A 57,671-nucleotide genomic window follows, 5' to 3' on the forward strand; every position below is an offset into this window, starting at 1 on the left:
ATGGTGATCGGTGACGCCCTGCAGGCGACTCTGCAGAGGAGGACACAGCGCTGATGCCTCTCTATATCGCCAGACGACTCGTGAGCGCGGTGTTCGTTCTCCTGGCCGTCGTCTTCTTCACGTTCGTGGTGTTCTTCGTCCTCACCCCGGATCCCGCGCTGAGCATCTGCGGTCAGACGTGTACCCCGGATCGCATCGAGGACATCCGCACCAGACTCGGGTTGGAGGACCCGTTCTGGGTGCAGTTCTGGGTCTTCCTCGCCGGGATCTTCGTCGGTCGCACCTACGGCGAGGGCCCGACGGCGATCATGTGCGAGGCGCCCTGTCTGGGCTACAGCTTCCAGACCCGGCAGTCGGTGATGACCATGATCGGCGACCGCATCGACGTCACGGTCACCATCGCCATCGGTGCCGCGCTGCTGTGGCTGCTGGTGGGCGTCGGCGCCGGGCTGCTCAGCGCCGTGAAGGCGGGCACCTGGTGGGACCGGGGAGCCACCGGACTCGCCCTGGGCGGGATCGCGCTGCCCAACTACTTCGTCGCGCTGATCCTGCAATGGCTGCTCGTCGTCCAGTTGGAGGTGCTGCCGTTCCCGACCGTGGTGGCCTTCGGCGAGGATCCGCTGCGGTGGTTCCAGACCTACCTCATGCCCTGGATCGTGCTCTCCATCATGTACGCCGCGATGTACACGCGGATGACCAGGGCGAATGTGATCGAGACGCTGTCGGAGAACTACGTTCGCACGGCGCGCGCCAAGGGGCTGTCCAACGGGAAGCTGTTGACGCGCCATGCCTTGCGGCCGTCGCTGACCCCGGTCGCGACCCTGTTCGGCATGGACTTCGCGGCACTGCTCGGCGGCGCCCTGATCACGGAGACGGTGTTCGGCCTCAACGGCGTCGGCAAGCTCGCCTACGACGCCATCGGCACCAACGACCAGCCCGTCATCATGGGCGTCACCCTCCTCGCGGGTGCCGCGGTGGTGCTGATGAACATCGTCGTCGACCTGCTGTACCCCCTGTTGGACCCGCGTGTGAGGAAGGGGACCCGATGAACGCCGTATCGACGGCCGAGGCCGACGAGCTGCTGTGCGTCACCGGATTGAGCGTCGCCTTCGGACCCGAGCCCACCGACGTCGTCGTCGACGACCTCTCGTTCTCCCTACGAGCGGGCCGAACCCTCGGCGTGGTCGGGGAATCCGGTTCGGGCAAGTCGATGACCTCGCTGGCCATCATGGGTCTGCTCCCACCCGAGGCCATCGCCTCGGGCTCGATCCGCTTCGGCGACCAGGAACTGCTGCAACAGTCCGATCGGCAGTTACGGGCGATCCGTGGCGATCGGATCGGAATGATCTTCCAGGACCCGCTGTCCTCGCTGAATCCGTATTACACCGTCGGATTCCAGATCGCCGAGGCCTATCGCGCGCATCGACAGGCCACCTCCGCGCAGGCCAAGAAGGTCGCGGTCGAGGCGATGGAGCGGGTCAGCATCCGCGAGCCGCAGCGGCGGTTCGACCACTATCCGCACCAGTTCTCCGGCGGGATGCGGCAGCGGATCATGATCGCGATGGCGCTGGTGTGCGAGCCGGACCTGATCATCGCCGACGAGCCGACCACCGCGCTCGACGTGACGGTGCAGGCGCAGATCCTGCGACTGCTCACCGACCTCCAGCGCGACACCGGGGTCGGGATGCTCTTCATCACCCACGACCTCGCCGTGGTGAGCGAGGTCGCGCACGACGTCCTCGTGCTCCGCGACGGTCGCCAGATGGAGGCGGGCACCGCCGAACAGGTGTTCTCCCAACCGAGGGACGCCTACACCCGACACCTGCTCGATGCGACGCCACGCATCGACGAGGCCGAGGAGGACGGCTCATGAACGTCCCGATCCTGTCCGGCCGTCAGCTGGTCCGGGAGTTCACCCCCGGCGGCAGGCGAGGTACCCCCTTCCGGGCCGTGGACGAGGTGAGCCTCGAGGTCGGCGAATCGGAGACCCTCGCCGTCGTCGGGGAGTCCGGAAGCGGCAAATCGACCACGGCCCGCCTACTGGCCCGCCTCGACGATCCGACCTCGGGAACGATCGAACTCGAGGGCGAGGACGTGACCACCGCGCCCCCGGCGCGGTTGCGGAACTTCCGCCGCACGGTGCAGGTGGTGTTCCAGGACCCGTTCTCCTCGCTGAATCCGCGACACAACGTCGAACGGATCATCACGGCTCCGCTGCTCTACCAACGGCTCGGGCAGCGCAAGGACACCGCGCGGATCTGCAAGGAGCTGTTGGAACGGGTCGGTCTGAACCCCGATCACTCCACCCGCTATCCGCACCAGTTCTCCGGCGGACAGGCCCAGCGCATCGGGATCGCCCGTGCCCTGGCCGTCAACCCCAAGGTGGTGATCTGCGATGAGGCGGTCTCCGCGCTGGACGTGTCGGTTCAGGCGCAGGTCATCGACCTGCTGCGCGACCTGCAACGCGACCTCGGGCTCAGCTACGTCTTCATCGCCCACGACCTCGCGGTCGTGCGACGACTCGCCGACCGGGTCGCGGTGATGAGCGGCGGGCGGGTGGTCGAGCAGGGCACCCGCGACCAGATCTTCGACACACCGAAGGAGGAGTACACGCGGGCGCTACTGGCGGCCGTGCCTCGCATCAACCCCGAGTGGGAGAGACGGAGAAGAGAATGGACGGCACGAGATGGCCAGGACTGACATGACCGCCGCCGAGACCTTCCGGACGATCAGCGAACGGGAATGGCAGTGGCGGCTCGGCGAGTTGGGCCGCCAACATTACGGTTCCGCTCTCGGCGTCGACGACTTCCTGCCCGACGAGAGTCCCGAGGCACACCAGCGGCGGGCGGCGCACTGGCACGCTGTTTTGACGGAGGTCCGTGCCCTGGATGTGGCGGAGCTCGACGATCAGACGCGCGTGGACCTCGCGGTGTACGTGCAGCAGGTCCAGACGCTGGTCTCCGGGGTCGAGCATCGACAGTTCGAGCGGCCCGCCAACGCCGACACGGCGTTCTGGACGACGCATGCCGACCGGGCGAACGTCGTGCTGCGCGACGAGACCGAGGCCGAGGCGTTCCTCACTCAACTCGCGGAACTGCCCCGCTGGTTCGACCAGCACATCGAGAACATGCGAACGGGTCTGGCCCGGGGCTTCGCTCCGCCCCGGGTATCGATGGCGGGCCGGTCCGACCCGGTGCGATCGGTCTCCTCTGCCAGTTCGCCGGAGGAGACCCGCTACGCCGCGCCCTTCCGGCAAGCCCGCGAGTCGGGCATCGTCGACGATGCGCTGGTCGCACGCGCCATGGCGGTCATCGGTTCCGAGGTGATTCCCGCCCACGCCGAACTGCTGCGATTCCTCGACGAGGAGTATCTGCCGAGGTTGCCCGAGGAGATCGCCGCCACGGCGGGCCCGGGCGGTCGGGAGTACTACCTGGCCCAGCTCGCCGAGTACAACACCACACAGCTGAGCCCGGAGGAGATCTTCGCCCTCGGCGAGGAGAGCGTCGCCGCCATCCGCGCGGAGATGGTCGCGGTCGCCCACGAGGCGGGTTTCGACGGCGATGTGGCCAGGATGCTGGAGTTCATGCGCACCGACTCCCGGTTCTATGCCACCACGCCGGAGGACCTGCTCAAGGAGGCCGCCTGGCACGCGAAGCGCTTCGACGGGGTGGTCCACGAGTACTTCGGTCGCGTTCCAATGCGGCGCTTCGGGATCGTCGAACCGCCGCCTGCCCTCGCACCGTTCTACACCTTCGGTCGGGGTGGGATCGACCGGTACACGTTGAACACCTACAACCTGCCCGCTCGACCGCTGTACTCCCTCTGCGCGCTCACGCTCCACGAGGCCGCACCGGGGCACTGCTTCCAGATCGCGCTGGCCAGCGAGCTGGCGGACCTGCCTGCCTTCCGCCGTCACGTCTACATCTCCGCCTACGGCGAGGGCTGGGCCCTCTACACCGAGCGGCTGGGCGTGGAGATGGGCATGTACCGCGATCCCTTCGAGATGATGGGCATGCTGAGTTTCCAGATGTGGCGGGCGGTGCGGTTGGTCGTCGACCCGGGCATGCACGCCTTCGGTTGGAGTCGGGAACGGGCCCAGGAGTTCCTGCGGAGCAACACCGCCATCGCCGAGCACGAGATCGTCACCGAGATCGACCGGTACATCGCGTGGCCCGGCCAGGCCACCGCCTATTTCATCGGTCAGTCCACGGTCACCCGTCTGCGGCGGCTCGCCGAGGACACCCTGGGCCGGGACTTCGACATCCGCTGGTTCCACGATGCCGTTCTCGGGCTCGGCAGCGTGCCGCTGGCCGTGCTGGAGGACGAGATCGGCCGGGCGATCCGCGTCCGGGCCGCCGACCGCGAGAGTGAGGAACGCGCATGACGAACGCCAGGAACGCGGCGACCGGAACGATCACCGTGGTCGGCGCTCGGATCTTCGACGGCGAACGCATCCTCGACGACGCGAGCGAGATCTCCGTCGTCGACGGGGCCATCGCGGAGGTGGGCAAGGACCTGCCGCGCACCGGGGAAATCTTCGACGCGGGCGGGCGGACGGTGTCGCCCGGGCTCATCGACGCGCACTTCCACGCCTACGGAACCAGCATCGACGTCATGGCGATCGAATCCTCGCCGCTGAGCTACGTCTCGCTGGTGGGCGCCGACCGACTGACTCGTGCGCTGTTCCGGGGGTTCACCACCGTGCGCGACGTCGCAGGGGGAGACGCCGGGCTGGCCAAGGCGATCGACGCCGGCTACGTGACCGCGCCGCGATACCTCTACACCGGTCCGGCGCTGAGCCAGACCGGCGGGCACGGCGACCCCCGACAGGGCGACCTCGATCATTGCGTCGCCCACGCCCACCTGTCCGAGGTGGTGGACGGCCCGGACTCGGTGCGTAGGGCGGTGCGGGAACGGTTCCGCACCGGGGCGCATGCGATCAAGATCATGGCCTCCGGCGGGGTCGTCTCGCCGACGGACCCGATCCAGTACCTGCAGTACCACGCCGACGAGGTCCGGGCCGCGACCGAGGAGGCTGCCCGACGTGGGAGCTACGTCGCCGCGCACGCCTATCCACCCGAGGCGATCATCCACGCGGTCGAGAACGGCGTGCGCACCATCGAGCACGGAAACCTGCTGGACGAACGTGCCGCGGCGATCATGGCCGAACAGGGCGCCTATCTGATCCCGACACTGGTCGCCTACGACGCGATGGAACGACGTGGCGCGTCGATCGGGCTCTCGGACGTCGGACAGATCAAGAACCGGCAGGTGCTCGCGGCGGGTAAGGAGGCGATCCGGATCGCCCGTGCGGCGGGGGTTCCGGTGGGCTTCGGCTCCGACCTGATGGGCGAACTCGAGGACGATCAGCTCATCGGCCTTCGGCTGCAGGTCGACGTCGACGGGGTCCTGGAGACGTTGCGAGCCGCCACCACGGTGAACGCGCGGGCCATTCAGCGTCCCGATCTCGGCAAGATCGAGCAGGGCCACACCGGTGACCTCGTGATCTTCGACGGCGATCCGTTCACCGATGCGTCGTTGCTGTGGGAGGAGACCAAGCCGCGCACGGTGATCCAACGCGGCGTCCTACGCTGAGGGAAACGAGGCATCACCAGGCCAGCAGGTCGACCTGCGCTGCGGAAGAGGATGAGGAACCCTGTCCGGCTTGAAGATCCAGAGACAGCTGAGTCTGCGTGCTCAGGTGGAGGAGGCGCTGTCCTCGGCGATCGTGTCGGGGGAGTTGGCCCCCGGTTCGCTGCTGACGGTGCCGACGTTGGCGGCACAGTACGAGATGTCGGCGACGCCGGTGCGCGAGGCCATGCTCGATCTGGAGAAGCGCGGATTCGTGACCCCGGTGCGTAACAAGGGCTTTCGGGTCACGACGGTCAGCGAGGAGGCGCTCGCTCAACTCCTCGATGTTCGGCAGCGCCTGGAGCCCTCGGCGATGCGGGATCTGGCGGCGAGCGGAATCCGGGTCGACATGACCCGGTTCCGCGCACTCGCCGATGCCATCGTCACCGGTGCCGCGACCAGCGATCTGCACACCTATCTTCAGGCGGACCGGGAGTTCCACCTGGCGCTCACCGACCTGCTGGCCAACCCGCTGCTCACCCAGATCATCGCCGACCTGCGGTCGCGGACCCGGTTGGTCGGGCTGGTGACGATGCTCGAATCGCGTCAGCTCGACGAGTCGGCCTCGGAACACCACCTCCTCCTCGACCGGATAGAGGCGGGCGACGCGCAGGGGGCGAAGTCCTTGATGCACCAGCATCTCGCCCACATCAGCGGTTGGTGGGCCGGTCGGGCGGAGAACTCCGCGTCCTGAGCCGCGTCGGGCCACCAGCGCGGGTGGTCGATCTCTGAGATGTGCGGAGAGATTGCGGCAGAGGACTCATAATCCCTTGAGATATGTGACATATTACTTGCGGAAGGGGGTCGGATGACCGAGATCGTCGTGATCGGGGCGGGCATCGTCGGTGCCGCCTGCGCCCGGACGCTGAGCAGACTCGGCCACCGCGTCCGCATCCTCGACCGGGGTCCGGCGATGACCGGCACGAGCGCCTCCTGCGAGGGCAACCTGCTCGTCTCCGACAAGGGACCCGGCGCCGAACTGGACCTGGCCCTGGCCGCGAACGCGGGCTGGCCCGCCATCGTCGCCGAACTCGCCGACGAACTGGGCCCCGCCTTCCCCGCCGTCGAGTTCGAGAAGAAGGGCGGACTCGTCGTGGCCACCACGGAGGCGGGTGCGCAACCCCTGATCGACTTCGCCGCCGAGCAACGCGCCGCCGGCGTGGACGCCCAGGTCGTGTCCGATCGACAGGCCCGCGAACTCGAACCGGACCTGACCCCCGACTTCACCGCCGCCGTGTACTACCCACAGGACTGCCAGGTCCAACCGGTCGCGGTGGGTGAGGCGTTGTTGGCCTCCGCCCGCCGCCATGGTGCCGAGATCCGCACCGGCGTCGAGGTGCTCGGTGGTATCCGCCGCCGGGACCGGCTCGTCGGCCTGCGTACCTCGCAGGGCGACATCCCCGCCGACGCGGTCGTCCTCGCCGCCGGGCCGTGGTCCGGCGAGGTGTCCGACCGGATCGGCGCGCCGGTGGCGGTGCGACCCCGACGCGGGATGGTCTTGGTCACCACCCGGATGCCGCACCGGATCTTCCACAAGGTCTACGACGGCGACTACGTCGGCGCGACCCAGTCCGCCGACGCGGCCCTGCAGACCTCCAGCGTCGTCGAATCGACCGCGGCGGGCACCGTCCTCATCGGATCCAGCCGCGAACAGGTCGGCTTCGATCCGAGCATCCGCGTCGACGTGCTCCGCGAGATCGCCCGCAAGGCCGTGACCCTGTTCCCGTTCCTGTCCTCGGTCCCGGTCATGCGGGCCTACGGCGGATTCCGCCCCTACCTCGACGACCACCTGCCGCTCATCGGTGCCGACCCCCGACTGCCCGGCCTCTGGCATGCGAGCGGACACGAGGGCGCAGGCATCGGCCTCTCCGTGATCACCGCGCAACTGCTCGCCGCCGACCTGTTCGGCGGGCCCGCGCCACTGGACCCGACGCCCTTCCGGCCCACCGGACGCCCCTTGGTGGCCCCCGACCTCGTTGTGAACGGAGGCGCCGCATGAGCCCGCGCATGGTGCCCGATTCCGAGGACGTCATCGGACGCACCGACGGCCCCGCCCTCGTCATCGAGGTCGACGGCGAGCCGGTCACCGGTGTTCCCGGTCAGACCCTGGCGGGCGTGCTGTTGGCCGCAGGCCGGGATTCCTGGCGCACGACCAGTCGGGCGGGCCGACCGCGCGGGGTGTTCTGCGGGATCGGGGTGTGCTTCGACTGCATCGTCACGGTCAACGGCGAGCGCGACGTGCGTGCCTGCCAACGGCGTGCCGCAGCAGGCGACGTCGTCACCCGGCAGTCCGACGAACTCCCGAGGAGCCGGTCATGACGGTCGTGATCGTCGGCGCCGGACCGGCGGGACTCGCCGCCGCCCGCGCGGCCCGCACTGCGGGAGCGTCGGTCGTCCTGCTGGACGCCGCCGAACTCGGCGGCCAGTACTGGCGGCATCTCCCGGCAGAACGACGGGCCCGCGAACAACGGCGACTGCACCACGGCTGGTCGCGTTTCCTCGCCCTGCGTGCTGCGCTGACCGCCGACCCCGGCTGCGAAATCGTGACGGGAGCCCAGATCTGGGCGATCGACCGGACCGAGGATCGACTGCGGGTGCACGTCCTGATCGGAGCCGCCGACGGGCGGGCCAGGACGCCGCGCACCCTGCTGCCCGACGCACTCGTGCTGGCCACCGGGGCACACGACCGAACCCTGCCATTCCCCGGTTGGGACCTGCCGGGCGTCTACTCCGCAGGCGCCGCGCAGGCGCTCGCGAAAGGCGAGCGGATCGCGGTCGGTAAGCGGGTGCTGGTGGCGGGAGCCGGTCCCTTCCTGCTGCCGGTCGCCGCGTCCCTGGCTCATACCGACGCCAGCGTCGTCGGGGTCCACGAGGCAGCCCGGTTGCCCGTCCTCGCCAAGAACTGGACCGCCCGACCCTGGGAGCTGTTCGCTGCGCTGGGCAAGGGCGCGGAACTGGGCGGCTATGTTCTCGGCCAGGTGCGGAACCGCATCCCCTACATCACCGGTTCCGGGGTGATCGCCGCGCACGGGGACGAGCGGGTCGAAGCCGTCACCGTCGCCGAACTGGATACGAGCTGGGCGCCGCTGCCCGGCACCGAACGGCGCATCGAGGTGGACGCCGTCTGCGTCAGCCACGGCTTCACTCCGCGCATCGAGCTGGCCATCGCGGCGGGCTGCCGGATCGGCCCGGACCGTTTCGTCGTCACCGACGTAGACGGCCGCACCAGTGTCGACGGTGTCTTCGCCGCGGGCGAGATCACCGGCATCGGCGGCGCCCAGGCCGCCGAGACCGAGGGCGCACTTGCAGGCCTGGCCGCTGCGGGGGCCGTCGACGACCGCCGCACGGCCAAACTCCGCCGCAGCAGGGCGAGTGCCGTCCGCTTCGCCGCACGCATCGAACAGGCCCACGGCATTCGAAAAGGCTGGACCGCCTGGCTGGACCGCGACACGCTGCTGTGTCGTTGCGAAGAGGTCACCCACGGCGAGTTCGTCGACACCATCGCGGCGACCCGGTCCAGGGGGCTGCGTTCCACCAAGCTCACCAGTCGCGCCGGGCTCGGCATCTGCCAGGCCCGGATGTGCGGCAGGAACGTCGAGGACATCCTCGGGCAGAACGTGCCCGACGGGGTCATCACCGACACCTCCACCGATCATCGGCCCATCGCCGCGCCGATCAGTCTCGCGGAACTGGCGGCGCTCCCGGCCGCCCCGACTGCACAGGAAGGGCACATCTCATGACCGGCACCCAGTTCGACCTCGGCGGCGTCATCGTCGCCACCACTCTGGCCTTCAAGGAGGACCCCGCCGCACCGGCAGGTCTCGCCGTGGACTACGACCGGTTCGCCGCTCACTGCGACTGGCTGATGAACAACGGTTGCCGTGGCGTCGGTCCGAATGGATCGCTCGGCGAATACTCCTCGCTCACCGATGAGGAACGACGCAAGGTGATCCAGGTCGCCAGGGAGACCGTGGGTGACCGAGGACTCGTCGTCGCGGGTGTGCACGGCGTCGGCTGGCACCAGGCCAAGCACTGGGCCGAGCTGGCTGCCGAGGACGGTGCGGACGGGGTGCTGTTACTGCCGCCGACGATCTTCCGTGCGAACGAGCGCGAGATCATCGAGCACTACGAGAAGGTCAACGAGGTGGGCCTGCCGATCATGGCCTACAACAATCCCTTCGACACCAAGGTCGACCTCACCCCCGACCTGCTCGCCAAGATCGACGGTCTCGAGAACCTGGTGGCGATCAAGGAGTTCTCCGGCGACGTGCGACGCGTCATGGAGATCCTCGACAAGACGAACCTGCAGGTCATCGCGGGCGCCGACGACCTGCTGTTCGAATCTCTGGTCGCGGGTGCGACCGGTTGGTTCGCCGGCTACCCGAACGCCTTCCCCCGGGAGGCCGTCGAGCTGTACGAACTGGTGATGGCGGGTCGGATCGACGAGGCCAGGGAGCTGTACCGCAACATGGTCCCGGTGTTCGCCTGGGACTCCAAGACCGAGTTCGTCCAGGCCATCAAGCTCTCGATCGACGTGATCGGGGAGAGCTACGGCGGCGTGACCCGACCCCCGCGCGGCCCGCTGTCCGAAACGGCCACGGCGGCGATCCGCAGGGACACCGAGCGAGCGCTGGCCTACACGAAGAACCGCTGAGCCCACCGCCAGGGAGGAGGACGACAACCGTGCGATCCGTTCGGACCGTCAGCGCGGTCGACTCACACACCGAGGGGATGCCGACGCGCGTCATCACCGGCGGCGTCGGCGTCATCCCCGGCGCCACCATGAACGAGCGCCGACTGCATGCCATCGAGCACCTCGACGAGCTGCGCACGTTCCTGGTGACCGAACCCCGGGGCCACGCCGCGATGAGCGGGGCGATCCTGCAGCCCAGCACCCGAGCCGACTGTGACTGGGGCGTGCTGTTCATCGAGGTCTCCGGCTTCCTGCCCATGTGCGGGCACGGGACGATCGGCGTCGCCTCGGTGCTGGTGGAGACCGGCATGGTCGAGATCAACGAGCCGGAGACCGTCATCCGCCTGGACACCCCGGCGGGGGTCGTCGTCGCCCGGGTGGCCGTCACCGACGGCCACGCCGAGTCGGTGACCATCGAGAACGTGCCGAGCTTCGTGGACCGCCTCGACCAGGTCGTCGCGGTTCCCGGGCTCGGCGAGGTGCCCTACAGCCTGGCCTTCGGTGGCAACTACTACGCCATGGTGGGACTCGACGACGTCGGTCTGCCCTTCGACCGGTCCCGCGCCGACGACATCCTGCGGGCCGGACTGGACATCATGGCCGCCATCAACGCGACGGCCCCACCGCGACACCCGAACATCGACGGCGTGGACCACTGCCATCACGTCGAGTTCATCGCACCCGGCTCCGATGCCACGCTGTCCAAACATGCGATGGCCATCCACCCCGGCTGGTTCGACCGCTCACCCTGCGGCACCGGCACCAGCGCCCGGATGGCCGAGCTGTGGCAACGCGGCGAGTTGGCGTTGAACACGGACTTCGTCAACGAGTCGTTCATCGGAAGCCGTTTCGTGGGCAGGCTCGTTCGGGAGACCGAGGTGGCAGGCATTCCCGCCGTGGTCCCCACCATCACCGGCCGGGCCTGGGTCACCGGGATGGGCCAGTATCTGCTCGACCCGACGGACCCGTTCCCGGCTGGGTTCTCCTTCTGATTCCGCCCGCCGGATTCGCTTCGGCGCCGCCACCGACCTGCCTCTGGGACGGTGGCGGCGACCGTCGAGGAAGGCCCGGGCAGCAGGCGCGGGCGACGGCCTCGGTGTCGGCCGTGCCTGCCGACATCACGGGTACGGAATGACGTGTGCGGTGGTGCTCTCGATCGCGGTACCTGCGGTCACGGATCGACCAGTGCCGAGACGATGTCTCGGATGGTCTTGCGTCGCGCGGCGTGGTCGCCATGGGGTTCGACGGCGTCAAGGCTCTCGCCGGGTTGCGTGAACCACATGCGGGAAATGCTCTGCACCGCCAACACCAGCTCGGCGGGATCCAACCGCGAGCTGATGGTTCCGTCGACCTGCGCGGCGGCGACCGCGTCGATCTTCTGACGCATCGCTGCCGTCACCGTGCTGTCGGTGTCGCCTCCCGAGGCGCGCTCGAGTTGGTACCAGGAGACGAACCGCTCCACTTCCGGGTTCGCGGCGCTCAGGTCGTACAACCGGACGGCGTAACCGGGCAGATCCTGTGGGTCGATCGGGGCCTGGTCGACGGTGCGGGCGGTGATGTCGTCGAGCACCGCGTCGAACAGGTCTTCCTTGCTGCCGAAGTAGGTGTAGACGAGCCCGGCGCTGCATCGCGCACGGTGGGCGATGCGGTCGATGCGAGCGCCGGAGAGACCGCGCTCGGCGAACTCGGCCAGGGCGGCGTCGAGTAGTCGACGCTTCTTGCTCTCGGGGTCCCGGACTCGCACGCACCCAGCTTATTGACTGAGCATTCATTTGACAAGGCGGGGGACGGCGGCCTAGCTTCGCTATTGATTAAACGTTCATTTAATGAGGGGTGTTCATGCCGAAGGTCTGGTTCGTCACTGGAAGCTCACGCGGGCTCGGTCGCTCGATCGTCGAGAACGCACTCGCCGCGGGTGACCGGGTCGCGGCTACCGCGCGTCGACCTGTCCAACTCACCGAAGTCGTCGAGCGGTACGGGGATGCGATCCTGCCTCTGGAACTGGACGTGGCGAACGCCGAGGCCGCTGCCACCGCCGTCGAAGCAGCCTCCCAACATTTCGGCCGGATCGATGTCGTCGTCAACAATGCTGGTTATGGCGACGCGGCCTCGGTCGAAGACGTCGAGCTGGGCAGTTTCCGGGCTCAGCTGGACACGAACTTCTACGGGGTTGTTTACGTGAGTAAGGCGGTGCTGCCGATCCTGCGGAAGCAGGGATCGGGGCACATCGTCCAGATCTCCTCGCTCGGCGGCAGGCTGGCAACGCCGGGCCTGGCGGCGTATCAAAGCGCGAAATGGGCGGTGGGTGGGTTCTCCTCGGTGCTCGCCCAGGAGGTCGCTCCGTTGGGCGTGAAGGTGACCGTGCTGGAACCGGGCGGTATGCGTACCGACTGGGCAGGTTCGTCCATGACCATCCCGCCGATCAGCGAGCCATACCAACAGACCGTCGGTGCCTTCGCGGAGATGGTCCGTACGGCCGGTGGTACGGAGCCCACCGACCCGGTCAAGGTCGCGCAGCTGATCAGAAAGGTCGTCGAACTCCCGGAGCCGCCGCTGCGGCTACTCGTGGGTGCCGATGCCGTGCAGTACGCCGGCCAGGCAGCGCGGTGGCTCGCCGAGTCGGACGAGCAATGGCGACACCTCAGTGAATCCGTTTCCGAATCCGTATCCGCCGAGGCCTAGGCCCGATCGGTACGCCCGTTCGCCGGCGGAATAGGCGGGCGTGACCGAGCACGATCATCCCCGGCCGCCGTGGGCGTGCGCCTCGCGGCGGCCGGCCGGAGATGCGAGCGGTGTGGGTGTAAGCACTCGCAATGCGGTGGGGGAGAGATCGACCTCGGAGCCACAACTGCACCGATGCTCGAAGACGGCGGCTAGCCGTCCACCTGGTTCCGTCGACGCACCATCTCGGCGATCCAGGTCGGCGCGAACGGCGAGGTGCAGTTGGGCGGCGTCGGATAGTCCTTGAGCACTTCCAGCCGCTCGCCGATGGCGACGGCCCGCTGCCGATGTTCGGCGTGCTCGATGCCGATCTGCGCCAGGCAGTGGTTCATCGCCCATTGCAGGCGGGCGGGGGCGTCGCGCATCGATGCCTCGATGACATCGAGCAGCGCGACGAGGTCGAGGCCTTCGGGCTTCTTCGCCACGCGGTCGGTGGTCAGGGCCCAGCCTGCGCTCGCCACCACGGGATCCGCGTCCGCGAACCAGGCCAGCCGCAGCTCCTCGGCGTGCGGGCTCTTCTTCACCACGTAGTTCACCAGCCAGTCCTGCACCTTGGGGGTGCGGGCCGCGCGCAACATGCCGTCCAGCTCGGCTCGCTCGAACGCTTTGGGGCGACAGATCAGGATCGCCAACAGCCGTGCCGAGGAACCGCCGGTCTTCCAGAGGCTTAGTGCGAGCTCCTGCTGGGTCTTGAGTTGCTTGGCCAGGGCGCGCAGCTTGCCGAGGTTCACCCCGTGGTCGTCGCCGTGCCTCTCGTTGATCGCCCGTGCCTTCGGGTCCTCCATGGCGGCGAGTTCCGCCAGCACCGCAGCCACCGTCGTCTCGGTCATGTCGGCCTCCCACCATCCCCGTTCGTGCGGTCCCTGACGAACCGATTGATCGAAAACCGCTGATCAAGCGGGGTATTCGACTGTTCGGACGCGGGGAGACTACCGACTGCGTGCCTCGGTGGTGTCGCGGGTACCGGGCAACGAAGGACGACAGACGCCTGCCGGGTGCGGTGCCGACTACTGCGTCAACGGTGCGTCGGCGTCCTCGGGGCGCATCGTCGATCGACGCGTGCGGGCGACGACGTGCCAGACCACGGCATACACCAGGACGGCGGCCACGAACGCCGCGCCCGCCCGCTTGGCCGCTCCCGTCACCATGCCCTCCGCGAGAGTCCCGAACGAGGCCTCGGCCGTCGTGGTCGGGTAGGTGGTCTCGCTCGTGCCGTCGTCGAAGTCGATGGTGATCGGGTTGTCGAGGTCCACCACCTCGACCTGGCGGAAGCCCTGATAGTCGCCCTGGAGTCCGACTGCGGCGGCCGCCAGCGGAACCGCCACCAGCAGCGCCACCACGCCCCACCGCACTGCCGGGCGCAGCCGCTCCTCGCGGCGGACCGGATCACGGACGCGGTCGCGACGGCGCCACAGATACCAGCCGGTGGCCACCGCGCCGACGATGGTGCTCGCGGCCTGCAAGAGCAGCGAGACGGTCAGCAGATCCCACAGCAGGTGCGTGGCGATCCCGATTCCTGCGGAGAGCAACAACCACATCGCGAACCGGACCCTGTCCCGCCAGCCCGGCAACGGCTCGCGGGGCGGGAGTCGGATCGCAGCTGGGAGTATTCCGTTGATCGGGGCGCGCAGCAGCCAGTAGACGACGACCAGGGCGACGGCGAGCGGCAGGTTGAGCACCAGTCCCCATAACGAGTGGGTCTGGGTGGCGTTGGGCAACAGCACTCCGTACCAGTCCTGGGCGCTGGTCGAGGTCAGACCGAGGTTGCTCAGGTAGTACGGCAGGTCGGGCGCCAAGGCTCCGGCAACCAGCGCCGCCGCGACGAACGGCGGCCGGAGCAACGGCAGCACCGCAGCGGGATGGGTCAGGGTGAACGGCAACTCGAACGCTCCAACGACATCGGAACCGGCGGATCGCACCCTAGCCGCAGACGATTCTCGGCTGATCGCAGCGGCGTCCACGCCCGCCGGTCCGCACCGAGGTCGATCGGTCTACCGGCTGTAGATCCGCAGGGTTCTTCGGCAGTTCGTCGAGGGCGTCGACCGCCGTGCGTGCCGACCGGCCCGCGTCGATCGGTGCGCGCTTGTCGACCGATGCCGCCGCCGTGGCTCGTCACCGGCCGGTGGCGGGCGACGACGGGCCCGCCCCCATCGTTCGGGGACGGGCCCGAATGCACTATCAGGCGAGGCCGGCGCTCCGAACGGCGCAACGCGGCTCAGCTGGACACCGATGTCCCGGGTGTCATGTCATGAGCGGCCTGCACCGTTTCGGGCCGGACTCCGTTGTTGAGCTGCTTGTCCCATCCGGCATCGACCTGCTGCCGTATCGATGCCTCGTTCTCCGCAGGCAGTACATGTCGGTACCGGCTGTCCTCACCCAGGAGCACCCGCACCGTTGTCTCGAACACCGGCTCCGAGTCGTACTGCGCGTGCGGGAACGATAGGTGCGAGTGGTCGATCAGCCGTTCCGACGGCTCGTCGCGCCAGGTCTTCCATGCCTCGAACATCGTGTCGTTGAACCCGGTGAGGAACGGCCCGGGGTTGATCGTCGCCACGGTCACGCCGAATTCCGCGAGTTCCTGGTCCAACGCGTCGGCGAAAGCTTCAACCGCGTGTTTGGACCCCGCATACGCGCCGGTGAACGGGTCCACCGTCAGCCCTGCGACCGAGGACATGAAGACGATGCGGCCCCGCCCTCGTCGAGCCATCGTCTTGGCGATGCCCTGGGTGAGCAGGATCGGACCGAACACGTTGACCTCGAATTGTCTGCGCAGTCGATCGGCCGGAATATCGACGGTCGACCCGCCTTCGGCGATCCCCGCGTTGTTCAACAGCACCGCTACGTCCCAGGTCCACGCGCGTTCCCGATCGCCGGGGTCGGTCACATCGAGTTTCTCCACCCGCAATGACACACCGCGCTCCCGCGCCGCCTCGCGCACTGCGGAGACCTGGGCAACGATCTCCACACCGGCGATCACGTCGTGGTTGTCCGCTGCCAGCCGCAACGCGACTTCCTTACCGAAGCCGCTGCCTGCTCCGGTGATGAGAATGGGTCCGCCCATCGTGCTGTCTCCTATCCCCTCGTGCTGTTCCGGTGCGGTGTCGCACTGAAGCGATCGACCCGAGCCGATTTCCGTGCGCCTTCCGGCGCGGCGGCGGCCTTTCCACCGAAGACGATTCGACGCCCCGCGACACCTCCCACTCAGGGCCGGAACAGCACCTTCACGGCCCCGTCCTCCTTCTTCTGGAACTTCGCGTAGGCAGCGGGCGCGGTATCGAGCGGCACATGATGGGTGGCGAAGGAATCCACGCCGAGCGGGTCGTCGTCGCCGAGCAGGGGCAGCAGGTCGTCCACCCAGCGGTGCACGTTGGCCTGGCCCATGCGCAGCTGGATCTGCTTGTCGAACAGGGTCAGCATCGGCAGCGGATCGGCCATTCCGCCGTAGACGCCGGACAGCGAGATCGTGCCGCCTCGGCGGACGATGTCGATGGCCTGGTACAGCGCATGCAGCCGGTCCAGGCCGCCGGTCTGCATCAGCTTCTGCCCCACCGAGCTGGGCAGGAGACCGACGAGCTGATGGGCGATCTTGGCCACGGGCGAACCGTGCGCCTCCATGCCCACGGCGTCGATCACCGAGTCCGGGCCCCGGCCCTCGGTCCGATCTCGGATGGCGTCCCCGAGGTCGTCGTCGTGGTCGTGGAGATCGATGGTGTCCACGCCTCGACTGCGCGCTCGGGCCAGGCGTTCGGGAACGCGGTCCACACCGATCACCTGCCGGGCGCCGCGATGCAGGGCGATCCGGGCGGCCATGTCGCCGATCGGACCCAGTCCGAGTACCACGACGCTGCCGCCCTGCGGGATCGCCGCGTACTCCACGCCCTGCCACGCGGTCGGCAGCACATCGGACAGGAAGACGAACCGGTCGTCCGGCGGGCCCTGCGGGACCGAGATGGGCAACGTGTTGCCGAACGGGACCCGCAGGTACTCGGCCTGGCCGCCGGGAATCTGGCCGTACAACTTCGTGTAGCCGAACAGGGAGCCGCCCATCCCCATGTCGCGAACCTGGGTGGTCTCGCATTGGGAGTGCAGGCCGCCCTCGCACATGAAGCAGGTGCCACAGGAGACGTTGAAGGGCACCACCACCCGGTCCCCGGGCCGCACCGAGGTCACCGCCGAGCCGACCTCCTCGACGATGCCCATCGGCTCGTGACCGAGGATGTCACCGGGTTCCAGGAACGGCCCGAGCACCTCGTACAGGTGAAGATCCGAACCACACAGCCCGGTGGAGGTGATGCGGACGATGATGTCGTCGGCGTCGCGCAGCTCCGGATCCGGCACCGTCTCGATGCGGACGTCGCGTCTGCCGTGCCAGGTCAGTGCCTTCATGTCGGATCCCCGCTCCCACGTCCAGGTTGTCGGCGCGTGGTGGTCCCCGGCGACGAGTCACACGCCGCTGTCGAAGACCAACCCGTGAGCAGAGCAGTGTGCCGAGCACGGAAGTCCGGCCGTGCCTCTCGCCGCCCACCGTCGGTCTGCTCTGTCGTCGCCATGTCCCCTGGCCATACCCGGTGCGCAGCTGATCAAACTTCGACCGGGATTCGCGGGTGGGGCGCGCTGGGGTCCGGGGAAGCACCTCTCGGCGCCGAGCGGTTCGTCTGCGAGGTGTGTGCGACGGTGGCCGGACATCCTGGTGCGGTGGTGCCCGGCCGTCGTGCTCCGCCACCACCGCATCAATCCCGTTCACGGGCGATCGCGATGTTGCCGTTCAGCCGATGTCCGGCCTCGTAGACCATGTACGAGACACCTCGGTCGGTGCCGAAGGACGGCGCGGCGCTGCGGCCGTTGTCGGGGAAACCGGCCAGCGGGCGGTGGAAGACCCCGAGGTGATCGCGCCGCGAGAAGTCCTGCCCGACCTCGGTGATCCGGATGAGGCCCTCGTCGGTGTGGTAGACGACGAAGGTCCGTCCGGCCCGCTCGAGCACGTGCGGGCTGGAGAGGTCCCGCACCCCGAGGTCCTGCGGCCGGATCAGGGGCTGTTGGGCGAACTGCCAGGACCTGCCGTCCGCCGACCAGCCCCAGCCGATGCCACGCCGATTCGAGGCGTCGTTGACCATGAAGACCATGACGTAACGGGATCCGCGGGACGGGATCGGATACTCGAACACCCGCGCGTAGGAGGTCTCGGTGGTGCCTGCGGGCAGCATCGAGCTGTTCAGGACGACGCGGTCGTAGGTGAAGTCGATGCCGTTGGTCGAACGTGCGAGCCGAGTCGTGTTGTTCTCGCCGTGGAAGTACAGCCACATCTCCCGGGCCTGGGAGTTCCACAGCACATGCGGGGAGGAGACGTGCGAGACCGAGTAGTGCGAGCCCCACGACCTCGAGACGATCGGATTTCCGGTGTACTCCGTGTACGGGCCCGCGATGGCATCGGCGTAGGCCAGGCAGATACCGCCGGGTTCGTCGTGCGGGGCGTAGTACAGGTAATAGCGGCCGAGCGGGTTCGACAGCCGGTCGTAGACGCCACGGATACATGGGAAGATGAACTCGTCGTTCGGGTTGTACCGCAGCGAGTCCTTGTCGAAAGCGATGCCCGAATAGGCGTAGTCCGGGAAGCCGCCCGGTGCCGCGTGTGCGGCGGGAGTGCCGAACGGGTTGAGTCCGGTGGCGGCCACGGCGCCGCCCATGGCCAGCGAGGCCCCCGCCCCGCGCAGTAGCTTCCGTCGGGAGAATCCGATCTGAGGCGAGTGGTTCGTGTCGTCGTTGTCCACGGGTTTCGCTCCCTCGTCCGGGCGCGGGCCACGAACGAGGGCCACAGCGCCATCGAGACGACGGTAGGCACGATATGCGGGCGGATACTCGCTGCTCATACGTATTAGTCGCCTGCGGCGGCAATCTTCGCGTTCCGTGGAACTGATCTGCATCAGAGTCTTGACCGGGTGTGACGTAGCACTCCATCGTGTGCCTTCGCGCTAATGCGTATCACCCCTCGTGACCGCCTCCAACAGGTTCGGGCGTGGTGGTCCCATGACGTGAAGGAGGGTCGATGACGACTCGCGTGCCCGGTTCCACCCCGCCACGTCCGAACACGGGTTCCGCACGGCCCCGACAGGCCGATGTCGCGGCCGCCGCCGGGGTCTCGCAGGCGACCGTCTCGTTGGTCCTGGGGGACAACCCCGAACGTCTCGCCCTGTCCGAGGCGACCAGGGAGCGGGTGGCGCTGGCGGCGCGTTCGTTGGGGTACGTGCCCAACCCGGTGGCCAGGCGACTGGCGGCGGCGAGCACGGATCTGCTCGGCGTGTTCACCTTCAGCCACGCGTTCCCCGTGGAGGTGCGCGACTCCTACTACCCCTTCCTCGTCGGCGTCGAGCGCGCCGCCGCCCGACTCGGCTACGACCTGTTGCTGTTCACCGGCACCTCACCGTCGAACGTGGGCGACGACGGCGCCGACAGCGCGGCGGTGCAGAAGGTGCGCCTCGCCGATGGCTGCCTCTTCCTGGGTCGACGGGTGCCCGAGGTGGAACTGGACCGGTTGCTGGCCTGCCGGTTCCCTATCGTCTACATCGGACGCCGCACCGAACTCGGTGGCAGGCTCTCCTATGTCGGCGCCGACTACGTCGCGGGCGCGGCTCAGGTCGTCGACCACCTCGTCGGGCTCGGTCATCGGCGCCTGCTGTACCTGCGCGGCACCGACGACGTCGTCGCCTCCACCGACCGGGAGGACGGCTTCCGCCGTGCCGTCGCGGCCTCGGGGGAGGGCGTGCAGGGCGAGGTGCTGCGCGCCTATGCCACCAGCGTGGATGCCCGGGCGCTGCGGGCGTGGCGCGAGCGCGGGATCAGCGTGGTCGTCACCGAGGAGAACGACACCAACGATCTGCTCGCCGCATTGTTGACCGCCGCGAGGGAAGACGGCGCCCGCATTCCGCAGGACCTGTCGATCGCCTTGCTCGGGGAGGACCGCAGCCTCCCCGAATCCGAGGTCACCGGGTTCCGCATCCCGCGCCAGCAGATGGGTGAGGAAGCGGCCGCGCTGCTCGTCGATCTCGTCACCGGCGCCCGCAGCGGGCCCGTGCAATGGCTCCTCGAACCGACCTTCCTACCGGGAACCACGACCGGGCCGCCTGCCGTATCGGGTCCGGCGGCCGTATCAGAGCGCACCCCGTCCACCGCAGCAGAAGGAGATCTCCATGGTTGAGCACGACACCGACCGGCACGTCGACGTCCTGGTCGTCGGCGGCGGTGTCGGCGGCGTCGCCGCCGCGCTGGCCGCCGCTCGGGGCGGTGCCCGGGTGCTGCTCACCGAGGAGACCGACTGGATCGGCGGCCAGCTGACCAGCCAGGGCGTGCCCCCGGACGAGAACCCGTGGATCGAACAGTTCGGTTGCACCGCCACCTATCGCCGGTTCCGGGACGGTGTCCGGGAGCACTACCGCACCTGGTATCCCCTGCGCGCCGAGGCGGCCCGATCGTCGAGGCTCAACCCGGGTGCGGGCCGGGTCGGCAAACTCTGCCACGAGCCCAGGGTCGCCCTCGCGGTCCTCGAGGCGATGATCGGACCGGTACGCGCTTCGGGGATGCTCGACGTCGCGCTCCAGACCCGACCGGTGGCCGCGCACGCCGACGCAGACCGGGTCGAGGCGGTCACGCTGCTCGACGAGCGCACCGGCAACCGCTACACGGTGAGTGCCGCCTACGTCCTGGACGCCACCGAGACCGGTGATGTGCTGGCCCTGGCCGACGTCGAGCACGTCGTCGGTGCCGAGTCTCGCGCCGAACACGACGAACCACACGCCCCTGAGCAGGCCGACCCGCTCAACCAGCAGGGCATCACCGTGTGCTTCGCGGTCTCCCACCACGCGGGGGAGGACCACGTCATCGAGCGCCCTGAGAACTACGACTTCTGGCGTGGCTACACACCGGAGCACTGGGGCGGTCCGTTGTTGTCGATGACCGCACCGGACCCCCGCACACTGGCGCGGGTCACCCGGACCTTCGCGCCCAATCCGACTGCGGACCCACTCGCCGAACTCGCCGACCAGTCCAAGGACCCCGGCGACAAGGACCTCTGGCGTTTCCGACGCATCCTGGCGCGCGGCATGCACACCAGCGGCGCGTTCGACTCCGACATCGTGCTGGTCAACTGGCCGATGAACGACTACTGGCTCAAGCCGCTGGCCGGTGTCGACGACACGGCCCGCGCGGCCGCTGTCAACGGGGCCCGCGAGCTGTCCCGGTCGCTGATGTACTGGTTGCAGACCGAACTGCCCAACCCCGACGGCACCCAGGGCCTGCCCGGGCTCCGCTTGCGGCCCGACGTCATGGGGACGCACGACGGGTTGGCCAAGGCGCCCTACGTCCGGGAGTCGCGGCGCATCCGTGCGCTCACCACGGTCACCGAGCACGATGTCGCACTCGACATCACCGGGCCGACCGGCAGCACCCGCTACCCGAACTCGGTGGGGATCGGCAGCTACCGGATCGACCTGCACCCCTCCACCGGCGGTGATCCGTATATCGACATCGCGAGCGTGCCCTTCGAGATCCCGCTCGGCGCGCTGCTCCCACAACGGGTCGACAACCTGCTGCCCGCCGGGAAGAACCTGGGCACCACCCACATCACCAACGGCTGCTACCGCCTGCACCCCGTGGAGTGGAACGTCGGCGAGGTGGCGGGTCACCTGGCCGCCTTCGCGTTGCGCACCGGGCGCACCCCCAAGGAGGTCGAATCCTCCGCCCCGGCCTTCGAAGCCTTCGCCGCCGTCCTCGATGCCGCCGGAGTCGAACGGCGTTGGCCCGAGGTGCGCGGCTACTGACCAGCGCCTCCTCCGCATCGCAGCCCAGACCGAACCGCCCCGAACCGCACGGACACTGGAGTCCCATGAGCGAGGCACCGGACGCCCCGATCTCTTCCGATTCACCGCCCGACCCGCCCCCGGAACCGCCCACGCCCGAACGTGGATCGATCCGGGTCGGTATCGACGTCGGTGGCACGTTCACCGACGCCGTCGCGGTCGACGCGGGCACCAGGGAACTCATCGGCCAGGTGAAGGTGCCGACCACGCATCACCACGACCACGGAGTCGCGGCCGGGATCATGCAGGCCCTGGAGCGGTTACTCGAGACGGTCGGTCGGACCCCGCAGGACGTCGCGTTCCTGGCGCACGGCACCACCCAGGCCACCAATGCACTGCTGGAGGGCGACGTCGCCACGGTCGGAGTCATCGGAATCGGCCGAGGGATCGGCGCCGCCTTCACCAAGCGGCTGCGCACCCTGGGCCGGATCGAGCTCGCACCGGGACGGAACCTCCCCGTCACCTACGCGCATGTCCGGGACGCCGCCGACACCGGTCAGGTCGGCACCGCCATCGACACCGTGCTGGCCGGGGGTGCGGAGGTCGTCGTGCCCGCCGAGCCGTTCAGCGTCGATGCCCCCGAAGCGGAGGACTCGGTGGCCGAGGCGGTTCGAGCGGGTGGCAGGTTGGCCACGACGACCCACGACATCACGCACCTGTACGGGCTGCGGCGCCGCGCCCGCACCGCTGTGGTCAACGCCAGCATCCTGCCTCGCATGTTGGCCACCGCCGACGTCGTGCAGTGGAGCATCGACAAGGCGGGCATCACCGCTCCGCTGATGGTGATGCGATGCGACGGCGGTGTGATGTCCCTCGACGAGATGCGACATCGTCCGCTGTTGACGGTGCTCTCCGGCCCTGCGGCCGGGGTGGCGGGCGCGTTGATGAGCGAGAAGGTCAGCGACGGGATCTTCCTGGAGACCGGCGGCACCTCCACCGACATCAGCGTGATTCGAGGCGGCCAGGTCGTCATCCAATACGCCGTGGTGGGCGGGAAACCGACCTACCTGTCGGCGCTGGACGTACGCACCGTGGGCGTCGGCGGCGGGTCGATGATCCGCGTGGGTCGCGGCCGGGTCACCTCGGTCGGTCCCCGAAGCGCCCACATCGCCGGACTTCGCTACGCGTGTTTCGCCGAGCCCGCCGAACTGGCGGACGCCCGCGTGATCAGCGTGACCCCGGTGCCCGGTGACCCGGCCGACTATCTCGCGCTGGAGACGGCGACCGGTCGTTTCGCCGTGACGATGACCTGCGCCGCGAACGCCTCGGGTCTGATCGGCGAGGACCAGTACGCCAGGGCCGACCAGGAATCCGCCCGCATCGCCATGGCCGCAGTGGCCGAGCACCTGGGAATCGGTCTCGCCGAGGCCTGCTCGCAGGTGCTGGACGCCGGGGTCGCACCGGTGCGCGCCGCAGTCGACACCCTGGTGCGCGACTACGGACTCGATCGTGAGCAGCTGACGCTCGTCGGCGGCGGAGGCGGTGCCGCAGCGGTAACCCCGCATCTCGGGACGGTGACGGGCATGAACCAGCGCATCGCCGCCCATGCCGAGGTGATCTCCCCGCTCGGCGTGGCGCTGGCACTGGTGCGCGAGCAGGTCGAGCGGATGGTCCCCAACGCGGGCCGCCAGGACGTGCTGGCCGTGCGCGCCGAGGCCGAGGCCGCGGTCATCGCGCAGGGCGCGGCACCTGCGGGTGTCGAGGTCGATGTCAGCGTCGACCCCCGACGCAACATCGTTCGCGCGGTCGCCACCGGTGCCACCGAGATGCGCACCGCCGTGGAACGCGACGCCGTCGGCCTGCAGCAGGGCCGCGCCGAGGCCGCCCGCAGTCTTCGGTTGGCCGAGTCCGAGCTCACCGTCCTCGCGCAGACCCCGCAGTTCACGGTCTTCGGCTCCGGCGCGCCACCCGCCGGCGTGTTCGACCGGGCGGGTCGGCGCCGGGGACGCAACCCGGTGCGGATCGTCGATGCCGACGGAGTCGTCCGGCTCGGCCTGCGCGATGCAGGCGTGGCGACGTGGACGGTGGGCGAGGCCATGACCCGGCTGCCCGCGCTCCTTCGACAGCACATGGGTTTCGGCGACGGCGGCGCGCAGTTGCCCGGGGTTCGGATGCTGCTGGGCCCGCGAGTGGTGGACCTGCACGGGGTGTCCGATCTCGAGCAACTCCTGGCACTGGCCGACACCGAACTCCGCACCAGGGCCGACGACGAACCGGTGGTCGCCGTCGTGGAGTCCCGATTGTGAACGCCCGCCCAGCCTCGGCCGTCCCCTCGGCGGCGGGCTTCCGCTACTCGCTGCGCGGGGGCGCCGTCGAGATCGCGAACCGGTTGGCTGCCCGCGAGGACGTCGATATCGCGGCCGACCTACTCGCGGGCAGCCACCTGCATGCCGCTCGCAGCACCGAGACGCTGCGACAGTGGGCGGCCGCCGCCGCCGACCTGGGTCACCGAATGGCCACCGACTCCGGACTCGACCACGACCCGTCGGTGCCGGTCACCGAGGAGCCCGGCGGTCTGGTCGGGGACCAGCTCGTGCTGGCGCGTTATCTCAGCCGCCCGCCCACCGTGGTGCTGCACCCGGCCGCCATCGCCGCCGCCGAGGCGGTCGTGACCGCCGCAGGCTGGGCGACGTTGTTCCCTGCGGGCACCGTGCGTCGGGCCGCCATCGCCCACGAGGTCGCGCACGGACTGCTGGACGGGCCCTACCGACGCAGGCTGCGTGCCTGCGCCGGACCCGTCCTGCTCCGCTGGGGACATCGATCGTGGCGCGGTGTCGTCGTGGGCGCCGACGAGATCGCCGCCCACGCCTACGCCCGAATCCGGCTCGGCCTGCGCCGTTCGCCGCTCCTGCTCGCCGCGGCCGTCACCGAACTGGTGCGTCCGCAGCCACCGACCGACCCCTCTCGAAGGACGAAGGAGTCCTGACATGGGCATTGCCATCCTGGTCGTCATGGCCGTGGGCGTCGCCCTCATGCTCACCCGCAGGCTGCCCACCGCGTTCGCCCTCGCCCTGATGGGCGTGGCGATCGCCCTGGTGGTCGGAGCGCCGATCACCGGAGACGAGGGCAGCGTCCTGGTCACCGTCCTGCAGGAGGGTCCGGTCCTCCTCGCCGCGACGATGATCGCCATCCTGCTCGGCTCCTGGTTGGGCGCGCTGCTGGGCGACACCGGAATCGCCAGCACACTCATTCGCAAGACCGTGGAGTTCGCCGGGGACAAGCCCTATGTCGTGGCCTTCGGAGTCTTCATCGTGGCCATCCTCTGCGGCGCGGTCACCGGCTCCGCCCCCGCCGCGATGCTCGCAGGCATCGTCGGCATTCCCACCATGATCGCCGTCGGCGTGCATGCCCGGGCAGCTGCGGGCACCGTCCTGATGGGACTGGGTGCCGGTATTCCCTTGGAGCTGACCGGCTGGCAGTACCTCTCCGATGCGTTGCGTATCCCGGTCGAGGTGGTCCGCGACTTCCAGATCCGGCTGTTCCCGATCGTGGTCGGCGTCGGCCTGGTCTATGTGTTCGTGCAGTCCCGGCGGCGCGGTCTCGTGCATTCCTGGGCGATGAAGGTCAGCGGCGCGCAGGAACCGCCCGGTGAGGATCTCCGCTCGCGGGGGCGTCGGGTGGGTGATGTCGCCTGGTATGCCCTGCCGACGCCGTTGGTCCCGCTGGTGCTGGCGCTGGGCCTCGAGGTCCCGATCATTCCCGCGCTGTTGGCCGGTGTCCTGTATGCATTGCTGACCACGACCCGGTTCTCGCAGATCCCGCGCCGCGCCCTGCGGACGTTGTACCGCTGTTTCGACGTCGCAGCGCCGCCGATCGTGCTCTTCCTGGCCATCGGAATCCTGCTCGCGGCCGTGCGGCTGCCGGGCGCGGTCGAGGCACTCGATCCGATCCTCGGCGCGGTCAGCCCCACCCTGCCGATCCTGTTCGTGGTGGTGTTCGCGGTGCTGGCGCCCCTCGCGCTCTATCGCGGGCCGGCCAACATCTACGGGCTCGGCGCGGGAATCGGCGGTGTCCTCGCCGTGGGCGGGGTGTATCCGATACCCGCCGTGCTCGGGCTGATGGCCTCGTACGGCCAGGTACTCGGCGTCTCCGACCCGACTTCCACCCAGGTCGTGTGGGCCGCCCAGTACGCGGGCGTCCGACCCGAGCGGGTCATGCTGGACACGCTGCCCTATACCTGGATCATCGCGGCAGGCGGGATCGGCCTCGCCGCGGTGCTGTACCTGTGACGGTGCCGGGTGGTGGCGAGCTCACGGGGTGCGGACGCAGTCCGAGTTCACTCGACGTCGCCATCGACGTAGAGCCAGACCTTGTCGACGCGGGTGAACCGGCTGTTCTCGGTGAGCGATCCTCGCTCGCCGTCCAGCCGGTAGCGCGCCCGGAAATGCACCGTGGCCTCGGTGTCGAACGGGGTTCCGCCCGTTCGGCCGAGGATGTCGAGTCGGATCCAGCTCTGCCGGGGGTCCAGGCTCAGCTCGCGGGGGCGGGTGGTGGGATGCCAGCTCGCGAGCAGGTATTCGGTGTCGCCCACCGCGAACGCCGAGTACCGCGAGCGCATGAGTTGCTCGGCGGTGGCCGCCCGGCGTCGGCCCTCGTGCAGTGGTGCGCAGCAATCGGCGAAGGCCTCGCCGAGCCCACACGGGCAGCGGTCACTCATGCTCATCCACCGAGTTTCTCAACCCGACGCGCCCGGCGCCGCCCCCACCCTGCTCAGCCGGTCACCTGTTCCAGGAACTCCTGGGTCTCGGGGTCGGGGGAGTAGACGCACACCCCGCGCATGCCTCGGGTGAGCAACACCTTGTAGGTGTTGCGGATGAGACCGGCGAAGTGGAGATCATCCGCTTTGCGGACGGCCGGGTCGTGCGAGCGATCACGGCGCGCGACCCAGCTTCCCTCCCTGCGGACGAAATCGGGGCCGATGACGACTCCCGCCCAGTCGTACTCGAAGCCCTGCGCGGTGTAGATGCAGCCGACCTGCCCGAAGCCGCGGTCGTCGGACGCCCAGAAATAGGACTCCGGGGCGTGCGGCACCCGTTTGTCGGGTTTCACGTTCCACGGACGCTTCCAGTCCTCGATGACGACGTCGTCGACGAGCCGCTGGCCGTCCTCGGTCTTGGTGGGATCGCTCCACGGCCAGCAGTAGCCTGCGGCGATGCGTGCCGTGCCGCCGAACTCGGCCTGCTTGGCCAGCAACCAGCTCTCCATCGCCTGTGGTGAGGCGGCGCTGGTGACGACGAAATCCTCGTCGCCCCCGGCGGCGAGCCGGGTCCAGTCGCTCGGGGCGGCCTGTTCGAGTCCGAGTAGCCGCGACACCCAGCGGTCGAACACGGCGGAGCCACCGCACCGGAACTGGCCGTCGAGGCGCACGATCTCGATGTCGTAGCCCTTGGCGGTGGTCGCAGCGGTGATCTCCGCCAGCGACCCCATCTCGCCGGGCCGCACGACCTGGTGCTCGTCGAGCAGGAACACCGGCACCCAGGCCACATCGATCAGTTCGTCGATCTGGCGGCCGGCCCGCGCCCGGGCCTCCTTCTTGGTGAAGCGGTTGACGCTGGTCTCACGGATGCGATGGGCCTCGTCGCAGATCAGGACCTCGAGTTCGCGCGGCTCCGACTCGACATAGTTGTTGAAGTACTTGAACAGCCCCTGGACGCGGGTGCTGCGGCTGCCCGCGATCTTGCGCAGGGTCCGGGTGAAGGCACTGGAGCCGGTGGCGTGATGGACGGTGTGTCCCTGCCGGGCCAGCGCACCGACGAGGCTCAGCGCGATGACGCTCTTCCCGGAACCCGGCCCACCGAGGACGATCACGACGGTGCGGGTGCTGGCGGCACGAGCCCGTCGCACGGCCTGCCGGACCGCCTCGAAGGCGACCTTCTGCTCGTCGAGCAGAACGAACTGCTCGCGGTCTCGGATCTCCTTCGCCGCCAGGTCCAACAGCGGTTTGGTCGGCGCATGGCGGAAATCGAGGAACTCGTCGGCGCCCTCACGCGCGGCATCGCGGTCGCCTGCGGGGTCGAGCAGGGAACGCAGGTGGTCGACGAGTGCACCTCGATCGTCGAGGGTGAAGAGCCGTCCGTACTCGTCCGCAGGGTAGTCGCGCAACGCGGAGACGCCGGAGTTCCGCGCGTTGTGCAGGTAGGCGATGCCGTGCACCGCCAAGGGACGCGCGGCCAGCGCGGGCGTGGAATCCACCAGGTACTGGCAGTAGCTTCGGACCTGCTCGACCGGATGCAGCACCGGATCCGTCCCATACGCGGCGATCCGCACCAGTTCGCCGAGCGCCGATTCGACGTGCGACCACTGTTTCAATTCGACGAGGACATAGCTGGGTTCGCCGGTTCTGGGATGCGTGCCGCACAGTACGACGTCGATCCGCCGAGGACTGTGCGGAAGGCGATGCTCTAACAGCACCTCGACGTGTCCGAGTCCGGCATCGGCGAGATCCGCGAGCAACACCGGAAGACTGCGTTGCCAGGATCGCACTTCGGCGACCCCCACTCGGGATTCGAACTGAAAACGAGCCTGTTCGCTCAGCAGCAGATGCAATCGATCTGATTTCGCGTCCGCGAGTAGCTCCGTCGCACTCCGACGAACCAACGCCACTTCCAACCCCCACTGGGCACGCGTGAACCACGCGCGGGTGGGGGCAACGACGAAGTGGCGACTTCGGTGCCCGTCGGGCCGCGATCTTGTCGAATCAGATTAGCGGGTTACGCGAAGCGGAAACGGTCAGGGCGGGCGACGCCCAGCATCGTGGAGGGAATGCGCCGTCGCCCGCCCGAGGTCGGCTCTTCGCCAGCCGTGAGCGACCGCGAAGGGGAGCGCCGACCTCGTCGCAGGCGTGGCTTCCTACTCGGCGGCCAGCGTCAGCACCGCGGTGGCATGCAGGCCGAGGACGAGCCGGGAGCCGTCCACCGGCCGCGAGGCGGGCGGGGCCGACCCCGTGTTGACGTCGACCCAGGACAGCGTTCCCCTGGCCTCACCCAGATCGAGCTCGACCTCGTCCTCCCACTTGTTGATGATCAGCAGCTTGCGTTCGCCCTGTGCGGTCCGGAAGCCCTGGACGAAGACGCGCAGGTCCGGGAAGCCCGGATACCCGCTGGTCGTCTCGACCTGGGTATCACCGGGACCGAAGTGGTCCAGCAGCAGCTTGGTGACCTGGTACCGGGCATTGGGCTCGCCGGTCTCCCAGTCGATCAACGAGACACCGGGGATCATGCTCGGATAGTCCATGAACTCCGCGATACCGACCAGATCGATACCCAACTGGACACAGCGGGCCCAGAGATAGGCGTGTACCGAGCCGCTCAGCGCCCAGTACGAGTCCGGGATCTGCGGGTTCGGGTTCATCACGTCGGCCGGATAGGTGCCGATCTCGTTCAGGAAGGTCTTCGTCTCCGGTGCCAACCGCCTGCGGATGGAATCGATGAACCGGACCTGGTCGATGAAGGATTCGGCCTGGGCGAAGAACAGGCTGCGCCAGATCGTCTCTTCCGCGTTGCCCTCGGGAGCGAAGGGATTGACGATCTCGGGCTGCGCATAGAAGTGATACGAGAAGGCGTCGAGCGGGGTGCCCGGGAGGTGGTTCTCCGAGTCGAGAAAGTGCCAGAAGTACTCCGGATTGTGGTGCACGTGGCTCAGCGACAGACCGATGAACCGCATCTCGGGATCCAAGGGCTGCAGGCGCTCGACGACGGCATCGTAGAGCCGGGTGTAGGTCTCGGGAGAGATCCGGGAGTTCAGATCGGGCTCGCAGAGCACCTCCCAGTAGGCGAACCGGTAGCTGTGGCCCGACTCGTGGCGAACCCCGAGCTCATCGGTGAATCCACCCGCGATGTACCAGCTTGCGACGCGGTAGAAGTAGTCCGCGACCTCGGCCAGCGTCTCGTCCCGGAACTCGCTGCCCTTCTCGTAATCCCAGTGGATCACATCCGGGTCGGTCGAGTACTCGGCCACGTCGGTGAACATCCAGGCGGGAATGGTCGCGAAGTTCGCCACGACCGGCCGTCCTTCGCTTGCCGCGACGAAGTCCTCGACGAAGGGGTCCAGGTTACTGAAATCCCACGAGGTGCTCGTCTCGGTCGGCGCATCGAGCTCGGGCACCGACAGGACGGGGTGCGAGAACCAGGGCAGGAAACGCGCGTAGTCCGCCCGAAGGTCGCGTAGCGCCCCGAAAACCCGATCGTGGATCGGCGATTCGCGGCGCAGGGGAGGGGCGGCCCAGAGGTGGGTGGTGAGGACGGTCTTCGACACCGTGACCGGCTTCTCCCAGTCCGCGTGGACCGGGGCGGCTGGCGGGGACTGCGTGGCGTTGTCGCCGTTCATGGCGGTACGTCCTTGTCGTCGTCGGCTGCGGATATGGGCGGAGACCGGCCGGGTCCGTGTTGCTGCAGCCGAAGAATACATGTGTCTTATACATGCGTACAACACGTCTGTATTAGACATAAGTGTCATACGTGCGTATAACACGCTTGTATGGCGACGCGGGCTACCATGCGGGCATGGGACAGCGAGACGACCTGTTGGCGGGCGCCCGGCAATGCCTGATCGACAAGGGCTACGCGCACACGACCGCCCGGGACATCGTTGCCGTGACCGGAGCCAACCTCGCCGCCATCGGCTACCACTTCGGAACGAAGGACGCGCTGCTCAACGCGGCGGTGCTCGAGGCATTCGAGGAGTGGGGCAGCTCCATCGAGAACGCCAGCACACTCACCCCGGCTGCCACGGCCGAGGCTCGACTGCGTGAGTTCCTGGACGGGCTACTGAGCGCGGCCGCGCAGCAGCATGCGTTGTTGGTGGCGAGCGTCCAGGCGTACGCGCTGGCCGAGTTCGCCCCCGAGGTCCGTGCGCAGTTGGCGGCGACCTACGCCAAGGCTCGCCGAGAGCTTGCCGCGATGGTCCTCGGGGTGCCGCCCGAGGACGTCACGCCGGGGCAGGCTGCCTCCACCGGTTCGCTGATCGTGGCCCTGATCAACGGTGCCGTCCTGCAGTGGCTGGTCGATCCGCACGATGCTCCCAAAGCGAGCGATCTGATGGACGCGATGCGCACTCTCAACCCCGAGGTGGATGCGGGCTGACGCCCGAGGCGGCCCACGGCTCCCTGTCGACGACCCCGGAACCTCGTTGTGGAGCCCGAAGTCGGGCTGAGCGCAGTTTAAAATCTCATAGATCGCTATGGTTTCAGTGCTGAGTAAAATTAATACCTGAACACCTAAACAACCAACAACGCCACGAAGAGGAGAGTCGGCCGTGGGACGAATGAGGCGAGTCTCATGCCTGGGCCCACTTCGATTCTCCGAGGGCTCCACCTGCGCTCACCTGCGGTTAACGCTTGCACCCGAGTGTCACCCAGCGCGCAATCCTTTGATCGCGGCTTGAGTGTGCCGCTGCGCACCTGGCTGTCGACCATCGTCATGGCGTACCTGCTCGACCGTGCGGGGATTCGGGGCCCGGCCGAGCAGGCGTTGCGGAAGCTGACCTACCGCGCCAAGCGGCGGGAGGAGAAGGAGACGGCCGCCTCGGCTTGATGCGAAGGTGGGCACCTCGGCGGCGGGTTGCGCCGAGGTGCCCAGCCGATTGCGTCGGTGCCGGATAACGGTCGCCGATGCTCGGGAATCAGGGGTACTCGTAGAAGCCGCGACCGCTCTTGCGGCCGAGTAGTCCGCCGTCGACCATCCTGGCCAGCAACGGCGGCGGAGCGTAGAGCGGTTCGCGGTACTCGGCGTAGAGCGCGTCGCCGACGGCGGCGACGATGTCGAGACCGATCAGGTCGATCAGGCGGAGCGGTCCCATCGGATGCGCGCAGCCCTGGGTCATGCCCCGGTCGACGTCTGCTGCGGTGGCGAAGCCGGATTCCACCATCCGCACGGCGGACAGCAGGTAGGGCACCAGGAGTGCGTTGACCACGAATCCGGACCGGTCCTGCGACTGCACGATCTCCTTGCCGAGCGCGGAGACGAAGTCACGGGCCGCTGCGGTGGTGGTGTCCGAGGTGAGCAGCGAGGGGACGAGCTCGACCAAGGGCAATACCGGTACGGGGTTGAAGAAGTGCACGCCGATCACTCGATGCGGACGTGCGGTGGCCTTCGCCAGGCGGATGATGGGGATCGCGGAGGTGGTCGAGGCGAGGACCGCGTCCTCGTCCTTGACGATCTCGTCGAGTGCGGCGAAGACGCCGTTCTTGCGTTCCTCGTCCTCGGGCACCGCCTCCAGCACGAACTGTCGGTCGGCGAGTCCAGCGAGATCGCTGCCGAAGGACACGCGGGCCACGGCGGCCTGTGCTTCGGCCTCGGTCAGCTTCTCCTTGGCGACCGCCTTGTCGAATGCTCGTTGCAAGTGGTCGCGGTCGCGGCTCACCGCAGCGGGGCCGGAGACGACGACGCGGACGTCGTGGCCGCGTAGGGCGCAGAGTTCGGCGAAACCGCGACCCATCAGGCCTGCGCCGACCACGCCCACACGGAGTTCTGTCACCTCGGTCATCGGACACCCCGCTGGGGATCGTAGGTATTGACCGACATTCATCCTCCGAACCCGGCGTGCAACATCGTCTCGCCGTCGGCGAGTGTGCTGGAGCCGTCTGCGTCGTCGAACGCGGCCGGTGCCGCTGGGGATCGAGTTACGTGGTCATGGAGACCGGCGGTCATGGCTCCTCACGCGACCGAGGCGGCGGTGAGGGCGAGGGGAGCTGGGGCTGCGGTGCCTGCTCGGGCCCGTGCTTCGGAATCGGTGATGCCGAGTCCGGGTTCCGGGGCGAGGCATAGGACGCCGACCTTGCCGATGTGTTCGTTGACCTGCACCTTGCGCGCGGCCTCGCCGACCTCGGTGAGGGGGTAGAGGTGGGAGAGCGCGGAGGAGATTCGGCCCTGGGTGACGAGTTTGTTGGCTTCCCACTGCTCGTGCAGGTTCGCCGCGTGGCTGCCGATCACTCGTTTGAGTTTCATCCAGAGGTAGCGGTTGTCGTATTCGTGGCGGTAGCCGCTGCTGGAGCCGCAGGTGACGATCGCGCCGCCTCGGCGGACGACGAAGAGTGAGACGCCGAAGGTGGCTCGGCCGGTGTGTTCGAAGACGATGTGTGGGTCTTCGCCGACTTCGCGGCGGATGATGCGGCCGAGGCGTTTGCCGACTTCCAGTACGCGGGCGGGATCGTCGGCGATGGTGTTGTCCAGGCCGATCTCGCGGCGGTCGACGACCACCTCGCAGCCGAGTTTGCGGATGGCTTCGGCTTTGGCGTCGGAGCTGACCACGCCGACGGGGATTCCGCCGCCGTTGCGGACGAATTGGATGGCGTAGGTGCCGAGTCCGCCTGCCGCGCCCCAGATCAGCACGACGTTGCCCTGTTTCATGCGCGCGCCGTGTTCGCCGACCAGCATGCGGTAGGCGGTGCCCATGCAGAGCGGGTTGCTGGCGGCTTCCTCCCAGCTGAGCTGGGCGGGTTTGGGGACGAGTTGGCTGGCGCGCACCACGCTGTAGTGCGCGAGGCCGCCGAAGTTGGTCTCGAAGCCCCAGGCGAGTTGTTCGGCGCCCAGCATCGCGTCGTCGTGGGAGGCCGATTCCTGTTCGTCGACATAGGCGGGGTTCACCACGACGTGGTCGCCGATCTTCCAGCGGCGTACTCCGCTGCCGACGCGGACGATCACGCCTGCGGCGTCGGAGCCGATCACCTGGTAGGGCAGGTCGTGGCGTGCGGTCCACCCGCCTGCGCGGGCGAAACGCTTGAGGAATTGGAAGGTGGGGATCGGCTCGAACATCGCCGACCAGACGGTGTTGTAGTTGATGGCGCTGGCCATCACGGCGACCAAGACCTCGTCGGGGGCGAGTTCCGGCATCGGGACCTCGCCGACCCGCAGCGATTTGCGGACGTCCTTGTCGGCGACGTCGGTGAACATCTCGGTATCCTCGGCGCGCAGATGAGCGGCGACGTAGCTCGCAGGCGTGTTGAGTGCGGCCAGTTCCTCGGCGGGAGCACCCGCGATGACAGCTTCCGACAGTGGATCCATCGAACCGCCTTTCTGCTGGTCGTCCCGGGGCGCCGGGGAAACGCAGTCGAGCTAACCGGTGTGTCCCCCCTTGTCGATACCCCTGCGTCAATCGCGGATACCACGGTCTGGTTATGGCACGGAGTGGCGGAATTCGATGAGCATCGCGGTGTCGATAGTCCGATCTGGACCGCTCTGATGGACGGTTTCGGAGTGGTGGTCGCAGCCTCGGATCGGTGGTGTTCGGCGTGCTGTCAGCCCTGTGTACTGCGGTTTCATGGGGAGGTTCTGGTTCTCGGTGGCGGTATCTCGGTGTGGCGGGGAAGGTTGCGGTGCGGTCGGTGGTGTTTGGAATGGCAGTATTGACGGGTCGTGATATCGCGGCTATCGCGTTGGCCGGGATTTGTCGATCAGTCGATTCCGATGGGTTCGTGGCGGCTATGTGTGTCGGTTTCTGCGGCGGTCTGAATTCGCGGTGAACTGTGTCGGGGCGCGGCTTGTCCCGCGTCGTGGGCCGGGATGCCGTTGCGGGTTGGGCGATATGCCTTAGGGGGTGGGCTGGACCGCTTCAGGGGGTCGGCAGGCCGGCGGGGCTGCTTAGCATTCCGGCTGACGCTCGCCGAGTGTGCCGTGCGACGCCTGGTCCTCGCCGGACACGAGCGGGGGACCGGTTTTCGCCAGCGACCGCCGCGAGGTATCCAGGGTGACGAACGAAGCACAGCTTGTCGACTTCCTGCGAAAGATGACGGCCGATCTGCGCCAGGCGCATCGTCGCGTTCGTCAGCTCGAGGAAGCCAGGTCCGAGCCGATCGCGATCGTCGGCATGGCGTGCCGATATCCCGGTGGGGTGACCTCTCCCGACGAGCTGTGGGAGGTGGTGGCGTCCGGTCGGGACGCGGTCTCGTCGATGCCTTCGGACCGTGGTTGGGATGTGGCGGGGCTGTTCGACCCGGATCCCGATCGGAGTGGTCGGTCGTATGTGTGCGAGGGGGCGTTCCTTCGCGATCCGGGTGGTTTCGATGCCGACTTCTTCGGTATGTCGCCGCGTGAGGCGTTGGCCACCGATCCGCAGCAGCGGTTGCTGTTGGAGGTGAGCTGGGAGGCGGTGGAGAGCGCGGGTATTCCGGCGCCGTCGCTGCGTGGCAGTCGTACCGGGGTGTTCGCCGGGATCATGAATCACGATTACGCGAGTGACTACGACAATCTGCCGCCCGAGGTCGAGGGCTATCTGAGTACCGGGATGGCCGCGAGTGTGGGTTCGGGGCGGGTCTCCTACACGCTGGGTCTGGAGGGGCCTGCGGTCACGGTGGACACGGCGTGCTCCTCGTCGCTGGTCGGTCTGCATCTTGCGGCGCAGTCGTTGCGGTCGGGTGAGTGCGATCTGGCGTTGGCGGGTGGGGTGACCGTGATGGCCACGCCGACGACGTTCGTGGAGTTGTCGCGCCAGCGTGGGCTCGCCACGAACGGTCGGTGCAAGTCCTTCGCCGACGCCGCCGACGGCACCGGGTGGGGCGAGGGCGTCGGGGTGCTCGTGTTGGAGCGGCTGTCCGATGCGCGGCGCAATGGCAGGCGGATTCTGGCCGTGGTGGCGGGTTCGGCGGTCAACCAGGACGGGGCGTCGAATGGTCTGACCGCGCCGAATGGTCCTTCGCAACAGCGGGTGATCCGGGCGGCGTTGGACGGTGCGGGGTTGGTGGCCGCCGATGTGGACGTGGTGGAGGCGCACGGTACGGGCACGCGGTTGGGTGATCCGATCGAGGCGCAGGCGTTGTTGGCGACCTATGGGCAGGAGCGGCAGCAGCCGTTGTTGTTGGGGTCGGTCAAGTCGAATATCGGGCATACCCAGGCGGCGGCGGGCGTGGCCGGGATCATCAAGATGGTGCTGGCGATTCGGCATGGTCGGGTGCCTGCGACGTTGCATGTGGACGCGCCGAGTACCCAGGTCGATTGGTCGGCGGGTGCCGTGGAGTTGGCGACCTCGGGGCGTGATTGGCCTTCGGTGGATCGGCCTCGGCGGGCCGGTGTGTCGTCGTTCGGGATCAGTGGGACGAATGCGCATGTGATCATCGAGGCGCCGCCCGTGGAAGAGCCGACGGCCCCGGTGGTCTCGGATTCGCCGGTGTTGATCACGGCGTCGGCATCGAGTGCTGCCGGGTTGGCGGCGCAGGTCGCGAGCATGGACGGGTGGTTGGCGGCCAATCCCTCGGTGGCGGCTGCGGATGTGGCGTGGACGGCGGCGACCGGGCGGACCGGGTTGACGCATCGGGCGTACCGGATGGGGTTCGACGGGCCCTGGGAGTCGGGCGTCTCACCGGGAGAGGGCGGTATCGGTCTGCTTTTCACCGGTCAGGGTTCGCAGCATGCGGATATGGGTTCGCATCCCTTGGTGGCCGAGGAGTATGCGCGGGTGCGGGCGATGTTCGACCCGGTGGTGTTCGAGGGTGATCCGGATTCGACCGGGGTGGCTCAGCCTGCCGTGTTCGCCTTGCAGGTCGCGCTCTGGAAATTGTGGCAGTCCTGGGGGTTGCGTCCCGATCGGTTGATCGGTCACTCGGTGGGCGAGTTGGCTGCGGCCGTGGTGGCCGGGGTGTGGTCGTTGGAGGACGCCTGTCGGGTGGTGGCTGCGCGGGCGCGGTTGATGCAGGCCTTGCCTTCGGGTGGGGCGATGCTGGCGGTGGATCGGTCGGTGACCGAGGTGTCGGGTGGGATCTCCGTTGCGGCGGTGAACGGTCCCACTTCGACGGTGTTGTCGGGGCCGTCGGGGGAGATCGAGGCGTTGGCCGTCGAGCTGCGTGCGGCGGGCGCGCGGGTGAAGCGGTTGACGGTGTCGCATGCGTTCCACTCGGTGTTGATGGAGCCGATGCTGGCGGAGTTCGCCGAGGTGTTGGCGGGTGTGGAGTTCTCGGCGCCGCAGATCCCGATCGTCGGCACCAGCGGGGCGGGTGGGGATGTCGCCACGGCCCGGTACTGGGTGGATCAGGTGCGGGCCACGGTGTGTTTCGCCGCCGCGGTGCGCACGGCGGTCGCGGAGGGTGTCGACACGTTCTTGGAGCTCGGGCCCGATGCGGTGTTGACGCCGATGGTCTTGGAGACCGTGCCCGAGGTCACGGCCGTGGCTGCTCAGCGTAAGGATCGGGATCAGCAGCTCGGTGATGCGCTGGGGCGGATGTGGCAGCGTGGTTTCGACCCGGATTGGGCTGCGGTCCTGCCTCGGGGCGCGCATGTCGAGCTTCCGACGTATGCCTTCCAGCATCGGACCTATTGGTTGAAGTCGGGGCCTCGGTTGCCGTCTGCTCTCGATGTTGCGGAGCACCCGTTGTTGACGGGCAGGCTGATGGTGGCGGCGGGGGAGACGACGGTTCTCACCGGGTATCTCGGGCAGGCGGCGCAGCCGTGGTTGGCGGAGCATCACGTGGCGGGTACGCCGATTCTGCCGGGTGCGGCGGTGGTGGAGTTGGCGTTGCACGCCGCTGCGCTGTTGGGGCACGAATCGGTGCTCGATCTGACGTTGCAGGCGCCGCTTCCCACGGCGTCCGGGGTGCAGTTGCAGGTGAGTGTCGGTGCGCAGCAGGCCATCACGGTGCATGCCAGGGCTGAGGATGCGGATCCGGAGGATCCGTGGGTGTTGGTGGCGGCCGGGACGCTGGGTGCTGGTGACGCTGCGGCGTCCGCGTTTGCGCTCGGCCCGCCGGAGGGGGCCGAACCGGTCGAGGTGACCGAGTTCTATGCGGATCTGGCGGATGCCGGTCTGTCGTATGGTCCGGCGTTTCAGGGCGTGCGGTCGGCGTGGCGGCTCGGTGCGGTGGTGCACGCCGAGGTGGTGCCGGGGGATTCGGTTGCCGAGCAGGCGGGCGCTTTCGGGTTGCATCCGGCGTTGTTCGATGCGGCGCTGCATGCGTTTGCGCTGGTCGGTGGTGCGTCGGCGACGCCGAGGGTGCCGTTCGAGTTTCGGGGTGTGCGTCTGTTGCGTCCCGGGGCCGAGGCGTTGCGGGTGACGGTGACGGCGACCGGTGTTGATTCGATGAGCTTGATGGCCACCGATGTCGACGGTGTGCCGGTGTTGGTGGTCGATTCGCTCACGGTCCGGCCGATCGCTGCCGTGCCCGGCGGGGAGTCGCCGCTGGTTCCGGTGTGGCGGCCGATTCCGTTGCCTGCGGCGGTGGCCGGCACGGCGGGGTTCGTGGTGGTGGAAGCGGAGTGGGATCGGGCGGGTCCGGATCCGGTGGCGGCGCATCGGGCCGCCGAGGCGGCGCTGCGGTGTTGTCAGGATTGGTTGGCCGATTCGGGTGATGCCGATCGGACGTTGGTGGTTCTCACGCGCGGGTCGGTGGCGTTGTCGGGGGAGACGCCGGATCCGGTCGCGGCGGTGTTCCGGGCGTTGGTGGTGGCGGCGGGGACCGAGCATCCGGGTCGGTTCGTGGTGGTGGATGTCGGGGTGGCCGATGCGGTGCCCGCCGATTCGCTGGTGGCGGCCGTCGTGGGCGTCGAGGAACCGGTGGTGGTGCTGCGCGGCGGTGTGGCGCATGTGTTGCGGCTGGAAACGGGTGCGATGGAGCGGGCCGTTGTTGGGCCGATCGATCCGGCGGGGACGGTGTTGATCACCGGTGGTACCGGTGCGCTGGGGCGGATGGTGGCTCGGCATCTGATCGAGCGGCATGGGGTGCGCAATCTGGTGCTGACCAATCGCAGTGGTCGGGGCGGTGACGCGTTCGCCGATGTCGATGCCGAGGTCACCGTGGTCGCCTGTGCGGTGGACGATCCGGCGGCGGTGCGGTCGTTGGTGGCGGGTATCCCGAGGCTCACGGCGGTGTTCCACCTGGCGGGTGTGGTGGACGACGGGTTGGTGACGGATCTGGACGTCGACCGGTTGCGTCGGGTGCTGGGGCCCAAGGTGGACGGTGCCTGGAACCTGCACGAGGCCACCCGGGATCTCGAGTTGAGCCATTTCGTGTTGTTCTCCAGTGCTTCGGGTCTGCTGGGCGGTGCGGCGCAGGGCAACTACGCGGCGGCCAACGCCTACCTCGACGCGCTGGCCGGGGTTCGGCGGGCGGCCGGGCTTGCCGGGCAGTCGTTGGCGTGGGGTTTGTGGGAGACCGATCGCGGTATGGCGGGGTCGGTGCAGGCCTCAGCGGCGGGCAGGTTGGCGCGCACGGGAATCCAGGCTTTGGAGGCGCGTCGGGGACTGGAGCTGTTGGATTCGGGTCTGCGGACGGGCGAGGTGTTGCTGGCGCCCATCGGGTGGGAGCGGGCCGCGTTGCGGCGGGTGCCGGTGGCCGACCGTCCGACCGCGCTGCGGGAGCTGGCGCCCGCGCCGGTCGCGGTGCGGCGGGCGGCGGGCAGGGGACGTTCGGGGTTCGGGGATCGACTCGCCGGTCTGACCGGGCCCGAGGCGGCGAGGGCGGTGCGTGATCTGGTCCGCGAGGTGACCGCGGGTGTGTTGGGGCACGACGGTCCCGATGCGGTGGACGATCGGCGGCCGTTCACCGATCTGGGGTTCGATTCGCTGGCCGCCATCGAATTGCGTAATCGGCTCGGCACGGCGACGGGGGTGCGGCTGCCTGCCACGGCGATCTTCGACCATCCGACGCCCTCGGCTCTGGCGGAGCACCTGCACCGTTGTTGGTCGGGATCGGCGACCCCGGTGGCCGAGGCTTCGACGCCGAACGTCGTGTCCACGGCGGATCCGATCGTGGTGGTGGGCATGGCCTGCCGCTATCCGGGTGGGGTGCACAGCCCCGAGCAGTTGTGGGACCTGGTTCGCGATGGGGTGGATGCGATCTCGGAGATGCCCTCGGATCGGGGTTGGGACGTCGAGGCCCTGTACGACCCCGAGCCGGGGTTGCCGGGCCACAGTTACACGCGCCATGGCGGGTTCCTGCACGATGCGGGCGAGTTCGATGCCGAGTTCTTCGGGATCTCGCCTCGGGAGGCCGTGGCGATGGATCCGCAGCAGCGATTGTTGCTGCACACGGCGTGGGAGGCGTTCGAGCGGGCTGGGATCGCGGCGGAGTCGGTGCGTGGCAGCCGCACCGGGGTGTTCACGGGTGTGATGTACAACGACTACGGCTCGTGGCCCACCGGTATCGAGTCGGAGACGGGTGGCCATAGCGGTCTGGGTACGGCGGCGAGTGTGTTGTCGGGTCGGGTGGCCTACGCCTTGGGGTTGGAGGGGCCCGCGATCAGTGTCGACACGGCGTGTTCGTCGTCGTTGGTGTCGTTGCATCTGGCCGCGCAGGCGTTGCGCAACGGGGAGTGCGATCTGGCGTTGGCCGGTGGTGTGACGGTGATGTCGACGCCGGGCACGTTCGTGGAGTTCAGCAGGCAGCGTGGTCTGTCGGTCGACGGGCGGTGCAAGTCCTATGGGGCGGGCGCGGATGGCACGGGGTGGAGCGAGGGCGTGGGCCTGTTGCTCGTGGAGCGCCTGTCGGATGCGCGTCGGCTGGGTCACCCGGTGTTGGCGGTGGTCAGTGGTTCGGCCGTGAATTCCGATGGTGCGTCGAACGGGTTGACGGCGCCGAATGGTCCGGCGCAGCAGCGGGTCATCCGGGCGGCGTTGGCGGCTGCGGGTCTGGTGCCCGGGGATGTGGCGGTGGTCGAGGGACATGGCACCGGTACGACCCTGGGTGATCCGATCGAGGTGCAGGCGTTGTTGGCGACCTACGGGCAGGACCGGGAGGTTCCTGCGTGGTTGGGTTCGGTGAAGTCGAATCTGGGGCATACACAGGCGGCGGCGGGTGTGGCAGGCGTGATCAAGATGATCATGTCGATGCGGCATGGTGTGCTGCCCAGGACACTGCATGCAGGCGAGCCCTCGACGATGATCGACTGGTCTGCGGGTGCGGTGCGGTTGCTTGCCGAGGAGCAGGCGTGGCCTGCGGGGCCTCGGCGGGCGGCGGTGTCGTCGTTCGGGGTGTCCGGTACGAACGCCCACGTCATCATCGAGGCCCCGCAGGATGCGCCGAAGCAGGCCGGGCCCGCTGCGGATGACGGTCCGGTGGCGTTGGTGCTGTCCGGGCAGTCGCCGGAGGCGTTGCGTGCCAACGCGGTCCGGTTGGCCGAGCATCTGGTCGCGCGGCCGGATCAGCGGGCCGTGGACGTCGCGTTCACCCTGGGGGTCTGCCGGACGGCGGGTCGGATGCGTGTCGCGGTGCCTGCCGGTGCGGTGACGGCGGCGGGGCTGGTCGCCTCGGCCTCGGATGACGGGTCGGTGGTGGAGGCCCGCGAGGTGCGGACGGCGTTCCTCTTCACCGGGCAGGGCGCCCAGCGGGTGTCGATGGGCCTGCGGTTGGATGCGGCGTTCCCGATGTATGCCCGGGCCTTCGACGAGGTGTGTGCGGTGCTGGACCCGCTGTTGGGTCGGCCGTTGCGCGAGGTGCTCGAGGATGCGGAGGCGTTGGACACCACCGAGTACGCCCAACCTGCGTTGTTCGCGGTGGAGGTGGCGTTGGTGGCGTTGTTGGCTTCCTGGGGGGTGCGTCCCGATGTGGTGGCCGGGCATTCCATCGGGGAGTTGGCCGCCGCGCACGCCGCCGGGGTGTTTTCACTGGCGGATGCGTGCACGCTGGTCGCGGCGCGGGGCAGTCTCATGCAGCAGTGCCCGGCCGGGGGTGCGATGGTGTCGGTCACCGCTTCGGAGTCCGAGGTGCGGCCCTTGGTGGACGGTGTCGACGGGGTGGCGGTCGCGGCCGTCAACGGCGAGCGGGCCGTGGTGCTCTCGGGTGATGCCGAGGCGGTCGGGGTGGTGGCGGAGAAGCTCGCCGCCGCAGGTCATCGCACGCGGCGGTTGAACGTGTCGCACGCTTTCCACTCCGCGCACATGGATGCGATGTTGGAGCCCTTCGCGGCGGTCGCCGCCGGTGTCGAGGCCGGGGAACCGGTGTTGCCGTTGGTCTCGGGTGTGCTGGGGCGGACGCAGGACGCGGCCGGGTGGAGCGATCCGGACTACTGGGTGCGGCAGGTGCGCGATCCGGTGAGGTTCGTCGACGTGCATGCGGCGCTGGTGGCCGACGGCGTGGATGTGTGTGTCGAGATCGGGCCGGATGCGGCGCTCACGGCGATGGCGCCGCCCGACGGGGCGCATCTGGCGTTGTTGCGTCGCGATCAGGACGAGGCCGCGACGTTGTTGACCGGGATCGCTCGGGCTGCGGCGCACGGTGTGCCGGTCGATTGGGCGGCGGTGTATTCCGAGCGGGCACCCCGGCGGGTGGAGTTGCCCACCTATGCGTTCCAGACGGCCCGGTATTGGCTGCCGCGTGCCGTGGCCGATCCGGTGCGTGCGGTGTCGGGGCAGGGTGGCGTGCACCCGTTGCTGGGGGCGAGCGTGGTGTTGGCCGAGGGCGGCGGCGTGGTGTCGAGCGGGGTGTTGTCCGAGGCGGTGGAGCCGTGGCTGGCCGAACACGTCGTGGCCGGGACGGTGTTGCTGCCGGGTTCGGCGTTGGTGGAGATGACGATCCAGGCGGGCGATCGCATCGGTTGCGGGCGACTGGACGAATTGGTGTTGCACGCGCCGCTGCCGCTGGATGGGGCGGTGGACGTGCAGGTGCGGGTGTCCGAGGACGACGAGGACGGCCGCAGGCGGGTGTCGGTGCACTCGGCTCGACCCGAGGGGACGTGGGTGGCGCATGCCTCCGGTGTCCTGGCCGAGGAGGACGGGGCCGAGATCGCCGAGTTGTCGGTGTGGCCGCCGGTCGGCGCCTCGGCGTTGGATGTCGGTTCGCTCTATGCGGATCTGGCGGCCGCCGGGTACGGGTACGGCGACACCTTCCGGGGTGTTCGGGCGGCCTGGCGGGCAGGGGAGGAGTTGTACGCCGAGATCGCGTTGCGAGAGGAGGATCGGGCATCGGCGGGGCGGTACGGCATCCACCCCGCGTTGCTCGACGCCGCGCTGCACATGTTGTCGGCGGCGGGGACCGGGAACGAGTTGCAGCTTCCCTTCGCCTGGACCGGGGTGCGGCTCGTGGCGTCCGGGGCGACCGCGGCCCGGGTGCGGTTGTCCCCGGTGGACGGCGGTTGGCACATCGTGGTGGCCGATGGAACGGGTGCGCCGGTGGCGACGGTGGAGCGGTTGGTGCTGCGCGCGGCCGAGCCGGTCGCGCAGGCGGCGCACCGGGACGACGGCCTGTTCCGCGTCGACTGGAGTACCCCGGCCACGGTGGGAGAGGTCCGTGGTGTGCGGCTGATCGGACCGGACCCGTTCGGGGTGGGCGAGGTTGTCGATGCGGGGCCGGGCCCGAGCGTGCTGTGCGTCGCGGGAACGGGTTGGGCCGATCCCGCCGAGGCACACCGGGTCGCCGAGGAGACCCTCGATCGGGTTCGCCAACGGTTGGCCGCCGACGAGGACGTCGTGGTCGTGACCCGCCGGGCCATCGCCGCCGGTGAGGGCGAGGACGTGGTCGATCTGTCGGCCTCGGTGGTGTGGGGGTTGCTGCGCTCCATGCAGAACGAGAATCCCGGGCGGCTGGTGTTGGTGGATATCGACGACGATCCCGCTTCGGTGCGGGTGGTGCCCGCGCTGGCGGGCGGCGCCGCCGGGCAGGTCGCGGTGCGACACGGTAGGGCGACCGTGCCGAGGTTGGCGGCGGTGTCCTCCGAAGGCGACATGCTGCGGCCGCCGGATCGGGGGCCGTGGCGGTTGGACAGCACCGGCGGCGGCACGTTGGACGCGTTGGCGTTGGTGGCCGCCCCCGAGGCGCAGCGGCCGCTGGCCGCGCACGAGGTGCGGGTCGAGGTGGTCGCGGCGGGCGTGAACTTCCGCGATGTCGTGGTGGCCCTGGGCTTGGTGCAGGGTCTGGCCGGGATCGGCGGTGAGATGGCGGGGATCGTCGTCGAGACGGGCGCCGAGGTCGCCGACCTGGCGGTGGGCGACCGGGTGATGGGTTTGTGCCCGGATTCGTTGGGTCCGCTGGCGATCACCCATCACCGGTGGTTGAGCCGGATGCCGAGGGGTTGGTCGTTCACTCGGGCGGCCGGGGTGCCGTTGACCTTCCTCACAGCCTATTACGGCCTTGTCGATCTGGGTGGGCTGCGTTCGGGGCAGAAGGTGTTGGTGCACGCCGCCGCCGGTGGTGTCGGCATGGCCGCGGTGCAATTGGTGCGGCATTTCGGCGGTGAGGTCTTCGCGACCGCCAGCCCCGGCAAGCATTCGACCTTGGCGTCGATGGGGTTGGCGCCGGAGCGGATCGCGAACTCGCGCACCCTCGACTTCGAAGCGGAATTCCTGGCGGCCACGGGCGGGTCTGGGCTGGACCTGGTGTTGGACTGTCTGGCGGGGGATTTCGTGGATGCCTCGCTGCGGCTGCTGCCCGGCGGTGGCCGATTCCTGGAGATGGGCAAGACCGACATCCGTGTGCCCTCGGAGGTCGCCGCCGACCATCCGGGAGTGCGGTATGCGGCGTACGACATCCAGGACGCCCGTCCCGAGCGGATCGGGGAGATGCTGGACACGCTGGTGGGGTTGTTCGAGTCGGGTGCTCTGACCGCGCAGCCGATCACGACCTACGACGTGCGGCGGGGCCGGGAGGCGTTCCGGGCGTTGAGTCAGGCCGCGCTCGTCGGCAAGGCGGTGCTGCAGATGCCCCGAGCACTGGATCCGGTGGGCACCGTGCTCATCACGGGCGGCACGGGTGGGCTCGGCGCGGCACTGGCCCGGCATCTCGCCGCGACCCGCCCGGCCGGTCATCTGCTGTTGGTCGGTCGCGGTGGACCGGACGCGGCCGGGGTCGCCGAGTTGGTGGCGGAGTTGGGTTGTCGGGTGACGGTCGCGGCCTGCGATGTGGCCGTTGCCGGGCAGTTGTCGGCTCTGCTGGCGCGGATCCCGGTGGAACACCCGCTGACGGCGGTGGTGCATGCGGCGGGTGTCCTCGATGACGCGGTGAGTTCGGCGTTGACCGCCGAGCAGCTGCACACGGTGTTGCGGCCCAAGGTGGATGGGGCGTGGCGTTTGCATGAGGCGACCGCCACGTCGGATCTCGCGGCGTTCGTGGTGTTCTCCAGTGCTGCGGGCATTCTCGGTGGGGCCGGGCAGGCGAACTACGCGGCAGGCAACACCTATCTGGATGCGTTGGCCCACCATCGGCGATCGTTGGGTTTGGCTGCGCAGTCGTTGGCGTGGGGTGCGTGGGTCGGGACGGCGGGTATGACGGCCGAGTTGTCGGAAGCCGATCGACAACGCATGGATCGGACGGGTTTCGGTGCTCTCACCGTCGCCGACGGTCTGGCCCGTTTCGACGCGGCCACCGCATCGGCACACACCCTGCTTGCGCCGATCGCGGTGAATGCGGCCCGGATCGGGCAGGCCGACGACGTGCCGGAGCTACTGCGTAACCTCGCCACCCGGCCGGGGTCGCGCCGCCGCGCCTCGGCCGGTGAGGAAGCGGGTGCGGTAGGCGGGTTGCGCGACCGGTTGGCCCGGCTGCCGGTGGCCGAGCAGCACGAGGTGTTGATCGAGGTGGTGCGTTCGGGGGCGGCCCGGGTGCTCGGGCATGCCTCGACGGCGTCGGTGCCCGCGCAACGGCCCTTCACCGATCTGGGTTTCGATTCGCTCACCGCGGTCGAGTTGCGCAACCACCTCGGTGCGCGGACCGGTTTGCGGTTGCCGACGACGTTGCTGTTCGACCATCCGACGCCGGTCGAGCTCGCCGCCCAGTTACGCGAGGAGTTGGCGCCTGCCGAGGTCTCGCGGGTCGACGAGGGCCTGCGGGTGGTGGCCGAACTCGAGGAAGCCCTGGGGTTGGTGCCCGCCGACGCCGCCGATCGGCATCGGCTCACCCACCGGTTGCGCGAGCTGATGGACCGGTGGGCGGGCGACGGCGGCGGCGAGGACCTGGACGAGGCGAGCAACGAGGATCTCTTCGCCCTGGTCGATCAGGGTTACGCGGCGCACGGAGGAGCTGAGGGCTGATGGCCGAGGACGACAAGCTTCGCGACTATCTTCGCCGGGCCGTCACCGACGCGAAGCGTTTCCAGGAGCAGCTCACCGAGACCCGCCGTCGGGCGGCGGAGCCGATCGCGATCGTCGGGATGGCGTGTCGGTTTCCCGGAGGGGTCCGCGATCCCGAGGACCTGTGGCGGTTGGTTCGCGACGGCGTCGACGGGGTGGGCGCATTCCCGGCCGACCGTAGCTGGGAGGCGTCGACGCTGTATGGGGCGACCGACGGTGACCGGGCCACCCCGCTCGACGGTGGGTTCATCGACGGGCCGGGGGACTTCGACGCCGAGTTCTTCGGTATCTCACCTCGGGAGGCCATGGCCTCCGATCCGCAGCAACGCCTGCTGTTGGAACTGTCCTGGGAGTCCCTGGAACGCGCGGGCATCGACCCCACCCTGTTGCGGGGTAGCCGCACCGGGGTCTTCTTCGGCGGCACCTCTCAGGAGTTCGCCGGTCTGCTGGCGGCCTCGGAGCACGCCGAGGACGGCCATCTGCTCACCGGGACCTCGGCCAGTGTGTTGTCCGGTCGGGTCGCCTACGTCCTGGGGTTGGAGGGGCCCGCGCTGACCGTGGACACGGCCTGCTCCTCGTCGTTGGTCGGTATCCACCTCGCCGTGCAGTCGCTGCGTCGGGACGAGTCGACGCTGGCGTTGGCCGGTGGTGTGACGGTGATGGCCACCCCGGGTGCTTACAGCGAGTTCTCCCGGCAGGGCGGTCTGGCCAGGGACGGTCGGTGCAAGGCGTTCGCCGATGCGGCCGACGGCACGGGTTGGGGAGAGGGTGCCGGCGTCGTCGTGTTGGAACGGCTGTCGGAGGCCCAGGCCAACGGCCACCCGGTATTGGCGGTGCTCGTGGGCTCCGGCGTGAACCAGGACGGCGCCTCCAATGGGCTGACCGCGCCGAACGGGTCGGCGCAGCGGCGGCTCATCCGCCAGGTGCTGGCCGAGAGCGAGTTGGCGGGCTCGGAGGTGGCGGTGGTCGAGGGGCACGGCACCGGCACCACGTTGGGTGATCCGATCGAGGCGCGCGCCCTGCTGGCGACCTATGGCCGGGACCGGGCGACACCGTTGCTGTTGGGGTCGATCAAATCGAATATCGGCCACACGCAGTACGCCGCTGGGGTGGCCGGGGTCATCAAGATGGTGCAGGCGTTGCGCTACGGCCTGGTGCCCCAGACTCTGCACGTCGAGGCGCCCAGCTCTCATGTGGACTGGAGTGGCGGTGCGATCGCGCTGGCCACCTCGACGCAGCCGTGGCCGGCGATCGAAGGGCCTCGGCGGGCGGCGGTGTCGTCGTTCGGGGTGAGCGGCACCAACGCGCACGCCGTTCTTCAACAGGCACCGCCCATCGAGGAGGCCGCGTCGCCGGAACCCGACCGGCCGATTCCCGTGGCACTGTCTGCGCGGAGCACGGCCGCGTTGCGGGAGCAGGCCGCCAGGCTGCTGGCCCACCTGGACGCGGACCCGGATCTGAGCGTGACGGATCTGGCCTACTCGCTCGTCGAGCATCGGGCCGCGTTCGAGGAGCGGGCGGTGCTGATCTGCGCCGACCGTGCCGAGTTGCGCAGTGGACTCGACACGCTCGCAGGCGAGGGCGCCGCCGCGCTGGTGGTGCGAGGACGTGCCCGTGGGGGTCGTCCGGTCTTCGTCTTCGGCGGTCAGGGCTCGCAGTGGGCGGGCATGGGCGCGGAGTTGGCGTCCCGTTCGCCGGTGTTCGCCGAGGCACTCGCGGAGTGTGCTCGGGCGCTGGACCCGTTGGTGGACTGGTCGTTGACCGAGGTGCTGGGCCGCCCGGCGGGTGATCCGATGCTGGAACGCGTCGACGTGGTGCAACCGGCGTTGTGGGCCGTGATGGTGTCGTTGGCCGCGTTGTGGCGTTCCCACGGCGTCGAACCGGCCGCGGTGGTCGGGCACTCCCAGGGCGAGGTGGCCGCGGCGTGTGTCGCGGGTGCGCTGTCGCTGGCCGACGGGGCGCTGATCGTCGCGGTGCGGTCCCGGTTGGTCGCCGCGCAGCTCTCCGGTAAGGGCGCGATGATCGCGGTGCCCGTGGCCGGTGACGACCTCGAGGAACTGTTGACGCCCTGGGCTGGACGGCTGGGGGTCGCCGGGCGCAACAGTGCGCTGTCCTCGGTGGTCTCCGGCGACGCCGACGCGGCCGAGGAGTTCCTACGCCACTGCGCCGACCGGGAGATCCGGGCCCGCCGTATCGCCGTGGACTACGCCTCGCACTCCGGTCATGTGGAGGTGCTCGCCGGCGCGCTGTCCCGGGAGTTGGCCGCGGTGAAGCCCCGGGAGAGTGAGGTGGCGTTCTATTCCACCGTCACCGGGGGGCGGATCGCCACGACGTCGTTGGACGCCGACTACTGGTACCGCAATCTTCGGGAACCGGTGCGTTTCGGGCAGGCCTCGGCCGCGTTGCTCGCCGACGGGCACCGCGCGTTCGTGGAGGTCTCGCCGCATCCGGTGCTCGCCATGGCGCTCTGGGAGAACGCCGACGCCGCCGAGGATCCGGCGGTGGCACGGGAACTGGTCACGATCGGCACGTTGCGCCGCGACGAGGGCGGACAGGAACGGATGCTGCGGTCGTTGTCCGAGGCGTACGTGGCGGGGTTGCCGGTGCGGCTGGTCGAACTGGTCGGCGGCGGGCATCGGGTCGCGTTGCCGACCTATGCGTTCCAGCGACGCCGATACTGGTTGGAACCGCCCCGGCACACCGGTGATCCGAGGACGGTGGGGCTCGAACCCGCCGGGCACCCGTTGCTGGGTGCGGTGGTGGACCTCGCCGACGGCGGGGTGCTGGCCACCGGGCGGATCTCGGCGGGTACCCGGCCGTGGCTGGGCGAGCATGTCGTGTTCGGCCAGGTCGTGGTGCCCGCGACCGCGTTGCTGGACCTGGCGGGGTGGCTGGGACGTCACACCGGCGCCGAGGAGGTCCGCGAGTTGACGCTGCGGGCCCCGCTGACACTTCCCGACGGGGCGACGGTCCGGCTGCAGGTCACGGCGGGTGCGGTGGACGAGGTGGGTGAGCGGGCGGTGTCGATCTCCTCACAGGTGGACGACGATCTCGACCGGCCGTGGATTCGCCACGCCGAGGGGTTCCTCCGGTCGACGTCGCATCCGCTGGACTCCACCGTCGGCCCGTGGCCGCCGGCAGCGGCCGAACCGGTGGTGATCGAGGGTTTCTACGAGCGCATCGACGCCGCAGGCGCGACTTACGGTCCGGCGTTCCGAGGGCTGCGCCGGGTGTGGCGGGCCGGAGATGTGTTCACCGAGGTCGAGCTGTCCTCGTCGGACACCACCGGGCATCTGATCCACCCGGCGTTGCTGGACGCAGCGTTGCAGGGCATCGCTGTGACCGGCGGCGACGGGCAGGGCATCGCGATGCCGTTCTCGTTCACCGGCGTCCGTTTCGGCACCGCCCCCGGGCAGGCGATGCGGGTCCGGCTGGGCATGAACGACGGCGGATCGGTGTCGGTGTCGGCGACCGACGCGGTGGGTGTCCCGGTGTTCGAGGTGGCGTCGTTGGTGGTTCGGCCGGTCTCGGCGCAGGCTCTCGCCGCAGGCGGCACCTCGGAGCTGCTCTTCGAGACGACGTGGATGCCGGTGGGTCTCGCGGGGGCCGAGGAGTCCTTCGTCGTGGCGCCGGACTTCGGCGAGGACGTGGCGGCGGCCGAGGAATGGGCGTCGCACGTGCTGTCCGCGCGGGAGCCGGACACTCGGCTCGTGGTGGTCACCCGAGGCGCGGCGACGGTCGAATCGCACGACCGGATCGACCCGGTACAGAGCCACCTCGCCGGGCTGCTGCGCTCCGCCGGGGTGGTGCTCGTCGACCGCGACGCCGCCGAGGTCGACAGTGTGCCCGCGACCGGCGACGAGACCGAGGTGGCGTTGCGATCGGGACGTGCCCACGTTCGAAGGCTGCGCCGGGCCACGGCGGCCGCGGGCGACGCGGCGTCGGCTTTCGGACCGGAGGGGACCGTGGTGGTCCTCGGCGCCCCACCGCAGATCGTCACGGCCGTGACCGAGGCCTTGGGCGATAAGCGGGTTCAAGGTGCGGACGACGTGGCGCCCCACGGGCCCGCAGGCGTCGTCTGTTGGGCCGCCGACCCGGACGGCATCCGGGAGGCCAGCCTGCTGGCCGGTTCGAATCCGCTCGTTCTGTTGTCCGCCTCCGACTACGGCGAGGCGCTCGTCCGGCAGCGGATGGCAGCCGGTCTGCCCGCGACCGCGCTGCGCTGGGAGGCCGGGTTGAGCGACGCGGAGATCCAGGCTCTGGCCGTCCACGCGGTGTGCACCCCGAACGCGGTGCTCCTCGGGACCAGGCTGCGCCGCCCGACAGGCCCGGTTCCGCCGTTGCTGCGTGGCCTGCTGCGCGCCGAGGCAGCCGAGACGATCGACGTCGAGGCCGACAGCGCCGCACTGGCCGCCCGGCTGGCCGCGATGACTCCGGAAGCACGCCACGACCATCTGCTCGGCATCGTGCGCGGGTGGGTGGCGGCCGTGCTGGGCTTCGCAGGGGGCGAGCAGGTGAGCGTCGAACTGTCCTTCCAGGAGCTGGGGCTCACCTCGGTGACCGCGGTGGAGCTGCGCAACGGACTGCAGTCGGCGACGGGGCTTCGACTGCCCTCGACGCTGATCTTCGACTATCCGACCGCCACCGCAGTGGTGGCGTTCCTCCTCGACTCGCTCACCGAAGCGGATGCCGAGGTCGACGAGGAGACGCAACTGCGGGCGCTCCTGGCGCGGATCCCCCTCGGCCGACTGCGGGCGGCAGGGCTGCTCGACCGGCTGCGCGCACTCGACGGTGCGACCGAGTCCACTCCGGACACCCCGGAGGCCACGGCGGCGGATGCCGACATCGCCACGATGACTCCCGCCGATTTGATCCGGCTGACAATGGGTACTTGACAGCCATTTCTCACCTGTTTCGTTAATTTCTCACCAGGAGATGATCACACGGTAATTGATCGTCACCGACGGTTACCTGCTGTCCCGAATTGCTTGCTGAATTGGTTGGTTCGTGCACACCTTGCAGGTACAGAAAGGCAGCGCGCGACCTCGGGACCGTTCGCCCGTATTTTGGTAACTTCATTGCGGGTACAACGGTACGTTTTGCACCGCAGAGTGGCGGTGTGGCGCGCAGATCAGTCCACATTGCGAAAGGGAGCCGTAGGTGCGGTTAGTAGAACGTGCGGTGGAGTTGACGGCCATCACTGCTGCTTTCGACCGGTGCCGGACCTCGGGCAGTGAGATCGTCGTCGTGTCCGGTGCGGCAGGATCCGGTCGGACCCGGTTATTACGAGAGGTCGCCTCCGTTGTATCCGACTCCGGTGCTCTCGTACTGGCCGCAGCAGGTTCACCCGCCGAGACCTCGCTGGCCTACGGCGTGGCCCGCCAACTGTGGCAGAGCGCGGGCATCGAACAGGAACTCGACGCGTACCTGAACCAGGCGGGCCCCGAGCGTGGTGCCCGACCCGACGAACGGATCTGCTCGGAACTACTCGACCGCATCGGCGACCGACCCACCCTGTTGTGCATCGACGACGTCGAGCACGCCGATCCGATGTCGCGGGGAATCCTGCTGCACCTGCAACGCCGCGTCGGCAGCAGACACGTCCTGGTGCTGCTGCTGGCGGGCGAGTCCGCTTGGACGACGATTCCCTCCTTCGACGCCGAACTGCATCGCAACCTGCCCTGCCAGCGGCTCCGGCTCGAACCCCTGAGCCACGCGGCCGTCGCCGAACTACTCGACGTGCCCACCACCTCGGCCCGCGCGGCGGCCTGCCACTACGCCTCCGGTGGCAATCCGCTGCTACTGGGTGCGCTGATCGCCGATGGGGAACACAGCGGGGCCGACGACGACGGAGCGCCGCCCGCGCCTGCGGCCCAGTTCAAGTCGGCGGTCTCGGCCTGTGTGCACCGGGGCGACGAGGCATTGCTCGCGGTGGCCCGCTGCCTGGCCGTGCTCGACCGCACTCCCTCGCAACGGCTGCTCAGACGCCTGCTGCGGTTGGACGCGGCGAAGGTCGAACGCAGTGTCGCCGAGTTGACCCGCATGGGCCTGCTCGATACCTACGGCGGTTTCCGCCACCCCGAAGCCCGGGCCGCCCTCGTCGAGGCCACCCCGGCCGCCGAGCGGGCCCTGCTCAACGGGCGAGTGGCCGAGCTGCTCTACTCGGAGGGCGCCGACGTCACCGCGATCGCCACCCACGTGCTGCTCTCCGGGGAGCTGAACACGGCGTGGTCGGCCGAGGTCATGGTCGACGCCGCCGCCGAGGCGCTGCGTTCCGACCGGTCGACCGTCGCCGCGGACTACGCCGACTTCGCTTTACGCGCCGACCTCGAACCCGGGCTGCGAGCCGCCGCCCTGGTCACCCTCGTGCGCGCCAAGTGGCGTATCGCGCCGTCGGCGGTCACCAGCCACCTGCCCGCGCTGCGCACCGCACTGCGCGCGGGACAGCTCGACACCCGAGGCGTCGAATCCCTGCTGAGCAGTCTGCTGTGGACCGGACGCTTCGACGAGGTCCTGGAGATCACCCGGGGCGATGTCGGCGGCGAGGCCAGACCGGCCTGCGGCAGCGGCGCGCAGGCCGCCCTGCTGTGGTTGGAGTTCCTCAACCCGTCGGTGCTCGACGGGACACAGACCGATCACAGCCCCGACCGCCACCACGGCGACCTCGGGATGCGCGCGATGGCCACCCTGGTCTGTGCGGTCCGGCAGAAACGGGTGACCCACGCGGCCGCCGCGGCCGATGCGGTCCTGCAGAACTGCGAGCGGGCCGACCCGTTGATCGAGACGGTCCTAGCGGCGTTGCTCACCCTCATCCTGGTCAACGAGCTGGACCGGGCGGAGAACTGGTGCGAGCGGCTGTCCTCGGACTTCCGCAGGCGTGGCCTGATCTCCCTCACCGCGGTCGTGGCTGCGGTGCGCGCCGATGTGTCGCTGCGCAGGGGCCGCGCGTCGGTGGCCGTCCGCGAGGCGGGTATGGCGCTGTCCATGATGTCGCGGGCCAGTTGGGGGGTGGTCATCGGTTATCCCCTCGGCACGCTGATCGCCGCGCGCATCGACACCGGGATGCTCGACGAGGCCGAGAACCTGCTGCGCAGGCCGCTGCCGCCGGAGCTGCTCGATTCCACCTTCGGACTGCCCTACCGGTATGCGCGGGGCAGGCACGCGTTGGCCAGTGGCCGCCCGTATGCGGCCATCGAGGACTTCCGCCACTGTGGGGCGGTGATGGCGAGCTGGGGCGTCGAACTGTCCACCCTGGTGCCGTGGCGGATCGGTCTGGCCCGGGCGTACGCCGCGTTGGCCCGCGCCGACGATGCCCGTTCGACCTTGGAAGACCAGGTCAAACAGGCCACCGGTCGGTCGGCGTTCCTCGGGGCTGTCGCGCTGCGACTGTTGAGCAGCCTCGACGAGGCCGACCAGTGCCTTCCGCTGTTGCAGCGGGCCGTCGGCGTGCTGGAGAACTCCGGCCACGACCGGGAGTTCGCCCTGGCATTGGCCCAGCTGAGCAACGAGCACTATGCCCGCGGCGACTCCAAGCACTCCCGCACGGTGGCGCGCCGGGCCATGGAGGTGGCGCGCTCCTGCGAGTGTGAGGCCGAGACCCGGGAACTGTTGTTGGGTGGGGAGCAGTTCGATGTCGCCGACCTGCTGGGCGAGAACGACGACCACTATCCGGAGCTGACCGATGCCGAGGGCAGGGTGGCGCGGCTGGCGGTGAACGGCCTGACCAACCGGGAGATCGGCCAGCGCCTCTACCTGTCGACGAGCACGGTGGAACAGCACCTCACCAAGATCTTCCGGAAGTTCAACGTCACCCGACGCACCGACCTCATCGGGATGCTGCGGGCCGAACCGAGCAACGCGGTCCCCGCCGCTCGCCTGCCGATGTCGCCCCTGACCAGCCCCCAGAAAACACCGGGCAACCCCCCGAACAACGCCGAATACCCTGCCGCTGCCGATACCATCAATGTCCTATTGCATTAGCCGTGGCCGGATCCGTGTCGATCAGAATGGGTGATCAAGCCGCTCGTTGATTTTTTCACCGACCCTTCCGTCTCGATCGAATGAAGGGGCGGTTCGCGCTGGCCGCCGAATCATGTGGCGACCGTCGATTCGGCGTTGCTGAAATGAGGGAAACGGTCGGAGGTTTCGAGTATTCCAACTGAACTTCGACGGCATATTCAACGAAGTTCGATCGTGCTACCGTGGCGCTATATTCGAGCGCCGGACGTTGCTGCTCGAAATTTCCCGCCAGTTCCCCGACAACCAAGGGAGAGAACTGCCGTGGTCACAACGAATCCATCCTCGGACAGTCTGCAGGACGTGAACGGGATGTCCGAGGTAATCGACCGGTTGATCGTGGAGAACACCGGATCCGATCACAGTAGCGCGGAGGCCGCCGAGGCGAAGCGTGTGGTCTCCACCGTGTACGACCTGCTCGCCAGCACCTGGAAGCTGGTCGAGATGTGGAACTGGGGATACGACGACGCCCAGTTGCACCAGGAGATCGAGAAGCGCATCCCCGGGTTCTCCCGGTTCGGCACCGACGGTTTCTCGGAGGCGCTGTACTACTACACGTTGCGACAGGTTCCGACCGAACTCACCGATTACCACGGAAAGCGGATTCTCGAGGTCGGCAGTGGAATCGGCGGGGGTCTGAACTTCCTCTCCCGGGTGGCGGATGGGGCGGAGCTGTCCGGAGTGGACCTGTCGAAAACGGCGGTCGCTCGAGCGAATGCGCGACACTTCCGCCCCAACAAACTTTCCTACACCAATGGTGACGCCGAGGACATTCCGTTCGAGGACGGCACCTTCGATGTGGTGATCAATCTGGAGAGTTGCCACAACTATCCGCATCTGGACAAATTCTTCTCCGAGGTATCGCGGGTGCTCAAGCCCGGCGGCCACTTCTCCGCGGTCGACCTGTTCAACGACCAACACCTGGCGAACTTCAAGCAGGCGCAGTCCACCAACGCCCAGCTGAAGTGGTTGAGCGAGACCGACATATCGCCGCAGGTCATCAGCGCGGTCAACAAGCGGATGGTGAAGGGCAGCTACCTGCAGGAGACGTTCTCCAAGCAGAAGGGCCCGTTGCTGCAGCAGCTCATCAGCAGGCCCTGCTGGACTGCGGCGTTCGGTGCGCTGTTCAGCGGCGACGCCAGTACCTCCCCGGTGGCGAAGTGGGCGCGCAAGGTAGGCGGGCTGTCCAGCATGGACAAGGCGCCGATCCGCATCTACCGACACAATCTGGCGACTCGCGTGGTGTGACGCGATCGATCCCGAAACCCGTCGCTGCCGAACTCGATGGTTTGTCTCCTCGTGGACCGCGAGTTCGGCGGCGATGTCGTCGGCAACCGCCACCCGCGTGTTCTCCCGCTGAAGTAACCGAATTCGGTGTGCCCACACGAATGCGTGGCCCCGCCCCGGAATAATCGCTGAGATGGCGGCTTGCTTTACCGTCGGTAAAGTCATGGCTTGCCGATGATCACTGAATCGGTGGTTTCTCGGTACCCGTCCAATCACCTATCCAGGGCGCCATCGCGAGTGGCGATACCCGGGGTGAGCACCTCGCACCCTCGGGCGACTCGGGCATGGTTGGTGATTCACCTACCAAAACATCGAAACGTCAAAAAGAAACCGCCGCTGCCGGCTCGCGGTCTCGACGCAGGCAGATCGCGCCACCGCGCCACATCCGGAATCGACGCCGTCGGCAGCGCACCGGCCAGAGCCGATGCGCTGCCGGGCCGATCCGGGCAGGTGACGCGGTCCGGGACACCGAGCAGCGCAGTCCGACGCCCGCCGACGTTCATGGCGCACCGGCCCGGTCCCCGGTGTGCGATCAACGTCGGTGCAGCACCGCCAGGCCGCCCTTGGCGGGAGCCACCGAGATGCCGTGGTCGGGGTGGTGTTCCCCCGGTTCCAAGGTCGGTACGAGGGTGAAGTCACGGAGCATGGTGCGCAGCACGACGTTCATCTGCATCGTGGCGAACGCGGCGCCGATGCACCGGCGGACGCCGCCACCGAAGGGAATCCAACTCGGATCGGGGCGTGCGCCGACGAACCGGTCGGGGTCGAAGACCTCGGGGCGGGGGAACAGCGACTCGTTCTCGTGGAGCAGGGAGATGCAGGCGGTGGCCACGGTGCCGCGCGGCAGCGTCCACCGGCCGATCCGCAGCGATTCCGCGCGGACCTGCCGGGCGGTCATCTCGACGACGGGGCGGATGCGCTGCACCTCGATCAGGGTGGCCTCGCGGAGTTCGCTGCCGCCCTCCTCGTCCTCGGTGACAAGCCTGCGCACCAGCTCGGGGTGGCGGCGGAGCCGTTCCACGGCCCAGGCCAGGGTTCTGGCGGTGTTCTCCTGCCCGGCTGCAAGCAGCGTCAACAGCTGGTCGGCGATCTCGCTGCGGCGCATGGGGGAGCCGTCGTCATATCGGGACTGGATGAGGATGGCGAGCACGTCGTCGCGTTCGGTGAGCTTGGGGTCCGCGCCTGCCTGGTCGATGAGCCGGTCGATGATCGCGTCGTACTGCGCTCGGTAACGGTCGAACCGAGCGCCCGGACCGCGGCCGCCGAGATCCACGCGCGCGATGGGCAGCGAGGCGACGAACGCGCCGACCTTGAGCATGGGCGGCAGCATGGTGCGCAGTTCGTCGAGTTCGGCGCCGTCGGCTCCGAACACGGCGCGCAGGATGACGTTCATGCTCAGCCGCATGGTCGAGGGCAGCACCGGGAACGGCTTGCCCTCGGGCCAGGACGCGGCCTCCCGGCGGGTCTCCTGCTCGATCAGCGCCTCGTGCGCGCGCAGCCGACGCCCGTGGAAGGGCGGCGTGAGCAGCTTGCGCTGTCTGCGGTGCTCCTTGCCGGTGATCGAGAACAGCGAGCCCGGTCCCAGTACGAAACCCAGATTGCTGTCGGGGGTCTCCGCCTGTTCCGAGTTCGCCTGGAACAACTCCCGGACCTCGCCGGGATCGGAGAGCATCACCATCGGGCCCAGGATGTAGGAGCCGAAGGTGAACGCCGAACCGTAGCGGTCCCGCATCTTGCGCAGGGTGCCTCGGCGGGCGGCGGCGTAGGCGAGGGTCTGCACCATGCGCGGACTCGTCGGGCCGTCGGGTAACACCGCGTCCGGATGGATTCCCGTCGTCATCGCTGACCTCCGCTGGCGAGTTCGGCTGCGGGGGATTCCTCGCCGACCGCCCCGCCGTCCGATGCTCCGGTGGGCTGCGCGGGCACCGACAGGCCGGGAACACCGAGGTCGGGGATCGTCTTGATCGCCGCGAGCGCCGCGTCGATCGCACCCGACAGGGACTCGCCCTCGACGTCGAAATCGAGTTGCCCGACGGTGACGTCGGGATTGGTGGGCAGTGTCGTGGTCGAGGCCGTCGCCTCGCCCGAACCGGCTTGCCGCAGCTTCGTCAGCTCGTCGTCGGTGATTTCACGGCTGAGCGCCAGCGTGAATTTGTGGGCCACTACTTTCCACCTGCTCATTCTCGCCGATCGCCACGAATCCCGTCTGGTAGGAGAAACGCGGACATGGAAGATAAGGGCGACCGTATGCACGCCCCGGCGCACCGACAACGACACGGCGGCAGGGCTGGGGACCGGGCGGGACAAGTCGGGGGGTCGGCGGCTGCCGCACTGGCGGTGATCCGGGGCCTGCGGCAACGGGTTTGCGCCGGATGGCCCCTGGGCTTCTCGGATCTCGCCCTTCGCCGACGTTGAGTTGCGATGGCTCTGGACCATCGTCCTCGCACGGCCCGGCCCGCCTCGGCTGGCTGCGTCGCGGGGTGATCCGATCTGACATCTCCGCCACCGCCTGCCGGGGCGCGGCCCGGATGCCGACGATGCCGGACGAGGGCGGATGG

At 69.0% G+C, this 57,671-nt stretch carries 37 protein-coding genes and 2 pseudogenes (1 of these 39 running past the window's edge); 26 read left to right on the top strand and 13 right to left on the bottom strand.

Annotated features, from left to right (window positions below; all coding sequences use genetic code 11):
* The 12 genes from BKA25_RS12405 to BKA25_RS12460 all read left to right on the top strand — a co-directional run.
* Positions 1–54: the 3' end of an ABC transporter permease gene (locus BKA25_RS12405; protein WP_236750273.1), read on the top strand. It extends 858 nt beyond the left edge of the window; 54 of the gene's 912 nt are visible here — the last part of the coding sequence; its start codon lies beyond the left edge, outside the window; its stop codon occupies positions 52–54.
* Entirely contained in the window at positions 54–1,049 is a 996-nt protein-coding gene (locus tag BKA25_RS12410) for an ABC transporter permease (protein ID WP_069849671.1), read from the top strand. Before BKA25_RS12405 ends, BKA25_RS12410 begins: the two co-directional genes overlap by 1 nt.
* Positions 1,046–1,873: an ABC transporter ATP-binding protein gene (locus BKA25_RS27770; protein ID WP_069849669.1), complete on the top strand. Its 828-nt coding sequence runs from the start codon at positions 1,046–1,048 to the stop codon at positions 1,871–1,873. The genes BKA25_RS12410 and BKA25_RS27770 overlap by 4 nt, the downstream gene beginning before the upstream one ends.
* The gene (locus tag BKA25_RS27775; protein ID WP_069849667.1) at positions 1,870–2,700 is read left to right on the top strand and encodes an ATP-binding cassette domain-containing protein; all 831 of its coding nucleotides are present in this window, start codon (positions 1,870–1,872) and stop codon (positions 2,698–2,700) included. The genes BKA25_RS27770 and BKA25_RS27775 overlap by 4 nt, the downstream gene beginning before the upstream one ends.
* The gene (locus BKA25_RS12425; RefSeq protein ID WP_084643032.1) at positions 2,687–4,384 is read left to right on the top strand and encodes a DUF885 domain-containing protein; all 1,698 of its coding nucleotides are present in this window, start codon (positions 2,687–2,689) and stop codon (positions 4,382–4,384) included. Before BKA25_RS27775 ends, BKA25_RS12425 begins: the two co-directional genes overlap by 14 nt.
* On the top strand, positions 4,381–5,595 hold the full coding sequence (locus tag BKA25_RS12430) for a metal-dependent hydrolase family protein (protein ID WP_069849664.1): 1,215 nt from the start codon (positions 4,381–4,383) through the stop codon (positions 5,593–5,595). Before BKA25_RS12425 ends, BKA25_RS12430 begins: the two co-directional genes overlap by 4 nt.
* Positions 5,596–5,665: 70 nt before the next feature.
* Positions 5,666–6,325: a GntR family transcriptional regulator gene (locus tag BKA25_RS12435; protein WP_236750272.1), complete on the top strand. Its 660-nt coding sequence runs from the start codon at positions 5,666–5,668 to the stop codon at positions 6,323–6,325.
* Between the two features lie 114 nt (positions 6,326–6,439).
* Positions 6,440–7,630, top strand: a complete 1,191-nt coding sequence (locus BKA25_RS12440) for an NAD(P)/FAD-dependent oxidoreductase (protein WP_069849660.1) — start codon at positions 6,440–6,442, stop codon at positions 7,628–7,630.
* 8 nt (positions 7,631–7,638) lie between these two features.
* Positions 7,639–7,950 (top strand): (2Fe-2S)-binding protein, encoded by a 312-nt coding sequence (locus BKA25_RS12445; protein WP_375791883.1) that lies wholly within the window; start codon positions 7,639–7,641, stop codon positions 7,948–7,950.
* Positions 7,947–9,371: an FAD-dependent oxidoreductase gene (locus BKA25_RS12450; protein ID WP_069849657.1), complete on the top strand. Its 1,425-nt coding sequence runs from the start codon at positions 7,947–7,949 to the stop codon at positions 9,369–9,371. The genes BKA25_RS12445 and BKA25_RS12450 overlap by 4 nt, the downstream gene beginning before the upstream one ends.
* Positions 9,368–10,285: a dihydrodipicolinate synthase family protein gene (locus BKA25_RS12455; RefSeq protein WP_069849655.1), complete on the top strand. Its 918-nt coding sequence runs from the start codon at positions 9,368–9,370 to the stop codon at positions 10,283–10,285. Before BKA25_RS12450 ends, BKA25_RS12455 begins: the two co-directional genes overlap by 4 nt.
* 29 nt (positions 10,286–10,314) lie before the next feature.
* The gene (locus tag BKA25_RS12460; protein WP_069849653.1) at positions 10,315–11,316 is read left to right on the top strand and encodes a proline racemase family protein; all 1,002 of its coding nucleotides are present in this window, start codon (positions 10,315–10,317) and stop codon (positions 11,314–11,316) included.
* Positions 11,317–11,495: 179 nt separating this feature from the next.
* On the opposite strand, the gene BKA25_RS28380 is transcribed toward BKA25_RS12460, so the two are convergent.
* The gene (locus tag BKA25_RS28380) at positions 11,496–12,068 is read right to left on the bottom strand and encodes a TetR/AcrR family transcriptional regulator (RefSeq protein WP_069849651.1); all 573 of its coding nucleotides are present in this window, start codon (positions 12,066–12,068) and stop codon (positions 11,496–11,498) included.
* A 95-nt stretch (positions 12,069–12,163) separates the two neighbouring features.
* Between BKA25_RS28380 and BKA25_RS12470 the strand changes: the two genes are divergently transcribed.
* On the top strand, positions 12,164–13,006 hold the full coding sequence (locus tag BKA25_RS12470; RefSeq protein WP_069853719.1) for an SDR family NAD(P)-dependent oxidoreductase: 843 nt from the start codon (positions 12,164–12,166) through the stop codon (positions 13,004–13,006).
* 191 nt (positions 13,007–13,197) lie between these two features.
* On the opposite strand, the gene BKA25_RS12475 is transcribed toward BKA25_RS12470, so the two are convergent.
* From BKA25_RS12475 to BKA25_RS27790, 5 genes are all read right to left on the bottom strand, one after another.
* Positions 13,198–13,875, bottom strand: coding sequence for a DNA alkylation repair protein (locus BKA25_RS12475; protein WP_069849649.1), 678 nt, complete (start codon positions 13,873–13,875; stop codon positions 13,198–13,200).
* 177 nt (positions 13,876–14,052) lie between these two features.
* Positions 14,053–14,925, bottom strand: a complete 873-nt coding sequence (locus BKA25_RS12480) for a DUF4184 family protein (RefSeq protein WP_069853718.1) — start codon at positions 14,923–14,925, stop codon at positions 14,053–14,055.
* Between the two features lie 335 nt (positions 14,926–15,260).
* Positions 15,261–16,106 (bottom strand): SDR family oxidoreductase, encoded by an 846-nt coding sequence (locus tag BKA25_RS12485; protein ID WP_069849647.1) that lies wholly within the window; start codon positions 16,104–16,106, stop codon positions 15,261–15,263.
* A gap of 140 nt (positions 16,107–16,246) precedes the next feature.
* Positions 16,247–17,431: an alcohol dehydrogenase catalytic domain-containing protein gene (locus tag BKA25_RS12490; protein ID WP_069849645.1), complete on the bottom strand. Its 1,185-nt coding sequence runs from the start codon at positions 17,429–17,431 to the stop codon at positions 16,247–16,249.
* Positions 17,432–17,775: 344 nt separating this feature from the next.
* A complete protein-coding gene (locus BKA25_RS27790; RefSeq protein ID WP_236750271.1) occupies positions 17,776–18,813 on the bottom strand; it encodes a glycoside hydrolase family protein in 1,038 nt (345 codons plus the stop codon).
* 275 nt (positions 18,814–19,088) lie between these two features.
* On the opposite strand from BKA25_RS27790, the gene BKA25_RS12500 reads away from it, so the two are divergent.
* From BKA25_RS12500 to BKA25_RS12520, 5 genes are all read left to right on the top strand, one after another.
* Positions 19,089–20,237, top strand: coding sequence for a LacI family DNA-binding transcriptional regulator (locus BKA25_RS12500; protein WP_069849644.1), 1,149 nt, complete (start codon positions 19,089–19,091; stop codon positions 20,235–20,237).
* Positions 20,230–21,855: an FAD-dependent oxidoreductase gene (locus tag BKA25_RS12505; protein WP_069849642.1), complete on the top strand. Its 1,626-nt coding sequence runs from the start codon at positions 20,230–20,232 to the stop codon at positions 21,853–21,855. Before BKA25_RS12500 ends, BKA25_RS12505 begins: the two co-directional genes overlap by 8 nt.
* Before the next feature lie 65 nt (positions 21,856–21,920).
* Positions 21,921–24,140, top strand: a complete 2,220-nt coding sequence (locus BKA25_RS12510) for a hydantoinase/oxoprolinase family protein (RefSeq protein ID WP_084643030.1) — start codon at positions 21,921–21,923, stop codon at positions 24,138–24,140.
* Positions 24,137–24,820 carry a hypothetical protein gene (locus tag BKA25_RS12515; RefSeq protein ID WP_069849640.1) on the top strand — a complete coding sequence of 228 codons (684 nt, stop codon included), beginning with the start codon at positions 24,137–24,139 and terminating at the stop codon, positions 24,818–24,820. The genes BKA25_RS12510 and BKA25_RS12515 overlap by 4 nt, the downstream gene beginning before the upstream one ends.
* A 1-nt stretch (position 24,821) precedes the next feature.
* Positions 24,822–26,123 carry a transporter gene (locus BKA25_RS12520; RefSeq protein WP_069849635.1) on the top strand — a complete coding sequence of 434 codons (1,302 nt, stop codon included), beginning with the start codon at positions 24,822–24,824 and terminating at the stop codon, positions 26,121–26,123.
* A 47-nt stretch (positions 26,124–26,170) separates the two neighbouring features.
* Here BKA25_RS12520 and BKA25_RS12525 read toward each other — a convergent pair whose 3' ends face one another.
* The 3 genes from BKA25_RS12525 to BKA25_RS12535 all read right to left on the bottom strand — a co-directional run bounded on the left by BKA25_RS12525 (position 26,171) and on the right by BKA25_RS12535 (position 30,219).
* Complete coding sequence (locus tag BKA25_RS12525; protein ID WP_084643676.1) at positions 26,171–26,551, bottom strand: YchJ family protein; 381 nt, start codon at positions 26,549–26,551, stop codon at positions 26,171–26,173.
* Positions 26,552–26,604: 53 nt separating this feature from the next.
* Positions 26,605–28,497, bottom strand: a complete 1,893-nt coding sequence (locus tag BKA25_RS12530) for a DUF2075 domain-containing protein (protein WP_069849631.1) — start codon at positions 28,495–28,497, stop codon at positions 26,605–26,607.
* A 246-nt stretch (positions 28,498–28,743) separates the two neighbouring features.
* Positions 28,744–30,219 carry a hypothetical protein gene (locus BKA25_RS12535; RefSeq protein ID WP_069849629.1) on the bottom strand — a complete coding sequence of 492 codons (1,476 nt, stop codon included), beginning with the start codon at positions 30,217–30,219 and terminating at the stop codon, positions 28,744–28,746.
* Between the two features lie 176 nt (positions 30,220–30,395).
* Between BKA25_RS12535 and BKA25_RS12540 the strand changes: the two genes are divergently transcribed.
* Both BKA25_RS12540 and BKA25_RS12545 read left to right on the top strand, forming a co-directional pair.
* Positions 30,396–30,974: a TetR/AcrR family transcriptional regulator gene (locus tag BKA25_RS12540; protein WP_069849627.1), complete on the top strand. Its 579-nt coding sequence runs from the start codon at positions 30,396–30,398 to the stop codon at positions 30,972–30,974.
* Positions 30,975–31,271: 297 nt separating this feature from the next.
* A complete protein-coding gene (locus tag BKA25_RS12545) occupies positions 31,272–31,424 on the top strand; it encodes a hypothetical protein (RefSeq protein WP_157421087.1) in 153 nt (50 codons plus the stop codon).
* An 88-nt stretch (positions 31,425–31,512) separates the two neighbouring features.
* Here BKA25_RS12545 and BKA25_RS12550 read toward each other — a convergent pair whose 3' ends face one another.
* Both BKA25_RS12550 and ccrA read right to left on the bottom strand, forming a co-directional pair.
* Positions 31,513–32,376 carry a 3-hydroxybutyryl-CoA dehydrogenase gene (locus BKA25_RS12550; RefSeq protein WP_069849625.1) on the bottom strand — a complete coding sequence of 288 codons (864 nt, stop codon included), beginning with the start codon at positions 32,374–32,376 and terminating at the stop codon, positions 31,513–31,515.
* Between the two features lie 170 nt (positions 32,377–32,546).
* Complete coding sequence (gene ccrA, locus BKA25_RS12555; protein WP_069849623.1) at positions 32,547–33,893, bottom strand: crotonyl-CoA carboxylase/reductase; 1,347 nt, start codon at positions 33,891–33,893, stop codon at positions 32,547–32,549.
* 682 nt (positions 33,894–34,575) lie between these two features.
* Between ccrA and BKA25_RS12560 the strand changes: the two genes are divergently transcribed.
* From BKA25_RS12560 to BKA25_RS12575, 6 genes and pseudogenes are all read left to right on the top strand, one after another.
* The gene (locus BKA25_RS12560; RefSeq protein WP_084643029.1) at positions 34,576–45,771 is read left to right on the top strand and encodes a type I polyketide synthase; all 11,196 of its coding nucleotides are present in this window, start codon (positions 34,576–34,578) and stop codon (positions 45,769–45,771) included.
* Positions 45,768–48,395: pseudogene (locus BKA25_RS28720) on the top strand (type I polyketide synthase); the annotation flags it as partial. The gene BKA25_RS12560 and the pseudogene BKA25_RS28720, both read left to right, overlap by 4 nt.
* Positions 48,396–48,560: 165 nt before the next feature.
* A pseudogene (locus BKA25_RS28725) lies at positions 48,561–49,343 on the top strand (polyketide synthase dehydratase domain-containing protein); the annotation flags it as partial.
* Between the two features lie 894 nt (positions 49,344–50,237).
* Positions 50,238–50,705, top strand: coding sequence for an acyl carrier protein (locus tag BKA25_RS28730; protein WP_446323467.1), 468 nt, complete (start codon positions 50,238–50,240; stop codon positions 50,703–50,705).
* 265 nt (positions 50,706–50,970) lie between these two features.
* Positions 50,971–53,790, top strand: coding sequence for an AAA family ATPase (locus BKA25_RS28385; protein WP_084643027.1), 2,820 nt, complete (start codon positions 50,971–50,973; stop codon positions 53,788–53,790).
* Positions 53,791–54,138: 348 nt separating this feature from the next.
* Complete coding sequence (locus BKA25_RS12575) at positions 54,139–55,074, top strand: class I SAM-dependent methyltransferase (RefSeq protein ID WP_069849617.1); 936 nt, start codon at positions 54,139–54,141, stop codon at positions 55,072–55,074.
* Between the two features lie 571 nt (positions 55,075–55,645).
* Here BKA25_RS12575 and BKA25_RS12580 read toward each other — a convergent pair.
* Both BKA25_RS12580 and BKA25_RS12585 read right to left on the bottom strand, forming a co-directional pair.
* Entirely contained in the window at positions 55,646–56,953 is a 1,308-nt protein-coding gene (locus BKA25_RS12580) for a cytochrome P450 (protein ID WP_069849615.1), read from the bottom strand.
* Positions 56,950–57,276: a hypothetical protein gene (locus BKA25_RS12585; protein ID WP_069849613.1), complete on the bottom strand. Its 327-nt coding sequence runs from the start codon at positions 57,274–57,276 to the stop codon at positions 56,950–56,952. The genes BKA25_RS12580 and BKA25_RS12585 overlap by 4 nt, the downstream gene beginning before the upstream one ends.
* Positions 57,277–57,671: the final 395 nt, after the last annotated feature.

This window comes from Actinoalloteichus hymeniacidonis, assembly GCF_014203365.1.
Classification (GTDB): domain Bacteria; phylum Actinomycetota; class Actinomycetes; order Mycobacteriales; family Pseudonocardiaceae; genus Actinoalloteichus_A; species Actinoalloteichus_A hymeniacidonis.

What these genes read in the sequence shown, in the direction of transcription:
- BKA25_RS12455 (WP_069849655.1), top strand. Translation starts at nt 9,368, where the DNA reads ATGACCGGCACCCAGTTCGACCTCGGCGGCGTCATCGTCGCCACCACT.
- BKA25_RS12500 (WP_069849644.1), top strand. Translation starts at nt 19,089, where the DNA reads ATGACGACTCGCGTGCCCGGTTCCACCCCGCCACGTCCGAACACGGGT.
- BKA25_RS12475 (WP_069849649.1), bottom strand. Translation starts at nt 13,875, where the DNA reads ATGACCGAGACGACGGTGGCTGCGGTGCTGGCGGAACTCGCCGCCATG.
- BKA25_RS12490 (WP_069849645.1), bottom strand. Translation starts at nt 17,431, where the DNA reads ATGAAGGCACTGACCTGGCACGGCAGACGCGACGTCCGCATCGAGACG.
- BKA25_RS12410 (WP_069849671.1), top strand. Translation starts at nt 54, where the DNA reads ATGCCTCTCTATATCGCCAGACGACTCGTGAGCGCGGTGTTCGTTCTC.
- BKA25_RS12445 (WP_375791883.1), top strand. Translation starts at nt 7,639, where the DNA reads ATGGTGCCCGATTCCGAGGACGTCATCGGACGCACCGACGGCCCCGCC.
- BKA25_RS28730 (WP_446323467.1), top strand. Translation starts at nt 50,238, where the DNA reads ATGACTCCGGAAGCACGCCACGACCATCTGCTCGGCATCGTGCGCGGG.
- BKA25_RS12505 (WP_069849642.1), top strand. Translation starts at nt 20,230, where the DNA reads ATGGTTGAGCACGACACCGACCGGCACGTCGACGTCCTGGTCGTCGGC.
- BKA25_RS12470 (WP_069853719.1), top strand. Translation starts at nt 12,164, where the DNA reads ATGCCGAAGGTCTGGTTCGTCACTGGAAGCTCACGCGGGCTCGGTCGC.
- BKA25_RS12575 (WP_069849617.1), top strand. Translation starts at nt 54,139, where the DNA reads ATGTCCGAGGTAATCGACCGGTTGATCGTGGAGAACACCGGATCCGAT.
- BKA25_RS12425 (WP_084643032.1), top strand. Translation starts at nt 2,687, where the DNA reads ATGGCCAGGACTGACATGACCGCCGCCGAGACCTTCCGGACGATCAGC.
- BKA25_RS27770 (WP_069849669.1), top strand. Translation starts at nt 1,046, where the DNA reads ATGAACGCCGTATCGACGGCCGAGGCCGACGAGCTGCTGTGCGTCACC.
- BKA25_RS12510 (WP_084643030.1), top strand. Translation starts at nt 21,921, where the DNA reads ATGAGCGAGGCACCGGACGCCCCGATCTCTTCCGATTCACCGCCCGAC.
- BKA25_RS12535 (WP_069849629.1), bottom strand. Translation starts at nt 30,219, where the DNA reads ATGAACGGCGACAACGCCACGCAGTCCCCGCCAGCCGCCCCGGTCCAC.
- BKA25_RS12430 (WP_069849664.1), top strand. Translation starts at nt 4,381, where the DNA reads ATGACGAACGCCAGGAACGCGGCGACCGGAACGATCACCGTGGTCGGC.
- BKA25_RS12580 (WP_069849615.1), bottom strand. Translation starts at nt 56,953, where the DNA reads ATGACGACGGGAATCCATCCGGACGCGGTGTTACCCGACGGCCCGACG.
- BKA25_RS12485 (WP_069849647.1), bottom strand. Translation starts at nt 16,106, where the DNA reads ATGGGCGGACCCATTCTCATCACCGGAGCAGGCAGCGGCTTCGGTAAG.
- BKA25_RS27775 (WP_069849667.1), top strand. Translation starts at nt 1,870, where the DNA reads ATGAACGTCCCGATCCTGTCCGGCCGTCAGCTGGTCCGGGAGTTCACC.
- BKA25_RS12520 (WP_069849635.1), top strand. Translation starts at nt 24,822, where the DNA reads ATGGGCATTGCCATCCTGGTCGTCATGGCCGTGGGCGTCGCCCTCATG.
- ccrA (WP_069849623.1), bottom strand. Translation starts at nt 33,893, where the DNA reads ATGGATCCACTGTCGGAAGCTGTCATCGCGGGTGCTCCCGCCGAGGAA.
- BKA25_RS12540 (WP_069849627.1), top strand. Translation starts at nt 30,396, where the DNA reads ATGGGACAGCGAGACGACCTGTTGGCGGGCGCCCGGCAATGCCTGATC.
- BKA25_RS12525 (WP_084643676.1), bottom strand. Translation starts at nt 26,551, where the DNA reads ATGAGTGACCGCTGCCCGTGTGGGCTCGGCGAGGCCTTCGCCGATTGC.
- BKA25_RS12440 (WP_069849660.1), top strand. Translation starts at nt 6,440, where the DNA reads ATGACCGAGATCGTCGTGATCGGGGCGGGCATCGTCGGTGCCGCCTGC.
- BKA25_RS12550 (WP_069849625.1), bottom strand. Translation starts at nt 32,376, where the DNA reads ATGACCGAGGTGACAGAACTCCGTGTGGGCGTGGTCGGCGCAGGCCTG.
- BKA25_RS12450 (WP_069849657.1), top strand. Translation starts at nt 7,947, where the DNA reads ATGACGGTCGTGATCGTCGGCGCCGGACCGGCGGGACTCGCCGCCGCC.